The sequence below is a fragment of the Agrobacterium tumefaciens genome, assembly GCF_031801495.1.
Taxonomy (GTDB): domain Bacteria; phylum Pseudomonadota; class Alphaproteobacteria; order Rhizobiales; family Rhizobiaceae; genus Agrobacterium; species Agrobacterium tumefaciens_K.
This window is the reverse complement of record NZ_JAOEGC010000007.1, coordinates 171849-213442: the sequence shown is the minus strand read 5'-3', so window position 1 is coordinate 213442 and position 41594 is coordinate 171849. Positions and strand designations below refer to the sequence as shown.

Below are 41594 nucleotides of genomic sequence, written 5' to 3'. Positions count from 1 at the left end.
GCGATGGCACTAACAGTCAGCCCGGCCGTTCGCCAGCGGGCTATCTTACGACGTTCATCAAGATCAAGGTGGGAGTAGGTGCGTTCCATTGCATCTTCCTTGTGACTGATAACCTATTGGTATCATTCGCAAGTCGCACTTCAAGCTTGAACCCACCCCGGCTACACATTATTATCGCATAAGATATATTATGGAACATCTGGGCGGTTTCGGGAGTGGTGCTTTGCCAATGCCCGCATCCCCACGAGAACATCGGCAAGGCGCTCACGAGATCGCCCGGCGAACGCCCCTTCCCCGATGGCAAGAACGTGTCTGTGACGCCCGAGCAGAAGTTCGGTAATGCCATCGTCAACACCATCATCCCTCCAACAATGGTGACATGAGGCTGGCCTTTGACAGACGAGATTATATGGCCTGCCGTTTTGTTACTGATCGCCGCCATGATGTACGCGGCGGTCGGTGAGGCTGGAGCGTCTGGGTATCTCGCCGCGATGGGGCTCTTCGGGCATACTCCAACGCTTATGAAGCCGACGGCGTTCGCGCTGAACCTTCTGGTCACCGGGATCGGCACCTTCCAGTTCTGGCGCTTGGGGTTGTTCTCCTGAAGAACCCTCTATCCATTCGCCGTACTGGGCTTTCCGTTCTCGCCTCTCGGCGGTGCGGTGCAACTACCCAAACACGTCTCCTACCCTGTCGTCGGGATCATCCTGATACCCTCTGGCATCCAGATGATACACTCGGCGCTGTCGAAGAGGACTGCCGTCGAAGCCGCCGAAGCACCTCACTTCCTCCCGGCGCTGCTGACGGGGGCGGTCATCGGGTTTGTCTCCGGGACGACCGGGACCGGAGGTGGCATCTTCCTCTCTCCGATCATCCTTTCCATGAACTGGGTCAGCCTGCGACGCACCGCCGCCGTGACTACCGCCTACAATCTTCTGAACTCGGCAGCAGCCCTCGCGGCTGCCTATGCCTCAATCAAATCGATCCCCTCGGCGCTTCCGATATGGCTGCTAACGGTCGGTCTGGGCGGCGTCGCTGGCAGCCTCGTCGGTAGCCGCTACCTCTCCGACCGAACCCTCAGGTCCGACCGGCATTATTACTAATTCCTTATAATATCCGCGCATTAACGAGGATGTCGTCGCGCTTCAATGTTTTGACGAAAGCCTCCGGCATGCCGTTGGACTGAGGGTTTGAGTGGGCTTCGTTGAGAACTTCGCGGAGAATCTCTTTCTCCATCTTCTCGCTTCTTCACCTCGGAATTGCCGATCACTGGCTCGTTACTATCCACGGCCACCGGACCTCCCTCCTCAGGAGCCTACGCCAGCGATAAAGAAGATTTGGCGCAACTCCATGCCATCCCGCCGCAGAGGAAACGATCTCGTCTTGGGCAAAGCTTTCCTTGATGATCTGCAGTTTGCGTTCGTTGTCCAGCGTCGCCGCCGGACATCATCAATCATCAGGTCAACCTGTCGATACTCGTTAGACATAAGCCTATACCCAAGCCTGTGCTTAAGCCTTTCTGCTTATGCCGACTGTCCGGTCGAAATGGGGGGCAACCAGCTAGTTAAATTGCTTCGGTTCGCTTCAAAGCGCCGGATTGCTGATCAGAGAGCAGCCTGCTCCGCACTCAGGAAGCGTCCTTTCCATTTTTCGTAACAGATTGAATCGAGCAGTGACAGATTTAAAACCGCCGTCTACCGTGCCATCCATATCTTGATGGTTCGCCAGATCGACGTTAGCTGAGCAACGCTCGCTATTGCCTTTGTGCACCGGATGGTCCGAGAAGCAATTGTAGAATTTTTTAAAAGTCGTTCGAGCTGACCGAAGGTGTTGCCTGTTAGCGGAGATCGGCAGGTAACTGTCCCAATGTAGCAGCTGCCGCAACATTCGATCAGTGAACTTGAGTATGCTTTCGCTCGATATCTCATGGTCTTAAACCTGCTCAAAAGAGACTTGGAAACAGCGGGGCGATAAGGCAATGAGCGGTCAGGGCGGCCAACAAGAGCTGATCAAGCGCTCAAATCGCGAAATACCTATCGTTGAGATGTTGGCGGAGCTGATGGACGATCCACTGATCTCGCTCGTGAACAAGGCTGACGGAATAGATCAATGTGCATTCAGGGTTTTTCTAGAGGGTGCAGCGCAAGCTTGTTTACGACAATCCGGTCATGGGGCTGACTCGGAACCGTACGGTTGCAACCGGAAATGCCGACCACATTGCACGCAACCGCCGCCCCCCGATGTCACCATCGCCAACAGAAGCGTCCCCTAGTCGATTTCAACAAGGAGTCCGTCATGGCGTTGACCAATTATAATGAATACATTCGAAAACTTCGGGTCATCCTCGACGAAAAGTGCCGTACTGAAACCTCTGCTGCACGGGTCCAGATCACCATATTTCGGAATGGCTTTAGCTACCAGAGTTCCGAGTTTTGTGGGAACCCATCGTTCGAAGTCTTGCGTCGTCGTCCTATTCTATCCGACTGCTGGGAAGTAGACATTGATTGCCAGACAAAGGCGGAAATCGAGCATTTCTTCGCGCTATATGAGATACTTGCCTACTCCGAGGTCGCGCTGAAACACGAACGCAATCCCACGCGCACCCCCCATTGGGATGCAACGGTCGCGTTGATTGAGGTCGCATTTTTCAGCGGTGATTCCTTCTGGGAACAGCGCATGTTGTTTGCTGGTTTCGCTGATCCAATTCATGCCGATTTCTCAAGAACGAGAGACCGAGACATCCTGGTGCACGATCACCTAACCGGTGCTAGGTTCTTTGAATGGCGATCAACAGCTGCTGGAAACGTAGATCCCTCCAGAACGACGTCCTTCGAAGATGATCTTGGCATTCAGAAAAGATCGTCAGGAACTATTGGAGCAGAAGGTATCTTCGCCGCCTCGTTCCGTCCAACAGCTGAATAACGGCGCGGCGCGACCCCAAACATCCTTTTGAACGCCGCGCCAAAAGACGCCTCTGAATGATATCCAACCTGCTCTGCAACGTCCAAGACGATGCTGTTCGGGCGTCGTAGCGCACGCCTGGCAACATGCATTCGCCACTGGAACAGATACTCGATTGGCGACACGCCCACGGCTTCTGTGAACCGCGCAGCAAATTGCGATCTGGATAAATTACAGTGCTGCGCCAATTCCTCAAGTCGCCACTGTCTGCTCACGTCTGAGTGCATCAGGCGTATGGCGTGACCTACCCTCGGATCAGCCAACGCGGAAAACCATCCTTTGCTAACGCCTTCTTGGGCAAGGCATGTACGGATCATTTCCACGAAAATCATCTGCATAATTTGTTCGCACATCACGCCTGCTCCAGGCGCGTCATCAGACATTTCTGTTTCCAGCTGCTCCAAAAGCCAACGGACTTTCGACGCGGAACTGGTTCCTGCCTTCAAAACCAGGAAGGACGGCAGCGAGGAAGTCAGGTGGTCTATCCCCTCGCTGGACGTCATCTTTCCGCCGAGACAGGTCACGTTCGGATACTGCCCTCTATTCAAGATGGCGTATCCATTGAACGAATGCGCAAACACATCGGAAGCCGCGCGAACGTCGACATCGTCGTCGTTACCCAAAATGAAGCTCAGCGGCCCCCTAACCAGAAAGCAGTCCCCTTTATCCAACGTTATTTTCTCGCCGCTTTCTCCAAGTTTGATCCAGCATTGCCCCTCGGTTATCGCGCTGAACTTCAGATCATCGCCCACTTTGACGGAAATCCTCCACCTGCCGTAGGCCTTCAAGCCCGTTGACATCACTCCTTGAGCACTCGAAAGTTTCAGCACTTCAGAAAGGGGATCGGATACCTGCATAAGACGATCTCTATATAATATCGGATTTTGGCTCATAGATAGTCCTGTATATATACGCCAAATTAAGATTATTGATATAGGAGCCGTAAAATGAGCTACATCACGCAAAAACCACTCGGTACACGTTGGGGACCAGCGAGCACAGCCGCTCAAGTTGCCTCGGGCATTGACCTTCGCGACCACGTGGTCATCGTAACCGGGGGAGCATCAGGCCTTGGGCTAGAAACGACAAAGGTCCTTGCTTCAATCGGCGCAAAAGTCATTGTCGCTACCCGCAACGCTCAGGAAGCGCGTCAAGCGGTTGCCGAGATCCCTGGTGTGGAAGTCCATGAATTGGATCTTATGAACCCTAAATCCATAGACCGGTTTGCATCCGATTTTTTGGTGTCAGACAAGCCGTTGTCTCGCCTGATTTTGAATGCCGGTGTGATGGCCACTCCACTTTTTCGTGACGAGGCCGGCAACGAGGGGCAATTCTCTACCAACCATCTGGGGCATTTTCGCTTGGCGGTGCGACTGTGGCCTGCCCTAGTCGGCGCGAAAAAGGCTCGAATTATCGTCCTCTCATCTCGCGGCCATATGATCCCAGGCTTCGATCTCGATGATCTGGCATTCGTAAAACGACCTTACGAAAAATGGGCTGCCTACGGACAAGCAAAGACTGCAAACTCATTGTTCGCGGTCGCTGCAGACAAACGGGGTAAGGAAAAGGGAATCAGAGCATTTGCTGTACACCCTGGGTCAATTGTAGGCCCGTTGGCACGCCATCTTTCTGCGGAAGAAATCGCCTCGTTTGATGCCTTTGACGCGGAGGGCAGGCCGATCATCGATCCAACGAGTGACCGCAAGAACTTTGCACAGGGAGCGGCTACCACGGTTTGGTGCGCGACTACGGCGTCACTCGACGGGATAGGCGGCGTCTATTGCGAGAACTGCGACGTAGCCTCAGTCGAGAGTGAAGAACGCGTCGGTGTCAGACCATATGCAGTCGACTCTGCTGTGGCCGAGAGGCTTTGGGAAGAAAGTCTCCGTCTAACGGGACTCCTTGAAGTCTGATCGGATGTCCTTTGTGGTGGCGGCCCATTTGTGCCGCCACAGTACACCTACGTATAGCTGCAAGGATTGTCATGGCGGCTTACTCTCGTCTCTTCCTCCGTTATCGAGAACGGCTCCTAAACAGCCAAATTCGAAATACACTTCTCGATACGACGACATCGTGGAGCGCTGCATGACAACCGATATTTTCGGCGTGGAAACCGAGGCCTCTTTTAGGGGGCATGCCGATGGCCCGATGAAACATAACTACAAAGCAGGACCGGCTTTCTTCGCGACGCACTCAGTTTCTCAACTAAGGCAATGGCCTTCGGAAGCGCTGGACAGGCTTGGAACCATGCCATTTCCGATGCGTTATGATGCTTGTGCTGATCGGTACAACGCAGTCGAGTGGACTTCGATTTTAGCAGAGGTGGGTCGTTCCTTGGCCCGTGCGGAAAAAGTCATTCTCGATGGAGCTCCCGAGCTTTTCGACGAGCTCAACGCACTGCAGCTGATTATGTCAGATGTTTTGTCGTGCCCTGTCGTGTTTCAGCAATGGGAAGAGAGTTTCGACGCAGACGAGACCGAAAATAGGCGGGTGGTGATCTTGTTGGGAAGTACCGTCCCGGTCGTTAGCAATCTAGGGAATGGAAACGACGATCTTCTTGTCTGTCTATGTGAAAAAGTCCCGGCAGCTATGTTTTTTGTATCGGAACGGGCCGTTGTACTGCCGATCGCGCCTAATCGCTGGCGTCTGACACCCGTTGTTTTCCATCGGCTACTGCGAATGGATTCCACCACGCTTCAGCGTCATCAATTTCAAGACTTCCACGCTTCTTCAAACGACCTCTCTCAACCGCTGTCGTCGGTTTTAGCCCAAATCATAAAATACATTTTGATTGAAGATCAACGTCGGTCGGGAGGCGTTACAAAACACCCGCCCCTCACCATTAAAATCGATTGATCACGAACTAAATGACCGGGCTATGAGCTTGCCTTCCTTCGATGTCCCAGAAGCAATCAGGCGGCAAATATTGGTCTCATATTTTGATGGCTTTATCAGTGCAAACACCGAGTCTTCCTCGGAAGGGAATGAACTCAATTGACAATAGGATTGTAGGAAGAGGTACTTATAAGGTCGTATTTCCGAACGATATCTACGATGGAACGAGCTTCCATTTTCTTCATCATGCGGCCGCGATGAAGTTTGACCATGATCTCGCTGATGTTCATCTCATGCGCAATCTGTTTGTTCATGAGCCCTTGGGTCACAAAGTCCAAAACCTCCGCCTCCCTTGGAGTTAACCTGTCCTTACACGCTTGGATTTTTTCGCGACGAGAGAGTTCCTTACGGTACTCTGCGTCGCGGGCCATAGCTTTGTCAGTTACGTCCAGGACTGCATCACTGTTGAATGGCTTCAACAGGAAATCGAAAGCACCAGCCTTCATCGCCGAAACGCCAATGGATACGCTGCCATTTCCGGTCATGAAGACAACGGGTAGCGGGTTCCCTGCTTCCACAAGCCTACTTTGGAGCTCAAGCCCTGTCATGTCTGGCATCTGGATATCGAGCAGGATGCACCCGCTAGCACCCGTGCTGAGATTGGCGAGAAATTCGTTTGCGCTTAGAAAGCTCACTGCTTTTCGTTGCGTCGATTCGAAAAGATTGACCAATGAGCCACCAATGTGCGCCTCGTCATCGATCACAAAAATCGTAGGCTCCTTCGATTCCACGGGCATAATACTTGGCATCGCAGCCTCCCAGGCTTACTCAAGAAACTACGTGAAGTCGTAGTCTATTGATCGTTAATTTGGCTTGTCTCCAAAACTGGAAGCGTAACCGAAAATCCAAGCTCTTGTTCACTGTCGATGATCGCTATGTCACCATGATGAACGCGGATAATCGCCTTACAGGCTTCCAGATAGGCACTGCTTTCGACTTGCCCCCTATCGCCGAACACCTCAAGCGGCTGGGTCTTGTGTACGCGCTCTGTAGCGACCGTCAGTCCAACTTGGACGGTTTGCCCAACTAGCTCCTTTACCAAAAGAAGCTCTGCTCCATTGGTGTCTCGTATCGAGCGTATCAGGTTTACAATAAGGCCGAGAAAAGCCTGAGTAAGTTGATCCTTGTCACCCAACACATTTGTTGCGTCAGGACCAAGATCGTTCCTGACTTTGACGCCACGTGAGATGCTCTCACAGCTTACAAAACGCACTGCGTTCGCAATTATTTCACCAACTTTCACCGATGCCGTCTGCGTAACCCGTGATGAAATCACGTCGTCCAACTCCGCAACAATTCCGTTAGCCCAAGTGATACAGTCGAATATTCGTTCAAGTATGGTACGGAGTTTGTCGGCCTCCGAAACGCCGTTTTGCAGCAATCGCAAACCTGTTCCACAATCAATTGCGATTACTGAAAGTGGCTGGCGAAGGTCCAAGATTTTGGATGTCGTCATCTGGCTTAGCGCCAACAGTTTAGCGGCGCTTGCAGCATCCTCTTGAGGCGGATCGAACGACGAGCGGTCTCGCTCATCCCCGGAATTCACTGCGGCATCCTGACGACATAACTTGGACGGTCCCCGATCCGCGCTAAAAATTCTTCCCTTGAAAATACGGTAACCTGAGTGGCTTTACCGATCCACAATCTTGTAGGACAGGCTACCTGTACGAGAGGATAGGTTGAGACAGGTTCGTTCCACGCCCCCATCGCTGAAAGCCTACTTTTTGATCAAAAATTCGGGAGTAACTGACGCCTTCCGTGAAAACTGCGTGCACAGCTATGGCGCCTACCTTCTATTTTCCTGTGGCTGATGTATCTTTTGATCCAATTGGCAGGGAAACAGGAGTGGGGATTAGTGAGGGTGCCGTATGGATTTGTCGTTATCGTCGCGTGATACTGGTAGCCCTGTCGCTATCGTCGTAGACGACGACGCCTCGGTGTGCGCCTCGCTTGGCAACCTGCTCAATTCCGTCGGCATTGACGCCGTGACCTATTCGTCGGGCCGCGATTTTTTGAGTGCTGCCCTTCCGAATAGGCCGAGCTGTGTGGTTCTCGATGTCCGCATGCCTGGTCTGAGTGGCCTTGATGTACAGGAGCATCTTGCAAAGAACGGCGTTCACACTCCCATTGTCTTCCTAACCGGCCACGGCGACATAGCAATGAGCGTTCAAGCCATGAAGGGAGGCGCTATGGACTTCCTTACAAAGCCGGTTCGCGAGCAAACCTTTTTAGACGCTGTTGCCAAGGCAATTGCGATCGACGTGAATAGACGAGAGATTGCAATTGCATCAAGCAAGAATGCCTCCCTTTTCGGAGCCCTCTCTGTCCGAGAGCTGGAAGTTCTCAGAATGGTGGTCAAAGGCGCAATAAATAAGCAGATTGCCTACGCCCTCGGGATCAGCGAAGTGACGGTTAAACTCCACCGGAGCAACGGAATGAAGAAGCTTGAGGTAACATCGTTTCCTCAACTGTTCGAACTTTGGCAGTCATGCCCCGTCAGCCTCCGGAATGATGAATAGACCTCGCCCGCAACATACCTAAGCATACTTGGCCAAATCGTCTGTTCGTCTACTGTCACGGTCTACCGGGCTTAAAAGGACAGGATGGCGATGGATCACCCCGTAAATCTCGCTCGGTTATCAAAACACTCCAGCAAACGCGTTCTTACGACTCTTCTTGGGACCGGTGGACTTTTGCTCTCGGTCACTACTTCAAATCCCGCTGGAGCTGTGTTGGCAACCGTTGCAATTTATTTGCTGGCTGAGTTGCGTTACGCAATCATTCTTCAGTTGCTGATCTGCTGTTTAACTACGTGGGTTCTTGTGATCCCAAGCGACACCACTTCGAGTGGTCTGGTCGACTTTGCGGCGTTTATAAGTTGCGTTGTGGCGGGAAACATTCTTCTAGAGTTGATCAACGCGAGATCAGTCCTTGGCCCAAGCGACCCATCAGTTGAATTTATCAGCGACGCAACACCGGGATTTAGCTGGTCAGCTCATCCAGACGGTAGACTAAATTCTATCAACTCCAGAGTTTTGGGCTACCTCGGCGTTTCTCATGAAGAAATGAACCAGCTAGCAAGGGTCCTTGGGGCGACCTGGTGGCACAAATTCGTTCATCCGAATGATGTCGACAGATGTATAGACCGTTGGGCGACTTGCCTTGCGACCGGTGAATCATTCTCCGAAGAGCAGCGAATCCGACGCCACGATGGAACGTACCGATGGCTACGAGAATCTGCAATCGCTTCTCGAGACAGCAATGGAAACGTAACGGCGTGGTTTGCGTCGAGCGAAGACATCGATGATCAGAAGAAGGCAGAGATCGCGATCCGGGACAATCAACGCCTACTGCAGCAGATGATCGATACGATCCCGGCTCTGATATGGCGTGCGAGTGCCGATGGTGTGCCTTCGTATATAAACAATCCCCTCATAGCTTGGACAGGAATCTCGTTCGATCAAAACAGCTCAGGCGATGCGAGCCGGTTTGCGGAGGCGATTGTCGAGACGCTTCATCCTGACGATCACGTTGTCTGGCGCGATGCGTTGGAGAACGCACGCAAAACCGGAACGAGATTTGATTTGCGGTATCGTCAAAAGCGTCACGACGGTGTTTACAGGTGGATCGACGGCAAAGCAGAGCCGCTAAGGGACTCCTTCGGCAACATTATCCAGTGGTGTGGTGTCTGCCTCGATATTACCGACCAGATAGAGGCCAGCGAAGCAGCACGCAGAAGCGAACGCGAACTTAGATTGCTTGTGGACACTGTACCATCGTTGATTTGGTTGATGACGCCAGGTGGGATGCCTTATTACTTCAACAAGCCATTCGTGGACTGGTCGGGGCAGTCAATCGCTGCAGCCGTCGAAGACGGAGACACTTCCGAGCTAATCAGATTTGTGCATCCGGAAGACCGAGCGGGAGTGGAAGAGCGCATACAGACCGCTATCAGTTCAGGTGAGCCCTTCAGTCACAAGGGACGCCTGAGAAGGAAAGACGGTGAATACCGATGGATGCATTCTCGAGCGCAACCACTTAGGAACGAAGATGGAAAAATCGTCCGTTGGTACGGCGTCAATCTCGACATTGACGACGAGGTGCGTGCTCATGATGCGTTGAGACGGTCTGACGAACGGCTATCACACTCGCTCCGAGTAACCAGCCTGTCGGAGCTTTCAGTTTCGATTGCTCACGAGCTGAACCAGCCGCTTCAGGCCTTGGTTGCCAATTCCCACGCATTGCAACGCTGGTTGGATGCCGATCCTCCCAATCTGGCCCGTGCTTACAGGACGGCACACTGCATCGTTAAGGATGCAGATACTGCCGCTCAAGTTGTCAGCAGAATTCGGGCTTTGTTCGGAAAAAACACGTTCCCGCGACAAGAGGTTGACGTCAATCGCCTCGTTGCAGACGTATGCAGTCTGATCGCAGACAAGCTCTCATCTGGTGCGGTCAAAATACATACCCTGTTCAGTGACAACCTCCCCACGACGAGCGGTGATCAGGTCCAACTCGAGCAGGTGCTAATCAATCTCATTCGCAACGCGTCCGATGCAATGCAATCGATCAAGGGCGACCAAGTCATTACGATTTCGACAACACTAAAAGGGTCGGACCTGATCGAAGTTGAAGTCCGTGACACTGGTCCGGGTATCGCTGATCCGGAGAAGATTTTTGCACCATTTTTCACCACCAAGAAAGATGGCATGGGAATGGGGCTGGCAATATGCCGCTCGATCATCGAAGCGCATCAAGGTCAACTTCGGGTAGAGACATTGAAAGACGGTGGAGCAGCTGTCGCATTTTCAATACCTGTACGCGCTTTAGAGGCGTCCGCTCCAGGACCAGCCGACAGAAGTGTTGAAGTCGTACAATAGTTCTCAAATGCTCAGTTCAGAAGTCAGGTCGAACAAGCTGATCTTGGCCAGTTAGACCACCCAAGTTCCCGATATACAAAGTATGTCTGGTCTTGCGCATCGGTGAAAGCGACTATCCTGTGATCCAGCAGAGGATCGCGAGAAAGCTCACACGAGAGGAATAGGAAATGGCTTCTGTGCTCAAGATTATCATCGGCTCAACGCGTCCAGGACGGGTCGGGCCCACCGTCGCAGAATGGGTAAAAAATGCGGCAGTATCGCACGGCAAATTCGACGTAGAGCTGGTCGACCTTGCAGATTTCAATCTTCCGCTTCTCGATGAACCAGCCCACCCTGGCATGCAGCAGTATCAGCACGATCACACCAAGAAATGGTCGCAGGCCATTTCGTCCGCAGATGCTTTCATTTTCGTAACACCCGAATATGACTACTTCCCTCCTGCCTCACTCGTGAATGCCATCCAAGCGCTGTTCCGTGAATGGAATTACAAGGCGGCAGGTGTCGTAAGCTATGGCGGCGTTTCCGGCGGACTGCGCTCCTCTCAAATGCTGCGATCACTTTTGAGTAACGTGAACGCCTATGGGATTTATCACGTTGTGCCGGTCCCCTTCGTTTCGAAGTTCATCTCCGACGACGACAAGTTCGTCGCCAATGAACAGATCGCCGATGGCCTCAATCTGATGTTGGACGAGCTTGTGAAATGGACGGACGCACTAAAGGTAATCCGTATTTGAGCCGTCGTTCAGGCGAAGCACGTTCATCCTCCAGAAATTTGACTTTGCGATTCCGATTCCAATTCGCTTTTCCTTGGTTTATCCTTGGAAAGCGGATGAGCAAGAACGATGCTTTTCTTTTGAGTTGCGCGTGATGTCCAGGGAGGAATAATTGAGTGCGCACCTAAGCCTGTCCGGTCCAAGTCTGTATCAATGGGCTCAATCTTTCCCTCTTGACGCATTTGGTGTTGTGCTCTCTTCTTTTCGTCGGCCAATTGTTGGGTAAGAGGGTAATAGTGGATATCGCGAGCGAGGATCGAAAAGCTTTCGCGGGACGTGTCCAAAAGATCGTGGATTCAACACCTGGAATGGGGTGGTCTGCGTGGCCCGACGGCGACTTCATGTGCTTCAGTTTGGCCATGCAGAACTACATGGGGCAGGAGGGATACACGATCACGCGCGTTGATGCTGGCGAGTTTTCTTTCAGAAGCTGTGTCCTCGAAGAAGATTACGATCGACTTGCGGAATCTTGGAGAAATGCCGTCACCAACGAACGTGATTTAGAGGTAACGCATTTAATTAAGAACGGAACCGGAATGTTTCGGTGGCTTCGTTCATTCGCGCGACCGCAAAGAGACGAAAGGGGTGTTCTAGTGTATTGGCTGGGGACCTCTATCGATATCCACGATGCCGTCGTAGCACTTGAGACCGCAAAAAACAGAGAAAATCGTCTCCGGCAACTGGTTGATGCCATACCTGGACTTGTATGGACTGCAAACAATTTGGGTCAACCGACCTACTTCAACAAACGTCTGGAAGATTGGATTGGTTTGAAAGTAGATGAACTGCGTGCCCGAAGCGGGAACACGCTCGCTGACCTTATCGAGATGACGCTTCACCCAGAAGATCGTGATGTGATCAGCGAGACGATAACGGATGCCTTGCAGACCGGCTCCCCCTGGACTGCAAGGTTTCGTCAGCGGCGAGCGGATGGAGCCTGGTTGTGGGTTGAAGCCCGTATGGAGGCGCTCAAGGACGAGGCGGGCAATGTCGTGCAGTGGTACGGCATCCAAGGGGAAATCGAAAGCGAAATACGCGCACAAGAAGCATTGAAGGAAGTAGACCAACGACTCGCAAAGGCCGCGCAAGTTGCTGGCATGGCCGAACTTTCCGGCTCGATTGCCCATGAAGTAAGTCAGCCATTGGCCTCTGCAATGGCAAATGGTGGTGCTGGCGCAATCTGGCTCACCAGAGAGCCGCCCGACATCGAAAGGGCCAAGCGTAGCGTGGATGCCCTGCTCCAAGACCTCTCGGCCGCATCGGACGTGGTGCAGCGCGTTAGGATGCTATTCCAACAGCGTGTTGGAGCCCGAAAAAAGGAGGACATCAACAATCTTGTTATATTGATCCATTCCTATTTAAGTATGGAACTTTCACTGAAGAGTATTCGCATATCAACGGCTCTCGCCAACGATCTCCCACCGGTTTATGTCGATGGCGTTCAAATTCAACAGGTTCTCTCAAATTTGATAAGAAACGCAGCCGATGCTTTAGCGGGGGTCGCTAGTGATCAGAGATCAATTATCATATCAACGGAACAGCTCGGCACTGACGTTATCATTGAAGTACGTGATACGGGTCCCGGTGTCGCGGATACCGAAAACATATTCAACTCCTTTGTGACTACGAAGTCAGACGGAATGGGTATGGGCTTATCCATCTGCCGTACAATAGCGCAGGTACACGACGGGCGCCTTTGGGCGCGAAACAATTGTGCTGGTGCTAGTTTTTTTCTTGCGCTGCCTCGTTTTGACGTGACAGTCAGCAACTGAACGATACGGTATCAAGATACTCTCAACGAAGACGAAATCTCTCTAAAACCGGCAAGCAAAAGGCGGCAAACACCGCCTTTCCGCTCAAAAATACGCTACTTGCTCTGCCAACGTATCATCGCTTGATCAGACCATATTTGGCTCGCATTCAAACGAATGCCTGCTTCAAGTCGCAGACTTAACGAACGCCAGCAAATCTTCGTTGATGACGTCAGCGTGTGTGGTGCACATGCCATGCGGGAAGCCATCGTACACTTTGAGCGTGCCACTCTTCAGCAGCTTTACGGAGAGCTTCGCAGAATCGTCAATCGGAACGACCTGGTCATCCGATCCATGCATGACAAGTGTCGGAACGGTGATCGACTTGAGGTCAGCGGTAAAGTCCGTTTCCGAGAATGCCTTGATGCCGTCGTAGTGGGCCTTGGCGCTTCCCATCATGCCTTGCCGCCACCAGTTGTCGATGACGCCTTGGGAAACCTTCGCTCCGGGACGGTTGAACCCGTAGAATGGACCTTCGGGAATGTCACGGAAGAACTGCGCACGGTTGGCTGCCAGCGGAGCGCGGAAGGCAGTATCAAAAACATCAAGTGGGATGCCTCCGGGATTGTTCTCCGTCTTGAGCATGATTGGCGGTACGGCACCGATCAGAACAAGCTTTGCTGTCCGGTCCTTGCCGTGCTTTGCAACGTAGCGTGTCGCTTCGCCGCCGCCCGTGGAGTGGCCAATGTGGACTGCGTTTCTCAAGTCGAGATGTTCGACCACCGCTGCTGCATCCGCTGCATAATGATCCATATCGTGGCCGTCAGAGATCTGACTGGAGCGTCCATGGCCACGACGATCATGAGCGACGACGCGAAAGCCCTTGCTGACAAAAAACAGCATTTGGGCGTCCCAATCATCGCTGCTGAGTGGCCAGCCGTGATGGAAGACAATAGGCTGACCGGCACCCCAGTCCTTGTAGAAAATTTCGACGCCGTCTTTGGTCTTTACGGTACCCATATCTCGTTTCCCCTGATCCGTTGAAGTCTGCGCTGAGGCAGTGAGTACAATTGGTGGAAATGCTGTCGCGACACTGGCTCCGATTCCGAGCGCTAGCACGTCGCGTCGCACGAACCCTGGTGTGGTAGCATTCTCTTTTTCGGTCATCATGCTCTCCTTGGCTGTGCCGGAAGGAACGTTGCGAACGTCAACTAAAGGCAATCATCGAGCGTGCGCATCCTTGGAAGGACGTGATGAGATTGAGCCAAAATACAGGGAGTTCTCAGATATACATGCGTATACGCCTAAGTTCACAATAGGCCGAACAGGCCTTTGATCTTTACGGAGAGCGACGTAGGATAAGGTAGCGACAATCCACCAACGTTCTCAAACAGGTGTCGCTCCTTCTCCAGCCGGAACGACAGAACGGTCGCCAGCTCTTCGGCTATTTCCGGCCGATCCTTCAAAAATCCGGCCAGTTTGTCTTTTTGAACTTCATAGCCCGAGACCGGTGTCAGCGCATATATATCGCCCGGCTCCACCATCTCCCTCAACACACCTCGCTTACCAAAGAAATCTCTAGGTGACAGACGAGCGGTTTCTGTTCTGTGGTCACCATCATGGTTCTCAACGAGTAACACGCCTCGTTCGATCAATTTTGCAAAATCCACCGGAACCATAAGCTGACTGAGGGCGAACCTCTCATTTTGCGTCAAAGCTTGGAAGATTGGAATTTAAAGCAAGCATTGCGTCGCGCCATTCAAAACTGCTGTTTGAGCGGGGTCCGGAAGTGCATTTTTGGCTGAAGCGGCGACCATCGAGAGTGTTTGTGATCGTGAGTGTCGGTAGATCAGATCGTAAATCTCGTTCTCCGCTTCCGTTACGTTCGCAACATTTTTAATCTGACAGCCCAGCTCCAGGGTTATCGGATCCCGTCCAGACCAACGCTGACACAGACGGTACCGGTGCACGCATGATCTTCGTGCATCCGAGGAGGCGTTTTCATGGCCTCTACCATTACGTCAGGCCTCTCAGTCGGCAAGAACCGCGCTGTTACATTCATCCCGTGGCTCTCATCGGGGCTACTGATGCTGGTCAAGCGCGACTTTGCCAGTGTCGAGTTTGGTAGAATGCTAACGTCATTTGTCGGACCGAGTAGATGACTGGAACGTCAATTGGTATCAATCACCCGGCCTTGGAGACTATCGTCCAATACAATCCAGTCGCCGACGACAGACGCCTGGCCAAGGTTGAGCGCGATACCCGAGAACACATCGTTCAGGGGGCTTTGCATCGCCAAGCCTAGGACAACGGCAAAAACTCCCGATGTCGCGATCAACGTGCCGACTGGCACGTTGAACATATAGGCAATGATCGACAAAGCCGTTCTGATATGGACAATCCTACAGAGAAGGTCGCGAACGAGACGAACTTCTCGGGGCCGGTGCTCCCAAAACACGAAATGTCGGATTATGCTTTCAAGGAAAAGTGAGAGGCTGATCCACCACGCGGCCTTTGCAGCGCCAGTTGCTATTCCGGCTGGCATATCGTCGTTGTGACCAACTGCGTAAGCCTCATTACGCGAGAAAAAAACAAAAGTGACAGTGCAAAAAAAGACCAGCGCGTCGAATACGAGCTTTGTACGGGTCATCCGCCCCACAGCGGATCTGATAGGGATCGTCAAAGCCGTAACGATCCTACCTGAACAAATAACTGATCGAAAAAGGCCTCTCCCATCATCAGAAACATTTACTGACGTGGAGGCTGACGCGTCACTATACGATAGTTTACTGATTTGGGAGCGAGGGGTGGGTTGGCCACCCCTCGTCTTGAGGATTTTATTTGTGAGGTAACGCTCCTGCCTCACCATGACCTTCCGGCCCGTGCGGATGATCAGGGTCGAAGGAGTGAGTGGTTTTGGAAGCGTCGTCGACGGCAATATATCCATCAGCTCCATAGAATGCCGTGTGCAGTCCCCAATAGGCCGTACAGAACACCACAAGTACCACCGCCAGCCCGACTGGAATGTTGGTGAGCTTGCGTTTGAACACTGTGAAGAGATCAACGCCACTCCGCTGATCAGCAGCGACCGCGAACAGGATTGCCATGATTAGGCCATGCCCGATGAGGTCCACGCGTCCGAATGGCCAGACGGCCGCCGTGAAGATGATGAGAAGCGCAATCGCCGACAGTCTGCGGATCAGAGGTGTCCAAAGCAGCCCGAAGCCCAGGGTGAACTCGGTGACGCCAGCCATAGGAATGAACACGTCGCGAGGCATCCCGAACGTCAGAAATGGCTTCTCTACGACGAGTGGGTAAAACCAACTCGGAAAAGCAAATTTCTCAAGGCTCGACCACATCAATGCAATGGCCAAGCCCCAGCGCAGTGCCTCGAATCGACGGGCACGCAAATTCTCATTTTTAAGCGGTTCAAGTAGCAGATAACCGGCGACGCCTAATCCAAGCGCAAGATAGTCGAACAGATGAAACAGATCGTAATCGCGTAGGGCGAGAACCCACAGGGCAATAATTCCGACCCCTGCAATCGGCATCGTGCGTCGCGAGAATATGCAGCACGCGATCAGGAGCTGCATCCACGACACCCATTCTGCCGGTGTCTTGAGGTCCGGTGTAAGATAGACGCCACCGACGGCGAAAATGGCGACGAAAAACGCCGCAATAATTGCCCTGATGTATTCGTCCTGCCTGTTCCACAGCGGCGCGGTTGCTGTGTTCAGGCCAGCGATTGCGATCTCGCCGAATTTGCTCTTTTCGACCAACCTTGTAGCGATGAAGAAGACCAGAACAAGTCCAATACCGACCCAGAACCACGGATCTTTCGTTGTGTCAGAAATAGGCTCAGGCCGAGCGCCAACGATGTAGGGCGCAAACCACTTCACATGTGCAAATGCGGTTACGGGTAAGAGGCATGTGATCGACAGGGCGAGAAGAATTGTCTCGCGTGAATTTCGAAGCGTGCTCATGATTGTCACTTCGTTTGAGAGAGAAAGGCCAAGCGAGGCTCGGCCCGGTTTTTTACGCTGCAATCAGTTCATCAGCCGGACCGAAGAACTCGTAATGGATACGATCACTTGCGACTCCGGCTTGAAGCAATCCGTTGACCAGAGACCTCAGGAATGGCTTCGGTCCACAGAGATAAAAATCCGAGGTGAAGAGCGACGTATTTTTGCGCAGCCAGTCGATATTGATAAAACCATCATGGTCGTGAGACAGACCTGCTGCGTCTGAGGCCGAGGGCTCACTGTAGAAGGTTGTCACTGCAACCCGTCCATGCCCGGTTGCAAGTGAACGTACATGCCGGTCCATTGCGTGGGTGGTGCTGTTGAGAGCACCGTGAACGAAATGCGCGCTCAGTTCCGGATAGTCCCTGGCGATTGCTTCGAGCATGCTCACCATCGGTGTAAGGCCAACGCCACCCGACAGAAGCACGACGGGCCGGGCTGGTTCATCCGGCAAGAAGAAGTCGCCGGCAGGAGGTGTCGCCTCCAGAGTGGTGCCAACATGCGCTTCGTCGTGCAGGTATTTTGATCCACCATCGCCGTTTGCCTCGCGCTTGACCGAAATCCGATAAAATTCGTCGTTTGGCCCACAGGAGATCGAATAGTTGCGTTTTACCTGGTTGCCATTCACCGTCAGTCTGAATGTCAGGTACTGACCAGGGCGATGCCTTATCACCTTGCCCCCATCGGTCGGCCGAAGAATGAAAGACGTGACGACCTCACCCTCGGGCAGCTTCTCAACGATCGTGAATTTGCGCCAACCATTCCAACCACCGCTCTGGCTCTCTATGGTATCGCGCAGGTTGGCTTCGCGACCCTTGAGGATGTCGGCCAGAAACCAATAGGCTTCGCCCCAGGCATCAAGAATCTCCGGTGTCGCCGCCTCACCGAGAACATCGCTGATCGCAGCCAGAAGTGCCCGTGCGACATAGGGGTAATGTTCCGGGAGGATGTGATAGCCGATATGCTTATGGGCAATCCGCTCAACAACCGGGGTCAAGACCGCGAGGTTTTCGATGTTCTGCGCGTATCCGAGGATTGCAGCGGCAAGCGCGTGTACCTGCGAGCCACCCTCACCCTGGTTGGCGTGGTTGAACAGGTTTTTGATGTGCTCGTCTTCAAACAGCCTGGCATACATGCGCTTGGTGATTTCGCTGCCATGCGCAGCCAAGGCTGGAACACTGGCTTTCACCAGTTCGATAGTCTGAGGAGAAAGCTGGCGGGACATTCTGTTTCCTTTCTGATTATGCGTTGTGGACCGGAGGCCTGTCGTAGAACTCGATCCTGAGTTTGACCGGGCCTGTCAGAGCGAGGTGGTGTGCTGAGATGGGTGGGATGACTGCGGGTATCCCGGGTTCGATGATTTTCGAGAGGTCCCCTTCGTGATATTGGATGCTGCCTTCCTCGACGCGAATGAGTCCCCATGATCCAGCTTTCAGCGAATGGTCTCGCAACAATGCCGTAGGGAGCGACACTTCATCGAAAAAAGCGGTGGTCCTATAGGGTACTGGCTTGGCGAGCGAGAGAGCCTTGTCCCTAGTCCCTGTCGTCGATGTGCCGAACAGAGCGAAAGAAAACCTGGCTGCGATACGAAACGCCTTGGCCTGCATCTCCTGTGCGACTTCCGGCGCGAGAAGATCGTTTGTCGTTTCTCCCCATAACTCCAGCCAACGGTCAAACATGTCAGGACGGATGAGGTGGGAGTGGATAACGTGCATCGAGAGCGGATTGCCTTTGTAGCGACCGCTTGTCAGCATCAGGGAGGACCAGAAATCCGTCAGCCGGACCATGTGCTCCTCCCAGTCCTGCACGACCGAGAACGGCACCGAAAGGACCGGGTCGGTTCGGACTTTTGTATAAAATGCGTGCAGGACCTCGTTGATTTTGGCTTCCGTCAAACCGCTGGTCATGACCAACCCCTAAAATATGCATCTGAGATACATCTATTCCGTTTGACGAAAACATGCTAACAAAATGCATGTTATTGGCTTAGTCATTTTGACGCAGGCGCCGCCCATGAGACTGACACGCTACACCGACTACGCCATTCGCGTATTGATATACCTTGGTTCACGGGACACAGGCCTGGGTTCGATACGTGACGTCTCGAAAACGTTCGACATTTCCCAAAACCACCTGATGAAAGTCGTGCAGGACTTGGCGGCCAATGGCTTTATAGAAGCTGTTCGCGGTCGTAACGGTGGTATCCGCCTCGCCCGTCCAGCAACCGACATCAATCTCGGAGAGGTTCTAAGGCATACAGAAGGGCTTGATGATCTCTTGGAATGCTCGACCTGCATGATCGCGCCAGCATGCGGCTTGCCGCCCATTCTGTCGGAGGCGATGCAGGCGTTTGTCAGCGTGTTCGATAAATATACGGTCGCTGATCTCGTGCGAAACAAGCAGCACCTGCGAACGCTGCTTGCCGTCGCCTAAAGTATTGAATTGGGCGCGCGAGCCGCCTCACACCTATGTATATCTCGTTTAAAAGCTGTTTTGTCATTAAAATACTCGCATTCGAAAGAGTCGAGGGCAATAAAATGCGAAACTGGAAGTCAAAACACGAAGAGACTGAGGATTCGGCTTATGGATTTGCATTAAATATCGTCGTATTTCTTATATTTTCACTTGCGTCTCTTCTGGCTATTCACGTATCTTCGGCAAAAGACCCGGCAATACGGGTTTACGTTCCTGCAAATAGCGCTATTGCTCTCTCCGAAAAAGCTTCCATCGGAGAGGAGAAAAAATAATGCGCAACACGAGGGCGATCCATCGATTGCCCTACAGTTGCCGTCAGAGGACATACAAACGCGCTGCAAGGATGATGACAGCGCGTTTGCATGTCCAACAGATATCAGGCAGCTGTCTTGATCCAGGCGTCAAAGGTTGTCTCGCCAATTCTATGCGAGTTTACAGGTACCAACGAGGTTGCCTGCAGTTTTGCGCCAAAGTATGCAGCCTCCGGGTCGCCGACAACGGTACGCGTATCTCCCTTGGAAGAAAGATAGGTGCCAATAAGCTTGTTGGTCGGAAATGCTTCAGGCCCCGCCACTTCAACAACGCCATTTGCCGGAGCGTCCACAGCGGCGGCAGCGATAAATCCTGCGACATCGGCGCTGGCAATAGGTTGGATGTAGGCTGTTGAGACCCTGACAACATCACCGGAGGTGGAACTGTAAGCAATCGCATCCAGGAATTCGAGGAACTGCGTCGCTCTTACGATTGTATACGGGACACCCGCGTTTTTGATGATTTCTTCCTGAGCCACCTTCGCACGGAAGTAGGCATTCTCGGGGAGCCGGTCGATTCCTACGATGGAGAGCGCCACATAGTGCTTAACACCGGCGCGCCTCGCGAAAGCGGTCGCGTTGGAGGAGGACTTTGTAAAGAAGTCCAGAACTGCCTGTTCTTCGAAAGACGGCGAGTTCGAGACGTCAACAACGACCTCGGCATCTTTTATTGCGGCAGCAAGGCCTTGGCCTGTCACCGCGTCGATGCCGTTACGCCTTGAGGCTACGATGACCTGGTGACCAGTCGACTCCAGGATGCTTGATACTTTTGAACCGATGAGGCCGCTGCCTCCAATAATAACCACTTTCATCATATTCTCCCTATTTGGCATCGCCATTTGAGTAATCATGGATAAACTTTATCCGCATTATCGTCCGCGTCAATGGCCCCCCGCCCCCGAAACCGGGGTGCGAAATGTGAACAGTCAGTTTCCTTTGAATGACGCGGTTATCGGGCGGCGTGACACCGAGCTATCCAGCCTGCATTTGCGAAAGTGTTTCATTCGTTGTCCAAAGACCATTTGCGATGAACCGGAAGTTTATCAGCGCAGCGAGGTAGCCGTCGCCCTCTGGGAACTTTGCAGCAGCGATGGCGTCACGAACGACCGCTACCTCGAAGCCTTGCTCCAAGAGGTGACGGAGATGCGATTCAACGCAAAGGTTCGCCGCCATCCCAGCGAGTATGATCTGGTTCACTCCACGTTTTCCAAGCTGAAGAACGAGATCATTGGCCTGTGGACCGTAGAGCTTATGCGGTGAGCAAACTACTGTTTCCCCGTCCTCGATGTACTCGACGAATTCCGGCAGCCACTCCGCTCCAGAACCTCGAAAGCCATCAAGGGTCAAAGGTCCGGTTCGGTCGAACATTCCAAGTTTGTGCTGCAGAATTTCGAGTGGCCCCTGCACTTCCCAGCGATGATCATGAGGGTAGTAATAGTGAGGCGAAATCACCACGGGCATGCTCGCCGCTTTCGTGGCTTTGAAAAGTCTTATGAGGTTAGGGACGACGTTGTGCTCGGTTACGCTCTCGCCCACCACTGGCCATGCCGGGCTCTTTGGACTCATGAAATCAACTTGCGGATCGATCACGACGAGGGCGGCTCGCGACACGTCCAGCTGCATGCCCGGTTTTGGAAGCGCAGGGTTGGCGGGGTCGGCGTAAGCCGTCAACTCGGCTGCGTTAGCATCTCGCCCGATGCTAGCGGCTACAATGCCACTGGCGGCAGCCCCAACGAACTTGGTCAAAAATGACCGTCTGCTTGTTCCTTCGCAGGTCTCACACATTGCAGGTCCTCCATCGCCTTGATCGCGGGATGCGGTCACTTCCAATTCCCTGAGGGTTGATGGATTGGAGAAGGCGCACAAGTATACTGAGGTATCTGGGACGTCAAAGATGCCGAAAATTATATATGAAACAGCGATCTGGCTGGACTCATAAACGACTTTGCCTTCGTTATGGTGCTGCCTTCACGAGCGTATACCTGAGGATACCTTTGCTGCACTGCCCATTTTTCGTAGCCATTTTTGATGCAATTGGCACCATCCAGAAAGGCGACGACATGATCTCTGAGCGATTAAACTACGGACCACAATCTCCAGAAGTTTTCAAAAAGCTTGGCGAAGCGACCTTCGCAGCGAAACGTGGTTCGCTGGAAAAAAGGTTGACAGCCCTCGCAGAAATACGAGCTTCACAAATCAATGGCTGCGCTTTTTGCCTCGACATGCACATCAAGGAAGCGAAAATTTCAGGCGAAAGTGAACTCAGGCTGCATCATGTTGCGGCTTGGAAGGAATCCAAATTATTTGACGAGCGCGAGAGAGCAGTGCTGGGATGGACTGAAGTCCTGACAAGGTTGCCAGCTGACGGTGTATCCGACGAACAATTTGCTTTAATGAAAAGCTTGTTTTCAGAAGCCGAAATCGCGGACCTGACGTTCGTTATCATGCTCATCAACGCATGGAACCGGGCAGGCATTGCTTTCAAAACTATCCCTGGGTCGGCAGACAAGCTGTACGGTCTTGACAAGGCAAATCTGTACTAGTCGTCTTCCAGCTATTTGGCGCGCCAGCATCTGGCGCGCCTGGATCAGATGCCCGTTGGTCAAGGATCGGGCGTCGTCAATTCGGTCTCGGTGGTGTCGACAACGAAGACCGCCAGGATTTTAGCAGGCTTGGTTGTGCTGGCGTTGGCACTGACTTGATGGTGATCGCCGGGCATTTCGATCCAGTTTTCACCGGTCTTGAAAATCTTCTCCTCACCTCCGTTGATTTTGCTCTTTACCTCGCCTTCGATCACCGTGGCGTAGATGAACGCACTCCGTGCATGGGTATGCGACGGATTGTAGCCGCCAGGACCGTATTCAACGAGTACGCCGCGCAGGCTCTTCCCAGGTACGTTTGGAAGCTTCTGATCGAAAACAACCGACACCTTGGCGTTGTGCGCTTTTTGCGCGGCGAACGTCGGTGTCGCCAAAGCGCTGACAACAACACCAGCGGCGATAATTGCCTTGAACATGATCTCTATCTCCTATCATAGCCAACAGTGGCATGGGCTTAAGCTATTGGCGCTCGCGGGAGATGGAGAGATATACGATGGTTTGCGGTTCCTGGCTTTCAGAGAGAAGCCACTTCCAATACGGCGTTGACAAAGTCTTCTGGCGCTTCTTGAGGGAGATTGTGTCCAGCACCAGGAATTACGTGATGTACTCGCTTTGCCAAAAACTTCGCCGCTGATGCAGTTCCGTCCGTTGACGCAACGACACCATCCGCACCTCCGTCAAGCGTCACCGTCGGGACGGTTATCGGCGGCTGTTGCGCGAGGCGAACCTCAATGTCTTCGTACAAATCGTATCCGGCCGCACCGCCGAGGCGGTGACGGTATGAATGGATGACAACGTCGACGTAGTCCGGATTGAGAAAGGATGTCGCGCTGCGTTCGAATGTGTCTCTTTCGAATCTCCAGGTAGGAGAGTTTTCACGCCACATGACGTTCGCAATTTCCGCCCTGTTGCGTTCAAGACCACGTCGCCCCCGCTCAGTCTGAAAATAGAACTGATACCAGTAGCCCCGCTCCACTTTCGCAGAAAGTGGCTCGACTGCCTTCGATATGTTCTGGATCAGGTAGCCGTTGACAGAAACCAGCCCGCTACAACGTTCCGGCCATAGTGCGGCAGCGACACATGCAGCGCGGCCACCCCAATCGTACCCCGCAAAAATTGCCCGGTCTATTGAAAGGGCGTCAAGTAGGTGAATGAGGTCCGCACCAATCGCAGCTTGCTGGCCTGATCGTGGTGTTGAGGGATCAAGGAAAGATGTCGTGCCGTGCCCTCTGAGATGCGGTACGATGACTCTATATCCCTGCCTTACCAACTCTGGTGCTACCTCCCGATAGCTTTGCACGTCATAAGGAAATCCATGCAGGAGTATGACGGTCGGGGATGCTTGCGAGCCACCCTCGTAATATCCGACGCTGAGTACACCGGCATCAGTTTGCTTGATGGCGTCGAACATTCCGACGTCGTTGTTTTGAGTTTTCCCAAACACTTCACCTGATAACGTGGCTGTCTTCAGACTGGAAGTTGCTGCAACGCCAATTACGAAAGCACGCCGGTTCATGTCATCGCCTTTCGAATTGCGCTAAAAACTACCCTGGCCGATGCTTCATCAATCTGCATTGTGAGGGTGCTTCCGTTAGGTTTCTCGCAAGCAACAATACGGCGGAAACATCGGTGGAGCGCCAGATATACGCTGGTTTGCTCCCGACCAGGCGCGATGCTCACCTCTACAGGCCAGAGATGGCTTTCGTTTCTGCAGCTACAAATTCGGAAAAGCGCCTCACCCTTGCAGGAACCATTGGTCCGAACGCATGGACGACGTTGAATGGTGGTGATGCCAAGTTTAGCTCAGTTGAGATATCGACCAAATGACCGTTTTGTATCTCATCCTGTACGGCACAGCGCATCATCAGCGCCGCACCGATCCCTTGTAAGGCGGCCGCCCGCAGGGCTTGACCGGTATCGCAATCGACACGTCCATGGGGAACAAACCGACGACCATCGGAGAAAGAAACGGGCATCGGGACGCCATGCGTCGTATATCGCGCGAAGGGTAGTGAAGCGGCTTCATCTATCGAATGTGGGCAGCCGTATTTTTCGACGTACGATGGCGACGCAACGATCACCATTTTCACGTCCGACAGCTTTCTGACCTTCAGTTCGCCGCTTGCTAATGCTCCTATACGGAATACCACATCATAATCTTCTCGGATCAGATCAACCTGCCTGTCTGTCAATCCAACTTCCAGCTTGATGTCCGGGTACGCCGAGGCGAAATCGCGAAAAATCGGCGTGAGAAAAAACCGGGCAAGTTCACTTGGCATGCTGAACCGCAGCCGACCGCCCAGTTTTTCGTCGTCTGGAGAAACCTCCTCTGACGTGTCGAGCTGGCGGAGAAGAGGTCCGACCTTGTCGAATAGCGACTGCCCTTCACTGGTGACAACCAGCGCTCTGGTTGACCTGAGAAACAGCCTTGCGTTGACCAACGTCTCCAACCGCCCAACGCTTTTAGAGACAGCAGACGGTGACGTCTTCAAAAGTTTTGCGGCGGCACTGAAAGAGCCTGTTTCAATGGTTTTGACGAAGGCGATCAAGCCAGGCGTCTCATCAAGCAAATTGGGCATCTAAATCCCGCAGGCACAGATCATGTGCTTACGCCCCAGCTAATACATCTTTCAAAGCTGCCTTACCTCTATGGCACTTACCATGGAGATGAAAATGAAAACACTTGAAGGAAAAGTTGCAGTCATCACAGGCGGCAACAGTGGCATCGGAAAAGCGACAGCCAAGCTCTTCGCCGAGCACGGTGCACAAGTTGTCATCACTGCACGCCGACAAGACGTCCTCGATCAGGCCGTTGCGGAAATTGGTCACGGCGCAATTGGTATTCGTGGTGACGTGTCTGATCTCGATCACCACAAGGCTCTGGCCAACAAAATCAAGGATACCTTCGGTAACGTCGACATCTATATGGCCAACGCTGGAGTTATCGATCTCAAACCATCGGAAGAGATCACCGAAGAAGTTTATGACCGCCATTTCTCGGTCAACACGAAAGGTGTGTTCTTCGGCGTTCAGGCAATCGCGCCCATCATGAACAATGGCGGTAGTATTATTGTCACAAGCTCCCTGGCAGCGTCCAAGGTCCTCCCAAACCATACTGCCTACGCGGGCTCCAAAGCAGCCGCTGCTGCCTTTGCGAAGAACTGGGCAATCGAATTCAAGGAGCGTCGCATCCGCGTCAACATCCTGAGCCCTGGACCAACAAACACAGAAATCCTCGGCAAACTTGGGATCACTGAGGAGCAACGCGGCCCGTTCCTTCAGCACATGGCGGACACCATACCCGCAGGACGCCTCGCCACATCTGAAGAATTGGCGACAGCAGCACATTTCCTGGCTTCCGACGCAGGTCGCTTCGTAAACGGCATCGAACTGAACGTCGATGGCGGCATGACTCTCATCTGAGGAACAAGCAAATGACAACGAAACACAACCCTGACATCGTCGCATTCATCGACAAACTGGCCGAGACCGGTAGCAACTACCGCATGGATGAAATGGACGCCCTCTATACAAATGATCTCGGCTTCCTCGTCCTTACACCAGATGGCGGCATTGCCCGCTTCTCAAAAGAAGAGATGTTTGCTGAGTTTCGCTCGCGTCGGGATGCTGGTGAAGCCCCCCTATCGACCGAAAAGCGCATCCTTCACATCGAAGAACAAGGCCACGATGCAACGGCAATTCTCTATCGTCGGATGAGCGAAAAAGCTGCCGCTGCGTTCTACGAGCTACGTCTCAAGAAAATCGGCGGCGTTTGGAAAGTTGCCGGCGAGACGGTTACTCCTTGGCCTGAACTGACCACGGCAAAAGGCTTTCTCCCGCCCCGTGAGAAATGAACATCAACGTCGTGCCGGGGGAATGACCGTTGTATCCGCACGGCACGACGTCGGCCTCTAACTGCTGCTTCCGGATCGGGGTTTAGGAGCACAGACATAAAGCTTGCAAACTTCGCCCCGTGCAGTCGAAATTGAAGATCTGTCAGCCATTTCACGACTGTCGCATTGAAGGTCACCCCTGACAAACCGCGTATATAGCGTCAGGCCAGCGACACGAGTAGACGGAAAACGCAAGATGACCTCACCATCACGCGATACGACCTGTCGAACCCGCTCACATGACGACTGGAGTGCGTTCAGTCTTTCAATGGCATGCGCATCGGTTGCGAGTGTTGCCAGCGCCCCGCATGTTACTATCGTTCTGAGCATGGAGGTCTCCTGCGGTGGTTGGGAAAGAGCAAAGCATTCCCTGAACGCCGCAAGCGCACAACTATACCGTGGTGTACCAAGGGTTTCAGCCCTCATTCCAATCGAGCAGACAGTCGGGCTGCTGAGTACCCGACTGTCGCTTATCAAAATCATCCGAGTTTCGGCGTCATTCGTTCGCGCATGAACGCCATGTATTCAGCCTCAGAACTTCCGCGTCGCTTCTCGATCAGCGGTTTGATGTCTTCAGTCGCGACGTATCTAAGCTGGTTGGTGCCATCGGTCGCAGCTTCGAAAATGACCTTTGCAACGTCTTCACTCGTCGCCAAACCGCGAGCCTGACGAAGTTCGTCAAACACAGCAGTTGCACCCGCGATGAAGGGTTCGTAATCGGAAGGCGTCGTGATCGACGAGAATTCTTGGCCACTGCGCTGGCCGAACTTCGTCTCAAGAACGCCCCCTGGTTCGACGATTTTCACACCAATACCCAACGATTCCAGCTCGTAGGAAAGAGACTCCGAAAACCCTTCCAAGGCAAATTTTGATGCATTGTATAGAGAGATCATCGGCAAACCGAAGACCCCTGCCCCGGAACTCACGTTAATGTAAAGCCCGGATCGGTTCGCGCGGAAGTGTGGGAGCGTTTCCCTGATGACGTCCATCATTCCGAAGACATTGACATCAAACTGTTCCTGAACTTTCTCCCTCGGCGTACCTTCAAATACGCCAAACAATCCATACCCAGCATTGTTTACGACCACGTCAATCTGACCGAACTTTTCAATACCCTCGGCAACGGCAGATTTAATGCTTTCGCGATCCTGAACGTCGAGTTTGGCCACGATCACGTTTGGATATTCCGCGCACGCTTCAACAGGCGTTCTCATTGTCGCAACTACATTCCACCCATTATCCGCAAACAAACATGCGGCGGCCTCACCAAAGCCAGATGAGCAACCAGTGATAAGAACGGTCTTGGTCATCGTAATCTCCATTTCGCTATTACGCTGATCAATTTAGCGATTGTCTTTCGATGCCATAAGCAGGACAATTACGTATGAGCTATTGAAGGAATCCGAACAATGTCTGGAATGTCCCTTGCGGATTTGAGAGCGGTCTCGGTGCTCGCCCGCACCGGCAGTTTTCGGGGGACTGCCAAAGAGCTTGAAGTTTCAGTTTCTTCGCTGAGCCATCAGGTTGCAAACGTGGAAAAACGCCTCGGCATTCGACTTTTCAACCGAACAACTCGAAGTGTCTCGGTGACGGAAGCAGGCGAGGCATTACTCGAAAGGGTGCGCCCTGCCCTAAACGAAATTGATGCTGCCCTGGAAGCCGTTGACCAATTGAGGGCTACCCCCTCAGGAACGATCCGGTTGAATACCTCCGAAGGCGGTGCGGAAAGAGTTTTGCCACTTGTATTGGATTTTCTCCGGACCTACCCCGACATAAAGATTGATCTCGTCACCGACGGACGCCTGGTCGATATTGTGGCGGAAGGCTTCGATGCCGGTCTTCGCCTGCACGAAATTGTTCCAAAAGACATGATCAGCGTGCCGCTAGGGCAGACCGAGTCCTTCGTGCTCGTTGCCTCCCCCGACTATTTGCAGGGGAAAAAAATTCCGACTTCGCCCGGCGATCTGTTGCAGCATGAATGCGTCAGAGCCCGACTGCCGAGTGGAACACTGGTCACCTGGGAGCTGGAGAAAAACGGAGAAGCGATTTCGGTTGATGTCAAAGGACGCCTTATCGCTGGCAGCACCGAACTCAGTGTTCTCGCAGCACGCCAGCACGCTGGAATAGCCTACGTTGCTCTCCGTGCTGTTCGCGATGACATAGTTCGAGGCGACCTTGTTCAGCTGCTGCCGGAGTGGACCCCACCCTATCCTGGTATCGCTCTTTTCTATCCAAGTCGTAGGCTTCCATCGGCGGCTTTGCGTGCCTTCATAGATCACACCATAGCGTGGCGAAAACACCATCAGGAGTAAGCACGAACTTCAACTCCAGTTTCAGCTAGCTCAATCGCCTCGGCAACGTGAACCACACCTTTGCGCCGCGTTCCGTGTTTTCTGCCGGAACACTTCCGCCGTGCTTGGCAACAATGGTGCGGCAGAGTGCAAGTCCCATGCCTGCGCCTTGTTGTTTCGTGTTATAAAACGTGTCGAATACTCGCGATAGATCGGCAATTCCGCCGCCTTCGTCCTCCACTAAAATCCGGATGGTGTCTTTTGCGCAGACAGAGGATGCCCGAGTTACCTGCCTTTCGACCCCGTTTTCCACCCCGGCCTCAAACGCATTGCGCGACAGGTTCATCAAGACTTGCCGAATCTGGATCGCGCCGACGACGGCATTGGCTCTCCATCGTCAAGGTTTTGAACAAAAATCGCACTTCGTGACGGCTCATCGCCGGAGAACAGTAGCCATACATCTCGAATCATCGCATTGACGTCAGCGTAAGCTCGTTCCTGTTCCCCGAGTTGGAAGATCGAGCGCATCGTGCGGTGCGCCAACGGCGGGAATGACAAAGGACGTGAAACGCGAATTTCGCTCGTTGAAGAGAGTCAGACACCCATCGGGTTCAGTGTCCCGAACAACCGCTTGTATTGTGGCGACCACCAAGCTCAATAGATGCTCGCGATCCTCCAAAAACTTCCGTGAAGCCAGCATCTCGTTGTAGTCTTGTCGAGGGAAAACGACGAGATCAGCCTGAGCGTAGCGAGCGCGAGCACGTTCCTCATTAATTGGAGGCACGGTTCCCAGTGTGTTTAGTCCCGCCTATTTGCTCCCCCCCCCCCGAGGCGCGCTTCATTTGTCCTACAATTCCTAATCTCGCGCATTTTGGCAAGCCAGGCATTCTATTGTGATGATCAACTCCCGCTGCGAACCCCCAGCAGGAACGGGATTCGTTCGTACACCCCCCAGCATGACATACCTGCGTATAGCTTGTAGACCTGCTCAGTTCCCATGACGCTGCTCCGAACAGATTATCGGGAGACGAAAATGAAATACGTGATTGTGGGTGGAACAGGGTTCATTGGATCGAAAGTCGTAAAAAATCTTACGGAAAGGGGGCACACCGTCATCGCGGCAGCACCTGAAACCGGGGTGAACACGATTACTGGTCAGGGTTTGGCAGAAGCAATGCAGGGGGCTCACGCCGTGCTCGACGTTACCAACTCCCCAACTTTCGATCCTCAAGGCATTCTTGACTTTTTCCGTACCTCGACATCAAACCAGCTCGGCGCTGAAAAGACTGCTCATGTGCGCCATCACATCGTTCTATCTATCGTCGGCACCGAAAAGCTTGGCGACAACGCCTACTTCAAAGGCAAAAACCTACAAGAACAGTTGGTGAAATCGGCAGGCATCCCCTTCACAATTGTCCGATCCACGCAGTTCATGGAATACCTTGGCACAATCGCTGATCTCGGTGGCAAAGACGGCGAAACGCAGATTTCGACAGCCAACGTTCAGATGATCGCTGCAAACGACCTGGTCGACGCACTGTGCGATGTGGTGACCGGAGAACCTGCGAACAGCATTGTTCAGGTGGCTGGCCCCGAACGCGTGCCGATGAGCGATGTTGTCACTCGCTATCTGAAAGCGCGGGGCGATCTGAGAACAGTGAAAGCTGATCCAGAGGCTCTCTACTTCGGTTCACGTCTCGACACCGATACGTTGGTTCCGGAAGGCAAAACGCTCATCGGTAAAACCCATTTTAGCCAATGGATTCAGCCTGCGGCTTGATTGTCGCAACTGAGGTGTTGCTGTGAAGAAAGCTGTCACCTCCCTCGTATTCCACGATGGTTTATAGGGGCGACCACCGCTCCAGAGTTTGTTGAGAAGGATCATTCGATGAGCAATATCCACGCAGTTCCTCATCGCGAGACGATGAAACAAAGCGAAACATATTTTGCATTTTCAGCTTTGGCTGGTCGGCTGCTTCTGAGCCCAATCTTTATCTTGTCTGGCTTCGGCAAGATTACGGGATCGGAGACCTACCTTGGCTACATCGCAGCCTTTGGCCTACCGTTTCCAGTGATATGTCTCGTGGGCGCGATTGCGCTTGAACTCCTCGGTGGTTTGGCTCTTGCGCTCGGATATCACACTCGCATCGTTGGACTGGCTCTGGCTCTGTTCAGCCTTTTCACTGCACTTGTCTTTCACAGCGACTTCTCTGATCAAAACCAGTTCCTGCATTTCTGGAAGAATGCTGCGATGGCAGGTGGACTGCTTGAGATAACCGCGTTCGGCGCAGGTGTTTTTAGCCTCGACGGCATGCGCCATAGACGAAGGATGATGATGTGACCTGCTCATCGAACAGCCCGTAAGTCTCAGCGAGTGGCAGCCACTTAAAATCGTGACTAAATCAGAAGCTCGCGATATCGTCGGCAGTCACCATCGCTCTTGGGAAGTGTGAATGCCGACGTCTATCATTCTCACTGCTTGTTCTGCACTGACAATCGGGTTCACTTGCGGTTACTTCTGGAGAGTTTGGTCGAACCGCAAAGAACGCGTGATCGACAAGCACGCTCGTGCCATCGTTGAAGGGATGCCGGGGCATGGATGGTCGAACGATCCGGAAGGCAAGTTCATCTATGTCAGCCCTCCAGCGCTCCGATACTACGGACTAGAGGACAGCTTCATCAAAATGAGCGGATACGACCCAGATCGTTTCCATGATGCTTATGCAGAAATGCTGGCAAACATCATTCATCCTGACGACTTACAGGGAACACTCGATCATTGGGGTGAAACACTAAAATCCGGAACTCCTGCGACTTACGAGTATCGGTTGCGACGCCATGATGGTGTCTATCTTTGGCACCGTCTCGCGGTGCATCCATCTCGCGACGTGAACGGTAACATCATTGCCTGGTATGGCACCCAGATAGATATCGAAGATCAGAAAGTTGCTGAACTTGCGCTACGTAAGCGTGAGAGAGAGCTACAAGTTCTGATCGACGCGTTACCGGTTAACATCTGGTGCTGCGATTTGAATGGACATGTGACTCATTTTAGCAAGCGATTGCAGGATTTTTTTGGATGCCAGCTGGACGACATACCGTTTGAAGGACGTCGGGTCAGCAGAGGAAACCCGGGCCTAATCCACCCTGACGATGCTGGGCTTGCCGAAGATCTTATAAACCACAGTATCGCCACCGGTGAGCCGCTATCGGGCAGATATCGTATGCGCCGCAATGACGGTACATATCGCTGGACGGAACAGCGTGGCGAGTTGTTGTGCGATGCTGATGGCAATCCTGTGCAATGGTACGGAGTTGCAATCGACATTGACGAACTGAAGCGTGAAGAAGATTATCTACGCTACCGTGAGCAAGAACTCAGGCTTCTTGTTGATGCTATACCAATGATGATTTGGACAGTCGGCAACGAGAAGGGAATAACCTACTTCAATAAGCATTTGCTCAAGTTCACCGGCATCGCTCCGGACGCCGGCGATGAGCTTCGTGGGTTGGATGCGACACAAGCAATGTCAGCTCTTGTTCATCCCGATGACCTGCCAACACTCGCAAGGCTTTACGAGGACAACCCAGGTCATGAAAGCGTCGTGATGATGCGCTTCCGCCTTTTGAGAGCTGACGGTGTCTATCGCTGGGTTGAAGGACGTTACGCTGGGCTAATGGATGAGACGGGGCTACGCCAGTACGGTTTCCTCATCGACGTCGATGACGAAGTCCAGTCTCAGGAGACGCTGCGCAACATGCAGGAGAAACTCGGCGAAGCATCTAGAGCAGCTAGCTTGGCCGAACTTGCAGCATCAATTGCACATGAAATCAATCAACCCCTGACCGCCGTACTCTCCAATGCTGACGCTTGTCGCCGATGGTTGTCACGGGTTCCGCCAAACTTCGAAAGAGCACTATCCTCCGCTGACGCGATGACAGACAATGCGAAGGACGCCGCCGAAATCGTCAGCAGCATACGTGCTCTTTTCCGTCGCACCCAGAGACAACGGGTCGTCGAAAGCCCGAACGCTGTCATCGAAGAGGTAACCAGAATGATTGGTTTAAGTGCAGTTGGCAGCCGTATCGGGATTCAGACTGAACTAGATACGGCACTCCCACCCGTCGCAATGGATCGTGTCCAAATCCAACAGGTCCTTGTGAATCTGATCCGGAATGCTCTTGAAGCAGTTGATGCCGCAAACAACTCAGCGAAACCGGTCACGGTTCGGAGCAAGCGCGACGGCGATAAGATCATGATCGAGGTTATTGACGAAGGTATTGGCCTCCCTAATGAGCAGAGAGTTACCCAAGCGTTCTTCAGCACCAAAGAACGGGGAATGGGCATGGGGCTGGCCATCTGTGAATCGGTGATCGAGGCTCATGAGGGCGAGCTTTGGCACAAGCCGAATTACCCCAGGGGAACTGTCTTCAGTTTTTCATTATCCGTTGCCACGGAAGACCATGAAACGCTACCGGTCGGTGTCAAATGACAATTATGCCGCTTTCTAACTTGCAGCCCAAATTACTGAGGAAACGCTGCAATTTTTGCATATCCCTTCAACGTGCTAATTAAGCTGAGGCTCACTGAAAGACATGATATGGTAGCGGAACAAAGCAGCGCGCCCGAGCATACTCATCTCATCGGTATCGTCGATGACGACCAACGTGTTTTAAGTGGTTTGCAACAGCTTCTGGAGTCAGTCGGTTACGACGCGGTGTCGTTTCGAAGCGCGAGCGGACTACTCGCCAGCGGTGACCTCAATAGGATCACATGTGTGATTACCGATATAGGGATGCCGGAAGTCAGCGGATTTGAGCTGCGAGAGATACTGAACCGGGTGCATCCGACATTGCCTGTTATATTGATCACCGGACGTTACGAGTTGATCGAAAATTTGCCGCCGGAAAATGGCCTGAAAATACTGAGGAAACCATTCGATAGTTCTGTCCTGCTCTCGGCGATTTTAGAGTGTGTAAGCGCGGTGGGCCCAAACACCTAGTTTACGGCAGCTAACTGATTAGACGCGCGATGCCGATCAGGCGCTGGCAGCCAACGCCAAAGGATATGTATTGCGCGCGCCTTATCTCTTTCACCGAAGGTAATCGTCGCCGACGAGGCTGTCTCGGCCCTTGACGTTTCCGTCAAAGCGCAAATCATCAATCTTCTTCTCGACCTGCAGCAAAAGCTTGGCCTGTCATACCTGTTTATATCACACGACATGACCGTGGTGGAAAGAGTGAGCCATCGCGTGGCCGTCATGTATCTCGGTGAGATTGTTGAGATCGGGCCCCGCGGAACCGGGATCGACGGAAACGGCAGCCCGGGACCTGACGTGCGAACTCGAGCAAGAACAGTCGAAGTGGAAGTGAACGGCACGTTTTGCGATTTACGCGGCTGGCTCATAGGAGAAAAACCATAAGTCGCCTTCGTATTCGACATAACCGTTATTGCTCATCGGTCGGCTGGCAATCCTGTCCGGAGCATTGGTGTTGAACATCCAGAAATCGAACTTGCTCAACTTCTTGGACAGTTCTTCGATACTCATCGTGTTCGTCATCGAAACCTCCTATCGATCGCAGGAGAATAGAACCGACCGGTGCAGCAATGGTTCCGCGTCTAACAAACGGTACCACCCCCGCGGCCAGCCTTGTACCTCGAACTGTCGCCTCGACCGTACAAAAGCCTGAGCAGACATCACAGGCATGGCGCGCCTCAACCGACGATGGCAACCGCAATGTGATCGGATGAGGCGGTCATGTTCTTTTGACTTTGCGCCCGCAACGGCACCCGTTCAAGTGTTGAAGGTTGCTGTCGAAATCAACCGGAACCGTTGAACGGTAAAGTCTTGCTCCGGTTCGATGTGCTCAAGATTTAACCGCGAGCCGCCAGGTGAACGCCTGCAAGCGTGCAGCGAACAGACCCTCCTGCCATCTCAATCGACGGGATTCCCAACGCGACAATCTCGACGTAGCTCTCAATTGTATCCCGCTGGTCTTGATCGAGGGCCGAGAATGCTGTCGTAGACATGGCAAGCAGCCGGCCGTTCCTCCCCTGCAGCTCCAGGGCATTGCCTGCGAACTTCCCGATCTGGTTATCCTGCAATTCGACGACATGCCTGCCTGAATTGCGCAGGCGCGCCAGGATCTCGTCGCGGCGCACATGATCTGGTATCATTGAAGCGCCAATGAGCGCGAAATCAGTTCCGACACACATCAGGACATTCGTATGATAGATGGGAACGCCTCTCGCATCGCACGCATCAAACATCATCGGTTCAAATCCGAACTGTGTGGAGAACCGCTCAAGCATGACCGGATCTATGCGGTCTGATCGTACAGCATAGGCGACCCTTCCGATGTGATCGAGAACCATCGCGCCGGTCCCCTCGAGAAACAGGCCATCAAGTTCAAGGCCGGAGTAGTCGACAACATCCTGAACGCGATAGTTGGACTTCAGCATCTCGATGATATCGGAACGTCGCTCCAGCCGTCGATTGTTCGCTTTCATCGGGTAGATCGCCACGTGCCCGCCGGCATGTGTGGAAAACCAGTTGTTTGGAAAAACGGAGTCGGGCGTAGCCGTACCCGTATCCTCGAAAAGATGCACGCTGACGCCGTGTTCGCGTAGTGTTTCAGCTGCAACGGTGATTTCGAGATAGGCGTCTGCAGACATGTCCCTGATGGCGTCACCCGCCGCCTGGAAGGTATTATCCTGCGCCGTCTGTTCATTGACTGTGAAATTGTGTGGGCGGACCATGACGACTGCGGCTGGCGCTTGCGGTGAGTATCGCATCAATTCATCCCTTTTTCAGAAAGGTGTTGGCTCTTTTGAATGCTCTCGTCCCCCTGCCCTGCAAGCTCGCAGATCGTCAGTGCCGTCTCATACGACTTCACGAAGGCAGGGATCGGGAGAAACTCAAATCGGGAATGGAAATTACAGGCGCCGGTGAAGAAGTTTGGCGTCGGTAAGCCGCGCGCCGATAGTGCTGCTCCATCGGTCCCGCCGCGCATCGGAGTGATTTTCTTCTCGATCTCGAGATGATCAAGCGCTCGAAACAGCAAATCGGCTGCACGAGGATCGGCCAACAAGTGCTCACCGATATTGTCGTAAGTGTCAGAGATCGTGCTTCGAACCGAGCCGGTCGGGTGTTCCGCAGCAATCAGCGCTGTCACCTCCCCGATCCGTTTTTTGCGCTCTTCGAAACTGTTTCTGTCGAAGTCACGGATCATGAGCTTCAGTCGTGCCTCGGTATCATTGGCAGTCAGTTCCTTGAACCAGAAGTATCCCTCCCTGCCCTCGGTGCGTTCGGGTGTGTCACCACGGTCAAACCTCGAGATAAAATCGAGCGCCATCAGGAGCGGGTTAACCAGGACACCTTTGGCCGACATTGGATGGGCACTGACGCCGGTAAAGACGACCTCCCCGGATGCCGCGTTGAAATTTTCGACCACAACTTCACCAAGTTCGCAGCAATCGATGGTGTAGGCGATGTCACAAGGGAAACGGGCAAGATCGAGTGCCTTTGCACCGCGCAATCCAATCTCTTCATCCGGCACGAAGGCGATTGCAATGTCGCCAACTGCGGCGTCTTCAGTCAATCGAGCCAGAAGTGTCATGATAACCGAAATCGCGGCCTTGTTGTCGGCGCCAAGCACGCTGGTGCCATCGCTGAAAATGATATCTTCTCCTTCCCAGCCTTTTATTTCAGGGTGATCCTCAACCCGTAGCCAGATGTCGAGGTCCGCGTTGAGGCAAAGATCGCTTCCGTCGAACCGTTTGATCTGCGGCGTGATGACTGGAGACAATCCGACATCGACAGTGTCAAGATGGGCAATGAAACCGATCCGGGTCGCGGTCGGATTGGTGCCACGCCGCACCGCCGTAACGATGGCCTGATCATCGACAACGACCTCCTTTAAGCCCAATTCCTGTAACTCCTGCCCCAGCAACAGAGCCAGTTTCAATTGGCCGAGGGTTGATGGAAGCCGTTCGAAGGAGGCTTTGCTTTGGCTTTCAATGCCGACATATCGGAAAAATCGCTCGATAAGCTCATCACGCAAATCAATTGGCTCCTGCACCGCGAAGTCCATGGGTTTCATTCCGTTCTTCATCATTGGTAATTCAAGCTTGAGGATCACATTCGATTCAAACGTCGACAACCATCAATAGGGACAGTTTGCCTGACATCCCACTCGCCATTCACAGCCGCAGGACGCCGATCTCGCCTTCCACGTCAATCATTGTTCCCAACCTGGCGGACTGGGCCTGCAAACGTCCCAGAATACGCTTCGCCCTTCCCCCGGTCGCGATGTGGGGCGCCAGGCGTTCTTCCAGCCTTGAATGGTTCAACTCCGCCTCGCCGCCGATGACAACAGGATGGAAGCGGATGTCCTTCAGGCGGCCGCTTCTTTCAAAGCCACAGACCGCAATCACACTTTCCCATACCTCCGGCGCATGCCACGTGGATTTCGACGGAACGTGAAAGATGAAGTTGCCCAGGCTATAAAAGATCGGTTGCCCCTTGTAGATCTCGAGCGGCTGCAGGACTGGCGCGCCGTGGCTGAGGAACATGGCAGCGCCTGCGTCGATGCAACTGCGCGCAACCCCGCCGACCCACTCGGGCACCTGATACCAATCGGACGCCCAATGGTGATGGTGAAGATATGCAACGACGAGATGCCCGTCGTTGGCAGCCGCGGCAATTGCCCGCAGGTTTCGCTCGAAATCCGCGCCGTCGATACGGACGTTTCGACCATACCGCCCGGCCCGCTTGAAGATCGTGCGGCCGAGGGCAAGCTCGTCTTCCGGATCCACGAACGGCGGATCATTGGGTTGACTATCGTTTGAAAGATCAATCGCCGTGTACCCGACCTTGTCCCTGATCGCAGCGAGCTGATCAAAGGCACCCTGTTCCACTTCGATGAGTTGAGTGAGCTTCAGGCGGTTGATACCCGGGCGTTCAGGCCGGTTTGGTCCGCCATCTGCCGCGTACATGAAATCCGGTCCTGGTCCGCCATCCATGGCAACCATTGCCACGCGTTTCGTGCCAATGGTCCCTAGCGTGGCGGATGCCGCCTCCTTGTGGTTGCGTCCGGCGCCTGCGTGGAGCATTCCACGCCGCTCGACCTCTTCAAGCGTCGACAAAACACCGGGTGGTCCCAGATCAAAGCCATGATTGTTTGAAAGTGACAGGGCGCCGAACCCCATTTCGGCTAACGCATCAAGGACGATGGGATCGCTGCAGCCAAAGAAAGATCCTTTGAGTGGCCAGCCACCATGTTCTCCAAAAACTGTACTCTCGAAATTCGTGAACGACAGGTCGGCTTTTTGAAGCACGTCCCGGACCGCCTGGAATTCACGAGTGGTGACGTTTCGAATGTCGTGCTTGATGAGAGACTGGCCGGTAACGGCGACTGAAAATCTATCGGTCATGTGGTCACTTCCTGTGTCGCCGAGACGTGGCGCGTTGTTCAATGTGCACGCAACAACGCGTTGCCCGCGTTGGAGCGTGTCCTCGGAAATTGAAACGTGATGGATTGGAAGGCGCGGTCGTTAGTTTGAAAACCTTCGCGGTCTGGCCTCGATGAGGGTTCGCGTGTATTGGTTCCGCGAGTTCGAGAAGACGTCGCCGCAGGGGCCGCTATCCTCGATCCTGCCGTCCTTGAAAATAAAGACGGACTGGCAGAGCTGCTGCACCACCGCCAGATCGTGGGAAATGAACAGCATTGAAAGGTTCTGGCTTTCAACTGTCTCCTTGAGCAACTGGATGATCTGTGCCTGCACGGAGACATCAAGAGCCGACGTCGGTTCATCGGCAATGATGATCTGCGGTCGCGCGAGAAGGGCTCTTGCGATGCAAATTCGCTGTTTCTGCCCTCCAGAAAGCTGATGCGGGTATCGAGAAAGCATGGTGGCTGGTAGTCCAAGGCGCTCCATCATGTCTTCGGCTGAATATGTCTCGTTGTCATTTCCCTCTCTCGCGCCGAAGCGAATGCTTTCGCGCAAGGTTTCTCTGATCCTCATGGTCGGGTTCAACGACACTGCCGGATCCTGGAAGATCATCTGAACCCGTCCGAGCAATCCGCTACGGTTTCCCGGTTTCGTCACATCATATGTCCGACCGTCAAGCGATACGGAGCCACTCGATGCCGTTTCGAGGCCCGCAAGAATCCTGCCGAGCGTCGTCTTTCCACTTCCGCTTTCGCCGACGATACCGCTGATGGCACCGCGTGGCAGTGCAATGCTGACCTCTGCCAGCGCATGGCGTGGGGTCCCCTGCCCTCGCCTCGCGACGAACGACAGTCCGCGTGAAGGAAACGTCTTTCCGATCCCATGGACGGAAAGGACGGCATCATCCTCGCGCTGACGCGTCACAGGGATTTTCGAGGCCAGTTGACTGTTGGGATCGGTTTCGGTTGCACGGGATGGTGTCAGGCGCAAGCGCGGGACCGCTGACAGAAGCTCTCGTGTGTAGTCCTCGGCAGGCTGTTCGAGAAGGTCCGTTGTTGCCCGGTCCTCGATGACCTTTCCCATGCGCATGACGAGAACACGGTCCGTAACTTCGGCGACCACGCCCATGTCGTGCGTCACAAGGATGACCGAAATGCCGGTCTCATTGACGAGCGTTCGCAACAACTGCAGGATCTGTTTTTGCACTGTTGCGTCCAGTGCAGACGTCGGCTCGTCCGCGATGATAAGATCCGGTGATCCCGCAAGCGCCATGGCGATCACCGCTCGTTGTCTTTGCCCGCCCGAAAACTGATGAGGAAAGTGCCTGTAACGACGCTCAGGGTCCGGAATTCCGACACGACCAAGAAGTTCCAGAGCCCGTTTGTGGGCCTCCCTCGCTGTGGTTTTCGGAGCATGGGCAATGATCGTTTCCGTAATTTGCGCCCCGACGCACATCAATGGATCGAGTGACGCCGTGTGGTCCTGGAAAACGGCCGAGATCTTCTTGCGCATGATGCGCCCGCCCGGATCCCGAGCCGGGTCCAGTTCCACCCCATCAATCGCAATTGTACCCGCGAACTGTTGTATTCCAGGTGCAAGCAATCCCAGGATCGCATTTCCTATCGTCGATTTGCCAGCGCCGGACTCTCCGATAATTCCCAGGATTTCGCCACGTTGGAGCGAGAAGCTGACGTCGGTTAGGATTGTCAGAGGACCGGTCATCGACAAATGGCGCAGGCCAAGGTTTGTCACTTCCAGGAGAGGCAGTGTCGGCAAGTTTGCATTCGGGGCCATGGGAGACATTGCTGTGTTTCTCATCGCAGATTGCTCCTCGGATCGAGACGGTTGCGGATATCTTCACCGGTGAAGTTGATGGCGGCGATCAGGCAGAACAGCGCGAGGCCCGGAAAAAGACTGATCCAGTACTGTCCGGTCAGCAGATACTGAAACCCGTTGGCGACCGCAGAACCGAGGGACGGTTTATCCAGAGGAACGCCGAGTCCAAGAAAAGACAATGTGGCCTCAAGCGCAACGGCATGACCCACTTCAATGGGGATGAGGCTTATCGCGGGGGCGATGCTGTTGGGTAGCAGGTGACGCAATATCACCCTGTGGGTGGCTAAGCGCATCAGCCGTGCGGCATCAATATACGACTTTTGTGTTTCGCTGAGAGCAACACCCCTCACCAGCCGCGCATATGTGGCCCATTGCGCGATGACCAAAGCAAGAATGATGCGGTCTACCCCCGGCCCCAGGGTGACGATGGCGATAAGCGCAACCAGTATTGTTGGGAGGCTAAGCTGGAGGTCAACCAGGCGCATGATCGCCGCATCCACCCAACGGCCAAAGTATGCAGCCGTAACCCCGGCCGTCAGGCCGATCATTGCTGCGATCGCCGAACTTGTCAGCGACACGATCAGACTGATGCGTAAACCGTAAAGGATGGAACTGAGGATGTCCCGTCCGAGCCCGTCCGTACCGAGAACGTAGAGATACCCTCCGCTACCGATCGTTCCGGGAGACGACGATGCCTCCCAGGCAAAGATCTGGAGTGGATCGTATGGATTTTGCGGGGCGATGAGCGGCGCAAAAAGCGCTGCCAGAACGAAAATGACCAGAACGAGTGTCGACACTCGCATTGCTGCGGGCGATTGTGCGTATCGCACTGCCCTGTCGCTGTGCATGCCGAGTGCTCGAAGAATGGGCGGTTTCATGACTTTACCCTTTATGATGGGAGACGGACACGCGGATCGACGATCGCGTAATAGACGTCGACGATCGCATTGAGCGTGACAAAGCTCACCGCGGTGAATGTGAGCGTTGCCATCACGACCGGTCGATCCAGTAGCTGGATGGAGTCGATCAGGAGTTTGCCGATACCGGGCCACGCAAAGATGGATTCGATGACGACCGCAAACGCCAGCATCCCACCGAATTGAAGACCTATGATCGTGACGAGCGGAACGCTGATGTTCGGCAATGTATGGGCAAAGAGGATCCGTCTCGGGGACAGACCTCTGGCCTTGCAGAACCTTGTAAATTCCTGACGCTCCACCTCTATCGTCCCGGACCGCGTCAGACGGGCGATGAGCGCGATGTTGGGAATGGCAAGTGCAAGCATTGGAAGCGTCATGTGTCTCAGACCATTTGCTGTCAGAACGCTCCACTCGGCTCTAACGACCTCGATCGTTTCACCCCGCCCGCCAGACGGGAGCCACCCCGTGAGGATTGCGCCAAATAGGATCAGCATCATGCTGAGCCAAAAGGACGGAACGCTGAGGGCAAAGA

At 53.5% G+C, this 41594-nt stretch carries 41 protein-coding genes and 3 pseudogenes (1 of these 44 only partly in view); 19 read left to right on the top strand and 25 right to left on the bottom strand.

The genetic code is table 11. From position 1 onward, the window contains the following. Window positions 1-89 (bottom strand): helix-turn-helix domain-containing protein (locus N7578_RS23720; RefSeq protein WP_311112780.1); only part of this gene is annotated, 89 nt, incomplete at its 3' end. Between the two features lie 303 nt (window positions 90-392). On the opposite strand from N7578_RS23720, the gene N7578_RS23715 reads away from it, so the two are divergent. Both N7578_RS23715 and N7578_RS23710 read left to right on the top strand, forming a co-directional pair. Next, complete coding sequence (locus N7578_RS23715; RefSeq protein WP_311112763.1) at window positions 393-605, top strand: hypothetical protein; 213 nt, start codon at window positions 393-395, stop codon at window positions 603-605. Between the two features lie 12 nt (window positions 606-617). Beyond that, window positions 618-1103, top strand: a pseudogene (locus N7578_RS23710) (TSUP family transporter); the annotation flags it as partial. A 65-nt stretch (window positions 1104-1168) separates the two neighbouring features. On the opposite strand, the pseudogene N7578_RS23705 reads toward N7578_RS23710, so the two are convergent. Further along, window positions 1169-1487: pseudogene (locus tag N7578_RS23705) on the bottom strand (transposase); the annotation flags it as partial. An 808-nt stretch (window positions 1488-2295) separates the two neighbouring features. On the opposite strand from N7578_RS23705, the gene N7578_RS23700 reads away from it, so the two are divergent. Then, window positions 2296-2922, top strand: coding sequence for a hypothetical protein (locus tag N7578_RS23700; protein WP_311112762.1), 627 nt, complete (start codon window positions 2296-2298; stop codon window positions 2920-2922). Here N7578_RS23700 and N7578_RS23695 read toward each other — a convergent pair. Then, window positions 2850-3818: an AraC family transcriptional regulator gene (locus tag N7578_RS23695; RefSeq protein WP_311112761.1), complete on the bottom strand. Its 969-nt coding sequence runs from the start codon at window positions 3816-3818 to the stop codon at window positions 2850-2852. The two genes, N7578_RS23700 and N7578_RS23695, sit on opposite strands and share 73 nt — an antisense overlap. A gap of 90 nt (window positions 3819-3908) precedes the next feature. Here N7578_RS23695 and N7578_RS23690 point away from each other — a divergent pair, with 90 nt between their 5' ends. Continuing rightward, window positions 3909-4874, top strand: a complete 966-nt coding sequence (locus N7578_RS23690; RefSeq protein WP_311112760.1) for an SDR family NAD(P)-dependent oxidoreductase — start codon at window positions 3909-3911, stop codon at window positions 4872-4874. Between the two features lie 172 nt (window positions 4875-5046). Next, on the top strand, window positions 5047-5817 hold the full coding sequence (locus tag N7578_RS23685; RefSeq protein ID WP_311112759.1) for a hypothetical protein: 771 nt from the start codon (window positions 5047-5049) through the stop codon (window positions 5815-5817). Between the two features lie 134 nt (window positions 5818-5951). Here N7578_RS23685 and N7578_RS23680 read toward each other — a convergent pair whose 3' ends face one another. Both N7578_RS23680 and N7578_RS23675 read right to left on the bottom strand, forming a co-directional pair. After that, the gene (locus N7578_RS23680) at window positions 5952-6605 is read right to left on the bottom strand and encodes a response regulator (RefSeq protein WP_311112758.1); all 654 of its coding nucleotides are present in this window, start codon (window positions 6603-6605) and stop codon (window positions 5952-5954) included. A gap of 44 nt (window positions 6606-6649) precedes the next feature. Further along, window positions 6650-7312, bottom strand: a complete 663-nt coding sequence (locus N7578_RS23675; RefSeq protein WP_311112757.1) for a hypothetical protein — start codon at window positions 7310-7312, stop codon at window positions 6650-6652. A 412-nt stretch (window positions 7313-7724) separates the two neighbouring features. On the opposite strand from N7578_RS23675, the gene N7578_RS23670 reads away from it, so the two are divergent. From N7578_RS23670 to N7578_RS23655, 4 genes are all read left to right on the top strand, one after another. Continuing rightward, on the top strand, window positions 7725-8375 hold the full coding sequence (locus tag N7578_RS23670) for a response regulator transcription factor (RefSeq protein WP_311112756.1): 651 nt from the start codon (window positions 7725-7727) through the stop codon (window positions 8373-8375). Window positions 8376-8588: 213 nt separating this feature from the next. Beyond that, window positions 8589-10736: a PAS domain-containing protein gene (locus N7578_RS23665; protein ID WP_311112755.1), complete on the top strand. Its 2148-nt coding sequence runs from the start codon at window positions 8589-8591 to the stop codon at window positions 10734-10736. Window positions 10737-10903: 167 nt separating this feature from the next. Continuing rightward, window positions 10904-11470, top strand: a complete 567-nt coding sequence (locus N7578_RS23660) for an NAD(P)H-dependent oxidoreductase (protein ID WP_311112754.1) — start codon at window positions 10904-10906, stop codon at window positions 11468-11470. 275 nt (window positions 11471-11745) lie between these two features. Further along, a complete protein-coding gene (locus N7578_RS23655) occupies window positions 11746-13281 on the top strand; it encodes a PAS domain-containing protein (RefSeq protein ID WP_311112753.1) in 1536 nt (511 codons plus the stop codon). Between the two features lie 165 nt (window positions 13282-13446). On the opposite strand, the gene N7578_RS23650 is transcribed toward N7578_RS23655, so the two are convergent. From N7578_RS23650 to N7578_RS23625, 6 genes are all read right to left on the bottom strand, one after another. Further along, complete coding sequence (locus tag N7578_RS23650) at window positions 13447-14280, bottom strand: alpha/beta hydrolase (RefSeq protein ID WP_311112752.1); 834 nt, start codon at window positions 14278-14280, stop codon at window positions 13447-13449. Between the two features lie 290 nt (window positions 14281-14570). After that, window positions 14571-14915 carry a hypothetical protein gene (locus tag N7578_RS23645; RefSeq protein ID WP_311112751.1) on the bottom strand — a complete coding sequence of 115 codons (345 nt, stop codon included), beginning with the start codon at window positions 14913-14915 and terminating at the stop codon, window positions 14571-14573. 515 nt (window positions 14916-15430) lie between these two features. Beyond that, window positions 15431-15910: a mechanosensitive ion channel family protein gene (locus tag N7578_RS23640; protein ID WP_311112750.1), complete on the bottom strand. Its 480-nt coding sequence runs from the start codon at window positions 15908-15910 to the stop codon at window positions 15431-15433. Between the two features lie 187 nt (window positions 15911-16097). Then, window positions 16098-17243, bottom strand: coding sequence for a hypothetical protein (locus tag N7578_RS23635; protein ID WP_311112749.1), 1146 nt, complete (start codon window positions 17241-17243; stop codon window positions 16098-16100). A 52-nt stretch (window positions 17244-17295) separates the two neighbouring features. After that, window positions 17296-18507: an NO-inducible flavohemoprotein gene (gene hmpA, locus N7578_RS23630; protein ID WP_311112748.1), complete on the bottom strand. Its 1212-nt coding sequence runs from the start codon at window positions 18505-18507 to the stop codon at window positions 17296-17298. A 16-nt stretch (window positions 18508-18523) separates the two neighbouring features. Further along, entirely contained in the window at window positions 18524-19189 is a 666-nt protein-coding gene (locus tag N7578_RS23625) for a DUF1971 domain-containing protein (protein WP_271365600.1), read from the bottom strand. 106 nt (window positions 19190-19295) lie between these two features. On the opposite strand from N7578_RS23625, the gene N7578_RS23620 reads away from it, so the two are divergent. After that, complete coding sequence (locus N7578_RS23620; protein ID WP_271365599.1) at window positions 19296-19715, top strand: Rrf2 family transcriptional regulator; 420 nt, start codon at window positions 19296-19298, stop codon at window positions 19713-19715. Between the two features lie 418 nt (window positions 19716-20133). On the opposite strand, the gene N7578_RS23615 is transcribed toward N7578_RS23620, so the two are convergent. Together N7578_RS23615 and N7578_RS23610 are read right to left on the bottom strand one after the other, a co-directional pair. Further along, window positions 20134-20880: an SDR family oxidoreductase gene (locus N7578_RS23615; RefSeq protein ID WP_311112779.1), complete on the bottom strand. Its 747-nt coding sequence runs from the start codon at window positions 20878-20880 to the stop codon at window positions 20134-20136. Window positions 20881-21040: 160 nt separating this feature from the next. Then, a complete protein-coding gene (locus tag N7578_RS23610) occupies window positions 21041-21814 on the bottom strand; it encodes an isochorismatase family cysteine hydrolase (RefSeq protein ID WP_311112747.1) in 774 nt (257 codons plus the stop codon). 317 nt (window positions 21815-22131) lie between these two features. On the opposite strand from N7578_RS23610, the gene N7578_RS23605 reads away from it, so the two are divergent. Then, window positions 22132-22611: a carboxymuconolactone decarboxylase family protein gene (locus N7578_RS23605; protein ID WP_311112778.1), complete on the top strand. Its 480-nt coding sequence runs from the start codon at window positions 22132-22134 to the stop codon at window positions 22609-22611. A 59-nt stretch (window positions 22612-22670) separates the two neighbouring features. Here N7578_RS23605 and N7578_RS23600 read toward each other — a convergent pair whose 3' ends face one another. The 3 genes from N7578_RS23600 to N7578_RS23590 all read right to left on the bottom strand — a co-directional run bounded on the left by N7578_RS23600 (window position 22671) and on the right by N7578_RS23590 (window position 25247). After that, on the bottom strand, window positions 22671-23084 hold the full coding sequence (locus tag N7578_RS23600) for a cupin domain-containing protein (RefSeq protein ID WP_311112746.1): 414 nt from the start codon (window positions 23082-23084) through the stop codon (window positions 22671-22673). 98 nt (window positions 23085-23182) lie between these two features. Continuing rightward, window positions 23183-24184, bottom strand: a complete 1002-nt coding sequence (locus tag N7578_RS23595; RefSeq protein ID WP_422646749.1) for an alpha/beta fold hydrolase — start codon at window positions 24182-24184, stop codon at window positions 23183-23185. Between the two features lie 166 nt (window positions 24185-24350). Beyond that, window positions 24351-25247 carry a LysR family transcriptional regulator gene (locus N7578_RS23590; protein ID WP_311112745.1) on the bottom strand — a complete coding sequence of 299 codons (897 nt, stop codon included), beginning with the start codon at window positions 25245-25247 and terminating at the stop codon, window positions 24351-24353. A 94-nt stretch (window positions 25248-25341) separates the two neighbouring features. On the opposite strand from N7578_RS23590, the gene N7578_RS23585 reads away from it, so the two are divergent. Together N7578_RS23585 and N7578_RS23580 are read left to right on the top strand one after the other, a co-directional pair. Continuing rightward, window positions 25342-26091, top strand: coding sequence for a glucose 1-dehydrogenase (locus N7578_RS23585; RefSeq protein ID WP_311112744.1), 750 nt, complete (start codon window positions 25342-25344; stop codon window positions 26089-26091). Between the two features lie 11 nt (window positions 26092-26102). Further along, window positions 26103-26522, top strand: coding sequence for a hypothetical protein (locus N7578_RS23580; RefSeq protein WP_311112743.1), 420 nt, complete (start codon window positions 26103-26105; stop codon window positions 26520-26522). Window positions 26523-27040: 518 nt separating this feature from the next. On the opposite strand, the gene N7578_RS23575 is transcribed toward N7578_RS23580, so the two are convergent. After that, window positions 27041-27871: an SDR family oxidoreductase gene (locus tag N7578_RS23575; protein WP_311112742.1), complete on the bottom strand. Its 831-nt coding sequence runs from the start codon at window positions 27869-27871 to the stop codon at window positions 27041-27043. Window positions 27872-27970: 99 nt separating this feature from the next. Between N7578_RS23575 and N7578_RS23570 the strand changes: the two genes are divergently transcribed. Then, window positions 27971-28873: a LysR family transcriptional regulator gene (locus tag N7578_RS23570; RefSeq protein ID WP_311112741.1), complete on the top strand. Its 903-nt coding sequence runs from the start codon at window positions 27971-27973 to the stop codon at window positions 28871-28873. Window positions 28874-28898: 25 nt separating this feature from the next. Here the strand turns inward: N7578_RS23570 and N7578_RS23565 are convergent, their stop codons facing one another. Beyond that, on the bottom strand, window positions 28899-29213 hold the full coding sequence (locus N7578_RS23565) for an ATP-binding protein (protein WP_311112776.1): 315 nt from the start codon (window positions 29211-29213) through the stop codon (window positions 28899-28901). Window positions 29214-29885: 672 nt separating this feature from the next. On the opposite strand from N7578_RS23565, the gene N7578_RS23560 reads away from it, so the two are divergent. From N7578_RS23560 to N7578_RS23540, 5 genes and pseudogenes are all read left to right on the top strand, one after another. Further along, window positions 29886-30632: an SDR family oxidoreductase gene (locus tag N7578_RS23560; RefSeq protein ID WP_311112740.1), complete on the top strand. Its 747-nt coding sequence runs from the start codon at window positions 29886-29888 to the stop codon at window positions 30630-30632. A 108-nt stretch (window positions 30633-30740) separates the two neighbouring features. Continuing rightward, window positions 30741-31193 carry a DoxX family protein gene (locus N7578_RS23555; protein ID WP_311112739.1) on the top strand — a complete coding sequence of 151 codons (453 nt, stop codon included), beginning with the start codon at window positions 30741-30743 and terminating at the stop codon, window positions 31191-31193. 112 nt (window positions 31194-31305) lie between these two features. After that, entirely contained in the window at window positions 31306-33345 is a 2040-nt protein-coding gene (locus N7578_RS23550; RefSeq protein WP_311112738.1) for a PAS domain-containing protein, read from the top strand. 108 nt (window positions 33346-33453) lie between these two features. After that, on the top strand, window positions 33454-33855 hold the full coding sequence (locus tag N7578_RS23545) for a response regulator (protein ID WP_311112737.1): 402 nt from the start codon (window positions 33454-33456) through the stop codon (window positions 33853-33855). Between the two features lie 42 nt (window positions 33856-33897). Continuing rightward, window positions 33898-34179: pseudogene (locus N7578_RS23540) on the top strand (glutathione ABC transporter ATP-binding protein GsiA); the annotation flags it as partial. A 63-nt stretch (window positions 34180-34242) separates the two neighbouring features. On the opposite strand, the gene N7578_RS23535 reads toward N7578_RS23540, so the two are convergent. The 7 genes from N7578_RS23535 to N7578_RS23505 all read right to left on the bottom strand — a co-directional run. Beyond that, window positions 34243-34413 carry a hypothetical protein gene (locus tag N7578_RS23535; RefSeq protein ID WP_422646748.1) on the bottom strand — a complete coding sequence of 57 codons (171 nt, stop codon included), beginning with the start codon at window positions 34411-34413 and terminating at the stop codon, window positions 34243-34245. 314 nt (window positions 34414-34727) lie between these two features. After that, a complete protein-coding gene (gene ctlX, locus N7578_RS23530; RefSeq protein WP_311112736.1) occupies window positions 34728-35648 on the bottom strand; it encodes a citrulline utilization hydrolase CtlX in 921 nt (306 codons plus the stop codon). Then, a complete protein-coding gene (gene pepT, locus N7578_RS23525) occupies window positions 35648-36946 on the bottom strand; it encodes a peptidase T (RefSeq protein WP_422646747.1) in 1299 nt (432 codons plus the stop codon). Before pepT ends, ctlX begins: the two co-directional genes overlap by 1 nt. 109 nt (window positions 36947-37055) lie before the next feature. Beyond that, window positions 37056-38288: a CapA family protein gene (locus tag N7578_RS23520; protein WP_311112735.1), complete on the bottom strand. Its 1233-nt coding sequence runs from the start codon at window positions 38286-38288 to the stop codon at window positions 37056-37058. Window positions 38289-38408: 120 nt separating this feature from the next. Next, window positions 38409-40124, bottom strand: a complete 1716-nt coding sequence (locus N7578_RS23515) for an ABC transporter ATP-binding protein (protein WP_311112734.1) — start codon at window positions 40122-40124, stop codon at window positions 38409-38411. Then, window positions 40121-41020, bottom strand: a complete 900-nt coding sequence (locus tag N7578_RS23510) for an ABC transporter permease (RefSeq protein WP_422646746.1) — start codon at window positions 41018-41020, stop codon at window positions 40121-40123. The genes N7578_RS23515 and N7578_RS23510 overlap by 4 nt, the downstream gene beginning before the upstream one ends. A gap of 11 nt (window positions 41021-41031) precedes the next feature. Beyond that, window positions 41032-41594: the 3' portion of an ABC transporter permease gene (locus tag N7578_RS23505; RefSeq protein WP_311112733.1), read on the bottom strand. It continues 415 nt past the right edge of the window; the window shows 563 of its 978 coding nt (coding positions 416-978); its start codon lies off the right edge, out of view; it ends in the stop codon at window positions 41032-41034.

What these genes read in the sequence shown, in the direction of transcription:
- N7578_RS23700 (WP_311112762.1), top strand. Translation starts at nt 2,296, where the DNA reads ATGGCGTTGACCAATTATAATGAATACATTCGAAAACTTCGGGTCATC.
- N7578_RS23695 (WP_311112761.1), bottom strand. Translation starts at nt 3,818, where the DNA reads ATGCAGGTATCCGATCCCCTTTCTGAAGTGCTGAAACTTTCGAGTGCT.
- N7578_RS23690 (WP_311112760.1), top strand. Translation starts at nt 3,909, where the DNA reads ATGAGCTACATCACGCAAAAACCACTCGGTACACGTTGGGGACCAGCG.
- N7578_RS23685 (WP_311112759.1), top strand. Translation starts at nt 5,047, where the DNA reads ATGACAACCGATATTTTCGGCGTGGAAACCGAGGCCTCTTTTAGGGGG.
- N7578_RS23680 (WP_311112758.1), bottom strand. Translation starts at nt 6,605, where the DNA reads ATGCCAAGTATTATGCCCGTGGAATCGAAGGAGCCTACGATTTTTGTG.
- N7578_RS23675 (WP_311112757.1), bottom strand. Translation starts at nt 7,312, where the DNA reads ATGACGACATCCAAAATCTTGGACCTTCGCCAGCCACTTTCAGTAATC.
- N7578_RS23670 (WP_311112756.1), top strand. Translation starts at nt 7,725, where the DNA reads ATGGATTTGTCGTTATCGTCGCGTGATACTGGTAGCCCTGTCGCTATC.
- N7578_RS23660 (WP_311112754.1), top strand. Translation starts at nt 10,904, where the DNA reads ATGGCTTCTGTGCTCAAGATTATCATCGGCTCAACGCGTCCAGGACGG.
- N7578_RS23650 (WP_311112752.1), bottom strand. Translation starts at nt 14,280, where the DNA reads ATGGGTACCGTAAAGACCAAAGACGGCGTCGAAATTTTCTACAAGGAC.
- N7578_RS23640 (WP_311112750.1), bottom strand. Translation starts at nt 15,910, where the DNA reads ATGACCCGTACAAAGCTCGTATTCGACGCGCTGGTCTTTTTTTGCACT.
- N7578_RS23635 (WP_311112749.1), bottom strand. Translation starts at nt 17,243, where the DNA reads ATGAGCACGCTTCGAAATTCACGCGAGACAATTCTTCTCGCCCTGTCG.
- hmpA (WP_311112748.1), bottom strand. Translation starts at nt 18,507, where the DNA reads ATGTCCCGCCAGCTTTCTCCTCAGACTATCGAACTGGTGAAAGCCAGT.
- N7578_RS23625 (WP_271365600.1), bottom strand. Translation starts at nt 19,189, where the DNA reads ATGACCAGCGGTTTGACGGAAGCCAAAATCAACGAGGTCCTGCACGCA.
- N7578_RS23620 (WP_271365599.1), top strand. Translation starts at nt 19,296, where the DNA reads ATGAGACTGACACGCTACACCGACTACGCCATTCGCGTATTGATATAC.
- N7578_RS23615 (WP_311112779.1), bottom strand. Translation starts at nt 20,880, where the DNA reads ATGAAAGTGGTTATTATTGGAGGCAGCGGCCTCATCGGTTCAAAAGTA.
- N7578_RS23600 (WP_311112746.1), bottom strand. Translation starts at nt 23,084, where the DNA reads ATGTTCAAGGCAATTATCGCCGCTGGTGTTGTTGTCAGCGCTTTGGCG.
- N7578_RS23595 (WP_422646749.1), bottom strand. Translation starts at nt 24,184, where the DNA reads ATGAACCGGCGTGCTTTCGTAATTGGCGTTGCAGCAACTTCCAGTCTG.
- N7578_RS23590 (WP_311112745.1), bottom strand. Translation starts at nt 25,247, where the DNA reads ATGCCCAATTTGCTTGATGAGACGCCTGGCTTGATCGCCTTCGTCAAA.
- N7578_RS23585 (WP_311112744.1), top strand. Translation starts at nt 25,342, where the DNA reads ATGAAAACACTTGAAGGAAAAGTTGCAGTCATCACAGGCGGCAACAGT.
- N7578_RS23580 (WP_311112743.1), top strand. Translation starts at nt 26,103, where the DNA reads ATGACAACGAAACACAACCCTGACATCGTCGCATTCATCGACAAACTG.
- N7578_RS23575 (WP_311112742.1), bottom strand. Translation starts at nt 27,871, where the DNA reads ATGACCAAGACCGTTCTTATCACTGGTTGCTCATCTGGCTTTGGTGAG.
- N7578_RS23570 (WP_311112741.1), top strand. Translation starts at nt 27,971, where the DNA reads ATGTCTGGAATGTCCCTTGCGGATTTGAGAGCGGTCTCGGTGCTCGCC.
- N7578_RS23560 (WP_311112740.1), top strand. Translation starts at nt 29,886, where the DNA reads ATGAAATACGTGATTGTGGGTGGAACAGGGTTCATTGGATCGAAAGTC.
- N7578_RS23555 (WP_311112739.1), top strand. Translation starts at nt 30,741, where the DNA reads ATGAGCAATATCCACGCAGTTCCTCATCGCGAGACGATGAAACAAAGC.
- N7578_RS23550 (WP_311112738.1), top strand. Translation starts at nt 31,306, where the DNA reads ATGCCGACGTCTATCATTCTCACTGCTTGTTCTGCACTGACAATCGGG.
- N7578_RS23545 (WP_311112737.1), top strand. Translation starts at nt 33,454, where the DNA reads ATGGTAGCGGAACAAAGCAGCGCGCCCGAGCATACTCATCTCATCGGT.
- N7578_RS23535 (WP_422646748.1), bottom strand. Translation starts at nt 34,413, where the DNA reads ATGACGAACACGATGAGTATCGAAGAACTGTCCAAGAAGTTGAGCAAG.
- ctlX (WP_311112736.1), bottom strand. Translation starts at nt 35,648, where the DNA reads ATGCGATACTCACCGCAAGCGCCAGCCGCAGTCGTCATGGTCCGCCCA.
- pepT (WP_422646747.1), bottom strand. Translation starts at nt 36,946, where the DNA reads ATGGACTTCGCGGTGCAGGAGCCAATTGATTTGCGTGATGAGCTTATC.
- N7578_RS23520 (WP_311112735.1), bottom strand. Translation starts at nt 38,288, where the DNA reads ATGACCGATAGATTTTCAGTCGCCGTTACCGGCCAGTCTCTCATCAAG.
- N7578_RS23515 (WP_311112734.1), bottom strand. Translation starts at nt 40,124, where the DNA reads ATGAGAAACACAGCAATGTCTCCCATGGCCCCGAATGCAAACTTGCCG.
- N7578_RS23510 (WP_422646746.1), bottom strand. Translation starts at nt 41,020, where the DNA reads ATGAAACCGCCCATTCTTCGAGCACTCGGCATGCACAGCGACAGGGCA.